General features: G+C 68.5%; 57 protein-coding genes (2 of these 57 cut by a window edge). 28 read left to right on the top strand and 29 right to left on the bottom strand.

From position 1 onward, the window contains the following. Nucleotides 1–169, bottom strand: the 5' portion of a protein-coding gene (locus AB0E63_RS08125) for a hypothetical protein (RefSeq protein ID WP_360363079.1). It extends 773 nt beyond the left edge of the window; the window shows 169 of its 942 coding nt (coding positions 1–169); its start codon is at nt 167–169; the stop codon falls past the left edge of the window. Nucleotides 170–240: 71 nt separating this feature from the next. Then, entirely contained in the window at nt 241–1,227 is a 987-nt protein-coding gene (locus tag AB0E63_RS08120) for a pirin family protein (protein ID WP_360363077.1), read from the bottom strand. Nucleotides 1,228–1,398: 171 nt separating this feature from the next. Between AB0E63_RS08120 and AB0E63_RS08115 the strand changes: the two genes are divergently transcribed. From AB0E63_RS08115 to AB0E63_RS08105, 3 genes are all read left to right on the top strand, one after another. Further along, the gene (locus AB0E63_RS08115) at nt 1,399–3,426 is read left to right on the top strand and encodes a glycosyltransferase family 39 protein (RefSeq protein WP_360363075.1); all 2,028 of its coding nucleotides are present in this window, start codon (nt 1,399–1,401) and stop codon (nt 3,424–3,426) included. 154 nt (nt 3,427–3,580) lie between these two features. Next, nucleotides 3,581–4,438: a bifunctional methylenetetrahydrofolate dehydrogenase/methenyltetrahydrofolate cyclohydrolase gene (locus tag AB0E63_RS08110; RefSeq protein WP_360363073.1), complete on the top strand. Its 858-nt coding sequence runs from the start codon at nt 3,581–3,583 to the stop codon at nt 4,436–4,438. Between the two features lie 37 nt (nt 4,439–4,475). Further along, entirely contained in the window at nt 4,476–4,745 is a 270-nt protein-coding gene (locus tag AB0E63_RS08105; protein ID WP_360363273.1) for a DUF3017 domain-containing protein, read from the top strand. A gap of 74 nt (nt 4,746–4,819) precedes the next feature. Here AB0E63_RS08105 and purH read toward each other — a convergent pair whose 3' ends face one another. From purH to AB0E63_RS08090, 3 genes are read right to left on the bottom strand one after another with little or no spacing between them, the layout of a single operon-like run. Further along, complete coding sequence (purH, locus tag AB0E63_RS08100) at nt 4,820–6,379, bottom strand: bifunctional phosphoribosylaminoimidazolecarboxamide formyltransferase/IMP cyclohydrolase (RefSeq protein ID WP_360363071.1); 1,560 nt, start codon at nt 6,377–6,379, stop codon at nt 4,820–4,822. Further along, entirely contained in the window at nt 6,376–7,008 is a 633-nt protein-coding gene (purN, locus tag AB0E63_RS08095; RefSeq protein ID WP_360363069.1) for a phosphoribosylglycinamide formyltransferase, read from the bottom strand. Before purN ends, purH begins: the two co-directional genes overlap by 4 nt. Nucleotides 7,009–7,018: 10 nt before the next feature. Then, the gene (locus AB0E63_RS08090) at nt 7,019–8,275 is read right to left on the bottom strand and encodes a DUF6350 family protein (protein ID WP_360363067.1); all 1,257 of its coding nucleotides are present in this window, start codon (nt 8,273–8,275) and stop codon (nt 7,019–7,021) included. Nucleotides 8,276–8,450: 175 nt separating this feature from the next. Between AB0E63_RS08090 and AB0E63_RS08085 the strand changes: the two genes are divergently transcribed. Next, nucleotides 8,451–9,785 (top strand): hypothetical protein, encoded by a 1,335-nt coding sequence (locus tag AB0E63_RS08085; RefSeq protein WP_360363065.1) that lies wholly within the window; start codon nt 8,451–8,453, stop codon nt 9,783–9,785. A 51-nt stretch (nt 9,786–9,836) separates the two neighbouring features. Here the strand turns inward: AB0E63_RS08085 and sucD are convergent, their stop codons facing one another. Further along, the gene (sucD, locus tag AB0E63_RS08080) at nt 9,837–10,742 is read right to left on the bottom strand and encodes a succinate--CoA ligase subunit alpha (RefSeq protein WP_360363063.1); all 906 of its coding nucleotides are present in this window, start codon (nt 10,740–10,742) and stop codon (nt 9,837–9,839) included. A gap of 14 nt (nt 10,743–10,756) precedes the next feature. Continuing rightward, nucleotides 10,757–11,929, bottom strand: a complete 1,173-nt coding sequence (gene sucC, locus AB0E63_RS08075) for an ADP-forming succinate--CoA ligase subunit beta (RefSeq protein WP_360363061.1) — start codon at nt 11,927–11,929, stop codon at nt 10,757–10,759. Nucleotides 11,930–12,057: 128 nt separating this feature from the next. On the opposite strand from sucC, the gene AB0E63_RS08070 reads away from it, so the two are divergent. Continuing rightward, nucleotides 12,058–13,701: a glycoside hydrolase family 13 protein gene (locus tag AB0E63_RS08070; RefSeq protein ID WP_360363059.1), complete on the top strand. Its 1,644-nt coding sequence runs from the start codon at nt 12,058–12,060 to the stop codon at nt 13,699–13,701. A gap of 45 nt (nt 13,702–13,746) precedes the next feature. On the opposite strand, the gene AB0E63_RS08065 is transcribed toward AB0E63_RS08070, so the two are convergent. From AB0E63_RS08065 to AB0E63_RS08045, 5 genes are all read right to left on the bottom strand, one after another. Further along, nucleotides 13,747–13,914, bottom strand: coding sequence for a hypothetical protein (locus AB0E63_RS08065; RefSeq protein WP_360363057.1), 168 nt, complete (start codon nt 13,912–13,914; stop codon nt 13,747–13,749). Further along, nucleotides 13,911–14,786 (bottom strand): carbohydrate ABC transporter permease, encoded by an 876-nt coding sequence (locus AB0E63_RS08060; RefSeq protein ID WP_360363055.1) that lies wholly within the window; start codon nt 14,784–14,786, stop codon nt 13,911–13,913. Before AB0E63_RS08060 ends, AB0E63_RS08065 begins: the two co-directional genes overlap by 4 nt. Continuing rightward, the gene (locus tag AB0E63_RS08055) at nt 14,786–15,856 is read right to left on the bottom strand and encodes a sugar ABC transporter permease (protein ID WP_360363053.1); all 1,071 of its coding nucleotides are present in this window, start codon (nt 15,854–15,856) and stop codon (nt 14,786–14,788) included. The genes AB0E63_RS08060 and AB0E63_RS08055 overlap by 1 nt, the downstream gene beginning before the upstream one ends. A 94-nt stretch (nt 15,857–15,950) precedes the next feature. Beyond that, nucleotides 15,951–17,228: an ABC transporter substrate-binding protein gene (locus AB0E63_RS08050; protein WP_360363052.1), complete on the bottom strand. Its 1,278-nt coding sequence runs from the start codon at nt 17,226–17,228 to the stop codon at nt 15,951–15,953. A gap of 366 nt (nt 17,229–17,594) precedes the next feature. Beyond that, nucleotides 17,595–18,014: a cobalamin B12-binding domain-containing protein gene (locus tag AB0E63_RS08045; protein ID WP_360363050.1), complete on the bottom strand. Its 420-nt coding sequence runs from the start codon at nt 18,012–18,014 to the stop codon at nt 17,595–17,597. A 132-nt stretch (nt 18,015–18,146) separates the two neighbouring features. Between AB0E63_RS08045 and AB0E63_RS08040 the strand changes: the two genes are divergently transcribed. The 4 genes from AB0E63_RS08040 to AB0E63_RS08025 all read left to right on the top strand — a co-directional run bounded on the left by AB0E63_RS08040 (nt 18,147) and on the right by AB0E63_RS08025 (nt 22,041). After that, on the top strand, nt 18,147–19,022 hold the full coding sequence (locus AB0E63_RS08040; RefSeq protein ID WP_360363048.1) for an alpha/beta fold hydrolase: 876 nt from the start codon (nt 18,147–18,149) through the stop codon (nt 19,020–19,022). Between the two features lie 419 nt (nt 19,023–19,441). Then, nucleotides 19,442–20,179 carry a M23 family metallopeptidase gene (locus AB0E63_RS08035; protein ID WP_360363046.1) on the top strand — a complete coding sequence of 246 codons (738 nt, stop codon included), beginning with the start codon at nt 19,442–19,444 and terminating at the stop codon, nt 20,177–20,179. Nucleotides 20,180–20,227: 48 nt separating this feature from the next. Then, the gene (locus AB0E63_RS08030) at nt 20,228–20,746 is read left to right on the top strand and encodes a DUF6886 family protein (protein ID WP_360363044.1); all 519 of its coding nucleotides are present in this window, start codon (nt 20,228–20,230) and stop codon (nt 20,744–20,746) included. Then, nucleotides 20,710–22,041 carry a lanthionine synthetase LanC family protein gene (locus tag AB0E63_RS08025; RefSeq protein ID WP_360363042.1) on the top strand — a complete coding sequence of 444 codons (1,332 nt, stop codon included), beginning with the start codon at nt 20,710–20,712 and terminating at the stop codon, nt 22,039–22,041. Before AB0E63_RS08030 ends, AB0E63_RS08025 begins: the two co-directional genes overlap by 37 nt. Here the strand turns inward: AB0E63_RS08025 and AB0E63_RS08020 are convergent. The 4 genes from AB0E63_RS08020 to pcrA form a co-directional block, all read right to left on the bottom strand. Further along, a complete protein-coding gene (locus tag AB0E63_RS08020; RefSeq protein WP_360363041.1) occupies nt 22,031–23,011 on the bottom strand; it encodes an NAD(P)-dependent alcohol dehydrogenase in 981 nt (326 codons plus the stop codon). The two genes, AB0E63_RS08025 and AB0E63_RS08020, sit on opposite strands and share 11 nt — an antisense overlap. A 67-nt stretch (nt 23,012–23,078) precedes the next feature. After that, nucleotides 23,079–23,750, bottom strand: coding sequence for a TetR/AcrR family transcriptional regulator C-terminal domain-containing protein (locus AB0E63_RS08015; protein WP_360363039.1), 672 nt, complete (start codon nt 23,748–23,750; stop codon nt 23,079–23,081). 46 nt (nt 23,751–23,796) lie between these two features. Beyond that, nucleotides 23,797–24,360, bottom strand: coding sequence for a hypothetical protein (locus tag AB0E63_RS08010; RefSeq protein ID WP_360363037.1), 564 nt, complete (start codon nt 24,358–24,360; stop codon nt 23,797–23,799). A gap of 97 nt (nt 24,361–24,457) precedes the next feature. Beyond that, complete coding sequence (pcrA, locus tag AB0E63_RS08005) at nt 24,458–26,776, bottom strand: DNA helicase PcrA (RefSeq protein WP_360363035.1); 2,319 nt, start codon at nt 26,774–26,776, stop codon at nt 24,458–24,460. Nucleotides 26,777–26,861: 85 nt separating this feature from the next. Here pcrA and AB0E63_RS08000 point away from each other — a divergent pair, with 85 nt between their 5' ends. Further along, nucleotides 26,862–27,488, top strand: a complete 627-nt coding sequence (locus AB0E63_RS08000) for a class I SAM-dependent methyltransferase (protein WP_360363033.1) — start codon at nt 26,862–26,864, stop codon at nt 27,486–27,488. A gap of 279 nt (nt 27,489–27,767) precedes the next feature. Here AB0E63_RS08000 and AB0E63_RS07995 read toward each other — a convergent pair whose 3' ends face one another. Next, nucleotides 27,768–27,908: a hypothetical protein gene (locus tag AB0E63_RS07995; protein ID WP_360363031.1), complete on the bottom strand. Its 141-nt coding sequence runs from the start codon at nt 27,906–27,908 to the stop codon at nt 27,768–27,770. Between AB0E63_RS07995 and AB0E63_RS07990 the strand changes: the two genes are divergently transcribed. Beyond that, nucleotides 27,907–28,503, top strand: a complete 597-nt coding sequence (locus AB0E63_RS07990; RefSeq protein WP_360363029.1) for an ATP-dependent Clp protease proteolytic subunit — start codon at nt 27,907–27,909, stop codon at nt 28,501–28,503. The two genes, AB0E63_RS07995 and AB0E63_RS07990, sit on opposite strands and share 2 nt — an antisense overlap. Continuing rightward, a complete protein-coding gene (locus AB0E63_RS07985; RefSeq protein ID WP_360363027.1) occupies nt 28,500–29,108 on the top strand; it encodes an ATP-dependent Clp protease proteolytic subunit in 609 nt (202 codons plus the stop codon). The genes AB0E63_RS07990 and AB0E63_RS07985 overlap by 4 nt, the downstream gene beginning before the upstream one ends. On the opposite strand, the gene AB0E63_RS07980 is transcribed toward AB0E63_RS07985, so the two are convergent. Further along, entirely contained in the window at nt 29,109–30,197 is a 1,089-nt protein-coding gene (locus tag AB0E63_RS07980) for a serine hydrolase domain-containing protein (protein WP_360363025.1), read from the bottom strand. It abuts the gene before it with no gap. Between the two features lie 59 nt (nt 30,198–30,256). Here AB0E63_RS07980 and AB0E63_RS07975 point away from each other — a divergent pair, with 59 nt between their 5' ends. Next, on the top strand, nt 30,257–30,985 hold the full coding sequence (locus tag AB0E63_RS07975) for a PIG-L deacetylase family protein (protein WP_360363023.1): 729 nt from the start codon (nt 30,257–30,259) through the stop codon (nt 30,983–30,985). A 41-nt stretch (nt 30,986–31,026) separates the two neighbouring features. Continuing rightward, the gene (locus AB0E63_RS07970; protein WP_360363021.1) at nt 31,027–31,761 is read left to right on the top strand and encodes an alpha/beta hydrolase; all 735 of its coding nucleotides are present in this window, start codon (nt 31,027–31,029) and stop codon (nt 31,759–31,761) included. Here AB0E63_RS07970 and AB0E63_RS07965 read toward each other — a convergent pair. Beyond that, nucleotides 31,758–33,080, bottom strand: coding sequence for a C1 family peptidase (locus AB0E63_RS07965; RefSeq protein WP_360363019.1), 1,323 nt, complete (start codon nt 33,078–33,080; stop codon nt 31,758–31,760). The two genes, AB0E63_RS07970 and AB0E63_RS07965, sit on opposite strands and share 4 nt — an antisense overlap. Before the next feature lie 139 nt (nt 33,081–33,219). Here AB0E63_RS07965 and rpsR point away from each other — a divergent pair, with 139 nt between their 5' ends. Together rpsR and AB0E63_RS07955 are read left to right on the top strand one after the other, a co-directional pair. After that, on the top strand, nt 33,220–33,462 hold the full coding sequence (gene rpsR, locus AB0E63_RS07960; protein WP_131352936.1) for a 30S ribosomal protein S18: 243 nt from the start codon (nt 33,220–33,222) through the stop codon (nt 33,460–33,462). 79 nt (nt 33,463–33,541) lie between these two features. Further along, nucleotides 33,542–34,330, top strand: coding sequence for an IclR family transcriptional regulator (locus tag AB0E63_RS07955; protein WP_360363016.1), 789 nt, complete (start codon nt 33,542–33,544; stop codon nt 34,328–34,330). A 130-nt stretch (nt 34,331–34,460) separates the two neighbouring features. Here AB0E63_RS07955 and AB0E63_RS07950 read toward each other — a convergent pair whose 3' ends face one another. Next, nucleotides 34,461–35,102, bottom strand: coding sequence for a response regulator transcription factor (locus AB0E63_RS07950; RefSeq protein WP_360363014.1), 642 nt, complete (start codon nt 35,100–35,102; stop codon nt 34,461–34,463). Then, nucleotides 35,099–36,718, bottom strand: a complete 1,620-nt coding sequence (locus AB0E63_RS07945) for a PspC domain-containing protein (protein WP_360363012.1) — start codon at nt 36,716–36,718, stop codon at nt 35,099–35,101. The genes AB0E63_RS07950 and AB0E63_RS07945 overlap by 4 nt, the downstream gene beginning before the upstream one ends. Nucleotides 36,719–36,923: 205 nt before the next feature. Between AB0E63_RS07945 and AB0E63_RS07940 the strand changes: the two genes are divergently transcribed. The 10 genes from AB0E63_RS07940 to AB0E63_RS07895 all read left to right on the top strand — a co-directional run bounded on the left by AB0E63_RS07940 (nt 36,924) and on the right by AB0E63_RS07895 (nt 47,376). Then, entirely contained in the window at nt 36,924–38,249 is a 1,326-nt protein-coding gene (locus AB0E63_RS07940) for a PspC domain-containing protein (RefSeq protein ID WP_360363011.1), read from the top strand. Next, on the top strand, nt 38,246–38,437 hold the full coding sequence (locus tag AB0E63_RS07935) for a hypothetical protein (RefSeq protein WP_360363009.1): 192 nt from the start codon (nt 38,246–38,248) through the stop codon (nt 38,435–38,437). Before AB0E63_RS07940 ends, AB0E63_RS07935 begins: the two co-directional genes overlap by 4 nt. A 130-nt stretch (nt 38,438–38,567) precedes the next feature. After that, nucleotides 38,568–38,768 (top strand): cold shock domain-containing protein, encoded by a 201-nt coding sequence (locus AB0E63_RS07930; protein WP_360363007.1) that lies wholly within the window; start codon nt 38,568–38,570, stop codon nt 38,766–38,768. A gap of 97 nt (nt 38,769–38,865) precedes the next feature. Next, a complete protein-coding gene (locus AB0E63_RS07925) occupies nt 38,866–40,020 on the top strand; it encodes an L-histidine N(alpha)-methyltransferase (RefSeq protein ID WP_360363005.1) in 1,155 nt (384 codons plus the stop codon). After that, complete coding sequence (locus tag AB0E63_RS07920; protein WP_360363003.1) at nt 40,017–40,730, top strand: hypothetical protein; 714 nt, start codon at nt 40,017–40,019, stop codon at nt 40,728–40,730. Before AB0E63_RS07925 ends, AB0E63_RS07920 begins: the two co-directional genes overlap by 4 nt. A 74-nt stretch (nt 40,731–40,804) precedes the next feature. Continuing rightward, nucleotides 40,805–42,820 (top strand): hypothetical protein, encoded by a 2,016-nt coding sequence (locus tag AB0E63_RS07915; RefSeq protein ID WP_360363001.1) that lies wholly within the window; start codon nt 40,805–40,807, stop codon nt 42,818–42,820. Between the two features lie 91 nt (nt 42,821–42,911). Then, complete coding sequence (locus tag AB0E63_RS07910; RefSeq protein WP_360363271.1) at nt 42,912–44,177, top strand: extracellular solute-binding protein; 1,266 nt, start codon at nt 42,912–42,914, stop codon at nt 44,175–44,177. A gap of 122 nt (nt 44,178–44,299) precedes the next feature. Beyond that, complete coding sequence (locus AB0E63_RS07905; RefSeq protein WP_360362999.1) at nt 44,300–45,115, top strand: sugar ABC transporter permease; 816 nt, start codon at nt 44,300–44,302, stop codon at nt 45,113–45,115. Beyond that, complete coding sequence (locus tag AB0E63_RS07900) at nt 45,115–45,987, top strand: carbohydrate ABC transporter permease (RefSeq protein WP_360362997.1); 873 nt, start codon at nt 45,115–45,117, stop codon at nt 45,985–45,987. Before AB0E63_RS07905 ends, AB0E63_RS07900 begins: the two co-directional genes overlap by 1 nt. Before the next feature lie 54 nt (nt 45,988–46,041). Then, on the top strand, nt 46,042–47,376 hold the full coding sequence (locus AB0E63_RS07895; RefSeq protein ID WP_360362995.1) for a hypothetical protein: 1,335 nt from the start codon (nt 46,042–46,044) through the stop codon (nt 47,374–47,376). On the opposite strand, the gene AB0E63_RS07890 is transcribed toward AB0E63_RS07895, so the two are convergent. Then, complete coding sequence (locus AB0E63_RS07890; RefSeq protein WP_360362993.1) at nt 47,339–48,808, bottom strand: DUF2252 domain-containing protein; 1,470 nt, start codon at nt 48,806–48,808, stop codon at nt 47,339–47,341. The genes AB0E63_RS07895 and AB0E63_RS07890 overlap by 38 nt on opposite strands. Nucleotides 48,809–48,959: 151 nt before the next feature. Between AB0E63_RS07890 and AB0E63_RS07885 the strand changes: the two genes are divergently transcribed. Continuing rightward, complete coding sequence (locus AB0E63_RS07885; protein WP_360362991.1) at nt 48,960–49,499, top strand: potassium channel family protein; 540 nt, start codon at nt 48,960–48,962, stop codon at nt 49,497–49,499. Here AB0E63_RS07885 and AB0E63_RS07880 read toward each other — a convergent pair. From AB0E63_RS07880 to AB0E63_RS07850, 7 genes are read right to left on the bottom strand one after another with little or no spacing between them, the layout of a single operon-like run. Beyond that, complete coding sequence (locus AB0E63_RS07880) at nt 49,490–49,975, bottom strand: hypothetical protein (protein WP_360362989.1); 486 nt, start codon at nt 49,973–49,975, stop codon at nt 49,490–49,492. The genes AB0E63_RS07885 and AB0E63_RS07880 overlap by 10 nt on opposite strands. A 9-nt stretch (nt 49,976–49,984) precedes the next feature. Then, nucleotides 49,985–50,467 (bottom strand): RDD family protein, encoded by a 483-nt coding sequence (locus AB0E63_RS07875; RefSeq protein WP_360362988.1) that lies wholly within the window; start codon nt 50,465–50,467, stop codon nt 49,985–49,987. Then, nucleotides 50,464–51,198: a hypothetical protein gene (locus AB0E63_RS07870; RefSeq protein ID WP_360362986.1), complete on the bottom strand. Its 735-nt coding sequence runs from the start codon at nt 51,196–51,198 to the stop codon at nt 50,464–50,466. The genes AB0E63_RS07875 and AB0E63_RS07870 overlap by 4 nt, the downstream gene beginning before the upstream one ends. A gap of 24 nt (nt 51,199–51,222) precedes the next feature. After that, nucleotides 51,223–52,077, bottom strand: coding sequence for a YhjD/YihY/BrkB family envelope integrity protein (locus AB0E63_RS07865; RefSeq protein WP_360362985.1), 855 nt, complete (start codon nt 52,075–52,077; stop codon nt 51,223–51,225). Next, the gene (locus AB0E63_RS07860) at nt 52,074–53,162 is read right to left on the bottom strand and encodes a hypothetical protein (RefSeq protein WP_360362983.1); all 1,089 of its coding nucleotides are present in this window, start codon (nt 53,160–53,162) and stop codon (nt 52,074–52,076) included. Before AB0E63_RS07860 ends, AB0E63_RS07865 begins: the two co-directional genes overlap by 4 nt. Nucleotides 53,163–53,198: 36 nt before the next feature. Next, the gene (locus tag AB0E63_RS07855) at nt 53,199–54,794 is read right to left on the bottom strand and encodes a phospholipase D-like domain-containing protein (protein WP_360362981.1); all 1,596 of its coding nucleotides are present in this window, start codon (nt 54,792–54,794) and stop codon (nt 53,199–53,201) included. Between the two features lie 21 nt (nt 54,795–54,815). Then, entirely contained in the window at nt 54,816–55,226 is a 411-nt protein-coding gene (locus AB0E63_RS07850) for a hypothetical protein (protein ID WP_360362979.1), read from the bottom strand. A gap of 154 nt (nt 55,227–55,380) precedes the next feature. Here AB0E63_RS07850 and AB0E63_RS07845 point away from each other — a divergent pair, with 154 nt between their 5' ends. Further along, on the top strand, nt 55,381–55,486 hold the 5' portion of the coding sequence (locus AB0E63_RS07845; RefSeq protein WP_360362977.1) for an AI-2E family transporter. 1,124 nt of this gene lie beyond the right edge of the window; only the first 106 of its 1,230 coding nucleotides appear in the window; the start codon lies at nt 55,381–55,383; the stop codon falls past the right edge of the window.

Below are 55,486 nucleotides of genomic sequence, written 5' to 3'. Positions count from 1 at the left end.
TGTCACCGCTGGTCAGCGATCCCACGTAGAACGTGTCCTTCGGGCCGGTGGCGATGCCGTCGGGCTGGAAGTCGACCGGCAAGGGAACCGAGGCCGGGAACGGTGTCGTCGGCCTGCTCGCCAGCGCCACTGCGGGCGCGCCCCGCGCCGGCTTACGGAAACGCGACATGTTGCCCCCCTGAAACCCCGATCCCCTTGTTTTTAAGGTAGAACCGGGGCTTCAGGTTGTCCAGGTCAGACCTACTCGGTACTGCGCAGCTCCGTCGGCGCACCGTGGACCGCCGGGATGGTTCCGAGCTTGCCGGCCTGGAAGTCCTCGAAGGCCTGGATGACCTCGGCGCGCGTGTTCATCACGAACGGTCCGGCCATCGCGACAGGCTCGCGAATCGGGCGGCCGCCGAGGACGAGGACGTCGAGGTTGGGTTCGGCCTGCGACTGCGTCGTACTGGCCGCCGTACGGATCGTGTCGCCGGGGCCGAACGCGGCGAGCTGACCCTTGCGGATCGGCCGGCGCTCGGCGCCGACGGTGCCCTGACCCGCGAGGACGTAGACGAGCGCGTTGTAGTCCGGCTGCCACGGGAGCACGAGCTCGGCACCCGGGCTGACGGTCGCGTGCACCAAGGTGATCGGGGTGTGAGTCGAGCCGGGGCCGTCGTGGCCGTCGACCGAGCCCGCGATCACGCGGATCAGCGCGCCGCCGTCCGCGGTGGACAGCAGGGCCGAGTCACCGCCACGGATGTCCTGGTAGCGCGGCGGCGCCCACTTCTGCGCCTTCGGCAGGTTCACCCAGAGCTGGATGCCGTGGAACAGGCCGCCGCTCAGCACCAGGTGCTCTGGCGGGGTCTCGATGTGCAGAAGCCCGCTTCCGGCAGTCATCCACTGCGTGTCGCCGTTGGAGATGACACCGCCGCCGCCGTTGGAGTCCTGGTGCTCCATGATCCCGTCGAGCATGTAGGTGACGGTCTCGAACCCACGGTGCGGGTGCCACGGCGTCCCTTTCGGCTCACCCGGCGCGTACTCGACCTCACCCATCTGGTCCATGTGAATGAACGGGTCCAGATCACGCAGATCCACGCCCGCGAACGCGCGCCGCACCGGGAACCCCTCACCTTCGTATCCACTCGGGGCGGAGGTCACCGACTTCACCGCCCGCTCCTGCGCGACGGCCGGATCCGGCTGATGAACGCGGGGCAGCACAGTGATGTCACTGACGGTCACGGCGGGCATGGGCTTCTCCTTGCTCGGGTAGTTCAAGAATAAACTATCTGCCTCAACCGGGGCAAGCGAGTGCGCATTCCCGGATGGGCTCACAGGAAGCTCCCAGCGCACGTCCAGGGTGGTGGGAGTCCGGCTTGTCATCGTTCGAGTGGAACCTCTCGAACGGACTGGAGAAGACCGATGACGACCGTGCTCGATCGACCCCGCACCACCGCCGAGCCGCTCAGTGCCGACCCGCCGGCGCGACCACCGGGCCGGCTCCCGCGGCTCATGCGTGGGCCGGCTGAACAGGCGGCGTATGTTCGACCGGCCGCGCTCTCACTGCTGATCGGCACGGCCTTCCTCTACCTGTGGAACTTGACCGCCTCCGGGTACGGCAACAGCTTCTACGCCGCGGCCGAGCTGGCGGGGACACAAAGCTGGAAGGCCTGGCTGTTCGGCTCGCTCGACGCGGGCAACGCGATCACGGTCGACAAACCACCGGCCGCGCTCTGGGTCGCGACCGCGTTCGCGCGGGTCTTCGGGTTCAACAGCTTCACTGTGCTGGCTCCGCAAGCGCTGATGGGGATCGCCGCCGTCGGGCTGCTCTATCTGACCGTGAAGCGCGTGTCCGGTCCGGTGGCCGGGCTGATCGCCGGGTCCGCGCTGGCGTTGACGCCGGTCGCCGTACTGATGTTCCGGTTCAACAACCCCGATGCGCTGCTCGTGCTGCTGATAGTGGTGGCGGCGTACTTCGTCGTACGTTCGCTGGAGAAGGCGTCGGCCCGGTGGCTGGCGCTGGCGGGGGTGGCAATCGGGTTCGCGTTCCTGACCAAGATGGGGCAGGCGTTCCTGGTGCTGCCGGCGTTCGCGCTGGTGTATCTGATCGCGGCGCCGACGTCGGTGCGGCGACGGTTGCTGCATCTGTTCGGTGCCTTGGGTGCGGTGACCGTGAGTGCCGGTTGGTACGTCGCGCTGGTGGAACTGTGGCCCGCGTCCAGTCGCCCGTACATCGGTGGATCTACCAACAACTCGCTGCTGGAGCTTGCGCTCGGCTACAACGGGCTCGGGCGGCTGTTGGGCGGTTCGGGCAACGGTGGTGGCGGAGGCGGCGGCGGGAACACCGGATTTGGTGGGAGCGCGGGGATCACGCGGATGTTCGGTGACGCGTTCGGTACCGAGATCTCTTGGTTGTTGCCTGCGGCGTTGATCGCGCTGGTCGGTGGGTTGTGGCTGACGCGTCGTGCACCGCGGACCTCACTTGTCCGGGCCGGGCTGGTGCTGTTCGGCGGTTGGCTGATCGTGACCGCGCTGGTCTTCAGCTTCATGAGTGGGACCGTTCATCCGTACTACGCGGTCGCGCTGGCGCCGGCGATCGCCGGGCTGGTGGCGATGGGGGTTCGGATCGCTTGGCAGCAGCGGGCTTCGCTGGCGGCGCGGGTGACGTTGGCTGCGATGGTGCTGGCGACGGGCGCGTGGGACTACGTGTTGCTCGCCCGGACCGCGGACTTCGTGCCGTGGGTGAAGTACGTCGTACTCGCGGTTGGTTTGATTGGTGCAGTGCTCGTGGTCGGTAGTCGTCGGGTGCGGCGGCTGGTGCCGGCTGTGGTGCTGGCGTTGGTGGTGTCGCTTGGGCTGGGGAGTACGGCGTACGCGGTGTCGACTGCATCGCATACCCACAACGGGTCGATCCCGACGTCAGGCCCCAGCAACAGCGCAATGGGCGGCGGCGGCACCGGCGGCTCGGGCGGAACCCCACCAAGCCGCTCCGGCTCCACCCAGGGCATCGCCGGCTCGGGAACCACGGGCTCAAGCACGACCGGCTCGGGCTCGGTCGGGACGACCGGCTCCTCATCCGAGACGGAGTCGGCTCAAGGCGGCGGGATGGGTGGGGATTCCTCGGCCAGCAGTGAGCTGACTGCTTTGCTGGAGAAGACGACCACGACCTGGGCCGCCGCCACCAGCGGTTCCCAGTCGGCGGCCTCGCTCGAGCTCGCCACCGGCAAGCCCGTCATCGCCATCGGCGGCTTCAGCGGCACCGACGACGCGCCTACCCCGGCCCAGTTCAAGGAATGGGTCGCCGAAGGCAAGATCGCCTACTACATCTCCGGCGGCCAAGGCGGAGGCGGCGGCAACTCATCCGCAGCCTCCGAGATCCAAGCCTGGGTCACCGCCAACTACACCGCCACCACCGTCGGCAACACCACCGTCTACAACCTGGTCAGCTGACGAACCGCCAGGCCATCACAATTCGACAGCTCGGCCGGGCGCCCCGCGTGGCAGCCCGGCCGAGCGCTGATTGTGATGGCCTGGCGGTCCGCATCCAACGCCACCAGGGGCTGGGATGCGGGGAGCGAGTGCGCGCATGGCAGACTCTGGTGGCGTGACGGCGCAGATTCTGGACGGTAAGGCGACGGCGGCGGCGATCAAGGACGAGTTGAAGGTCCGGGTCGCGAAGCTGGCCGAGCAGGGCGTAGTACCCGGGCTCGGCACGATCCTGGTCGGGGACGACCCGGGCAGCCGGGCGTACGTGGCGGGTAAGCACCGCGACTGCGCGGCGGTCGGGATCTCGTCGATCCAGGTCGAGCTGCCGGCGACCGCGACCCAGGACGAGATCGCCACGAAGGTCCGCGAGCTCAACGAGAACCCGGACTGCACCGGCTTCATCGTCCAACTGCCGCTCCCCAAGCACGTCGACACGAACGAGATCCTCGGCCTGATCGACCCGGTCAAGGACGCCGACGGCCTGCACCCGGTCAGCCTCGGCAAGCTCGTCCTCGGCCAGGACGGTCCGCTGCCGTGCACGCCGAAGGGCTGTGTGGAGATCCTGCGGCGGTACGACGTACCGATCGCCGGAGCCCACGTGGTCGTTGTCGGCCGCGGCGTCACCGCTGGCCGGCCGATGGGGCTGCTGTTCACCCGGCGGAGCGAGAACGCGACCGTGACCCAGTGCCACACCGGCACCACCGACCTCGCCGCGGTCGTCCGTACGGGCGACATCGTGATCGCCGCCGCCGGTTCGGCCGGCCTGATCACCGCCGACATGGTGAAGCCGGGCGCCGTACTCCTCGACGTCGGCACCAGCCGGAACGCTGAGGGCAAGATCGTCGGCGACATCGAGGAGGCCGCCCGTGAGCAGGCCGCGTGGATCGCCCCGATGCCCGGCGGCATCGGCCCGATGACCCGCGCGATGCTCCTCACCAACGTCGTCGAAGCGGCCGAAGCGAGCCTGGCCGGATGAGCGGCGGCCGGACGATCGAGACGAGCGTGACGTGCTGATGGCGGGGGAAGCCCAGCGCCGCAACGAATGGCCCCTGGTCCTGTCGCTGCTGGTGGCGGCGACCGGTCTCGTCGTCCTCACCTTCTACAACTGGCGCAACGGCGTCATCATCTTCGCCGGCAGCGTGGTCCTCGCCGGCCTCCTCCGAGCCACCCTCTCAGACACCGCCGCCGGCCTCCTCCACGTCCGAGGCCGCATGTTCGACACCGCCTTCCTCCTGGCCACCGGCGCCGCCATCATCACCCTGGGCCTCATAGTCCCGAACTAGCCGTGGGGTTTCCCTGGCGTCCTTTGGGCCGGTGCCCGGCACGGGGGACACCGGGTGTCGTGCCGGCTTGCGTTCTAGTGGAAGAAGTGGCGGGTGCCGGTGAAGTACATGGTGATGCCGGCCTTGGCGGCGGCTTCGATGGCTGCCTCGTCCCGGATGGAGCCGCCGGGCTGGACTACTGCTTTGACGCCACCCTCGATGAGGACCTCCAGGCCGTCGGGGAAGGGGAAGAAGGCGTCGGAGGCGGCGACGGAGCCGGTGGCGCGGTCGCCGGCTCGGGAGACGGCCAGGCGGCAGGAGTCCACGCGGTTGACCTGGCCCATGCCGACGCCGACCGAGGCGCCGTCGGAAGCCAGCAGGATCGCGTTGGACTTGACCGCGCGGCAGGCCTTCCAGGCGAACGCGAGGTCGGCGAGAACCTCCGGGGAGGCAGGGTCGCCGGCCGCGAGCGTCCACGCGGACGGGTCGTCGCCGGACGCCTGGAAGCGATCGCGGTGCTGCAGCAGCAGACCACCACTGATCGCCCGCATCTCGACGGCGTCGCCCTCGGCGGCCGAAGGCGCGACCAGGAGCCGGATGTTCTTCTTGCCCTGCAGGATCTCGACCGCGCCGTCGTCGTACGCCGGTGCGACGAGCACCTCGGTGAAGATCTCCGCGACCTGCTTGGCCATGTCCACCGACACGGGCCGGTTGGTCGCGATCACACCGCCGTACGCCGAGACCGGATCGCACTCGTGGGCCCGGCGGTGCGCCTCGGCGATGTCCTTGCCGACCGCGATCCCGCACGGGTTCGCGTGCTTGATGATCGCCACCGCCGGCTCACTGAAGTCATAGGCCGTACGACGGGCAGCGTCGGCGTCGACGTAGTTGTTGTACGACATCTCCTTGCCGTGCAGCTGCGCCGCCGCGGCGAGACCGTCCGAGCCGTTGCGGTACAGCGCCGCCGGCTGGTGCGGGTTCTCGCCATACCGCAGTACGGCGGACCGGTCCCAAGCCGACCCGATCCAGCGCGGGAACCCGGTCCCGTCACTGGTGTCGGTCAGCACGTTGCCCATCCAGGATGCAACGGCCAGGTCGTACTCCGCAGTGTGTACGAACGCATCCGCTGCCAGCCGCTGCCGCTGCTCCAGCGAGAAGCCACCCTCACCCAAAGCCGCGACGACCTCGCCGTACCGCGACGGAGACACCACAACAGCCACGTTGGCGTGGTTCTTGGCCGCGCCACGCACCATCGACGGCCCACCGATGTCGATCTGCTCGATGCACTCGTCCACCGACGCGCCGGACGCGACGGTCTCGGTGAACGGATACAGGTTGCTCACCAGCAGGTCGAACGGCTCGACCCGCATCTCGGACAACTGCTCGACGTGGTCGGGCTTGCGGACGTCGGCGAGCAGACCGGCGTGCACCATCGGGTGCAGCGTCTTGACCCGCCCGTCCAGGCACTCCGGGAACCCGGTCAGCTCCTCGACCTTGGTCACCGGTACGCCGGCCGCCGCGATCCGGCCCGCGGTGGAACCGGTCGACACGATCTGGACGCCGGCCTCGGACAGTGCCTTCGCGAGCTCCTCCAGACCGGTCTTGTCGTAGACGCTGATCAGCGCCCGGCGGATCGGCCTGCGGTCGGTGCTCACTTCAGTCGAACCTTTCGTCCGGTGATGGTCCAGCCCTCGCGGACGAGGCGGCCGACCCACTCCACCAACTGGCGGCGTTCGACCTCCTTGATCCGTTCGGTCAGGGTTTCTTCGGTGTCGTCGTCGGCAACGTCTACGACGACCTGGGCGATGATCGGCCCGGTGTCGACGCCGCCGTCCACGAAGAACAACGTCGCCCCGGCGACCTTCACGCCGTACTCGAGCGCGTCCCGGGGTCCGTGGATGCCGGGGAAGGCGGGCAGCAGCGCGTTGTGCGTGTTGATGTACCGGTCGCCGAAAGCCTCGAGGAAGTCGTCACCGACGAGCTTCAGGAACCCGGCCGACACCACCAGGTCGGGCTTGTACTCCGCGACCGACGCGGTCAGCGCACGATCCCAGTCGGCCCGCTCCGCGTAGTCCTTCACCTTGTGCACGAAGCTCGGCACTCCGGCGGTCGCGGCCCGGTCCAGCCCGGCGATCCCCTCCCGGTCGGCACCGACGGCGACGACCTGAGCGCCGTACGCCGGGTCGGCGGAGGCGTCCAGGAGGGCCTGCAGGTTCGAACCCGACCCTGACACGAGCACGACGAGGCGTGCTGGCTCGGGCGTGGGCGCAACCGGGTCTGTCACGCGCCAAACCTTATCCCGCGGCGTCGGCCTCGCTGTCAGCCGGTCGGCGGGAGGCGGCCACCGCGGCCGTGATCGAGGCCCCGATCGCGATCCCCGCGGCCAGTACGCCGGCCGCCGGCAGCGCGGCCGGGATCCCGACGGCCGACATCCGGCCTGGTCCGGCCGAACCACCCGACATCGCCATCAGCGCGTACAGCAGCACCCCGGCGAGCAGGGCCGCGATACCGCCACGCAGCGCGAACGCGTCCCAGCCGAGCGCGTCAGCGTCCTGATCCGCGAGCCCACGCCGCACCACGACCAGTCCGGCGACCACACCAGCGGCCAGCGGCACCACGGCGGTCAGTGCGAGCAAGTACGTCGGCGTCGCGCCATCCGCGGGTACGGCGGCCAGCAGCGGAAGCGCGGGCAGGTTCCCGACATCCACTCCGGTCGGGGCGATCGTCGTACCCACTCCCAGCTGGAATCCGGGTCCGGCGAGGAAGGAGACCACGTACAGGACCATGTTGGGCACCAGCATCAGGCAGATGGCGAACAGCACCACCGACCCCATCACACCGGCGTCCAGCAGCTCCAGCATCCCGGTGATCCGGGAGAAGTGGATCGCCAGCAGTACGCCGTACAGGACGGAGGCGATCGCGATCACGGTCAGTACGGCGGCCACCGCGGCCGGCACGGTGTCCCGCAACCCCTTGGGAGTCGCGTCGGCGATGTCCTGGGCCGCACCGGACTCGACCAGTACGCCGAGGGTGCCGGCGACCAGAGCGAGTGAGGCGGCCCCGAGGAACGCGGACAGCGGGGCAACCTTGAGCGCACCGTCGGCCGTGAGCAATGCCACGACGAGCGCACCGAGTCCGTAGACGCCGGCGAACACCCCGGAGAGCAGGATCAGGTCCTTGGTCCGGTCGGCCGCGCTGCTACGGGCGGCGGACTTGCCACCGCGATACAGGCACCAGGCGAAGAAGAAGGTCAGACCGAGAGGTGCGACCGTCAGGGAACCGCTCCCGAGCGTCACTCCGGCCTTGTGGGCGACCAGCCATGCCGACGCGCCCGCGCGGATCGCTCCGGAGGCGCCACCGAAGGTCGCGGCCAGCCAACCGATCACAGCGACCGCCGCACACGTCAGGAGTCCGGTGAGCAGGCAGGCGCCGGCGGAGATCACGGCCGAGACGACCACGGGCTTGGTCGGGGCAGTGACCTCGGGGGCGGGCCCGGGAGCCTGGTGTGGTCCGCCGTCACGGGCACCCGGGCGGCTCAGCATGTCGGTCATCTGACATCCATCGTCACCCCGTCGCTGGACACCACTCGTCCTGACACGCCGGATATGGAAGACTTCAGCCCGCTCGCTCACGCTCGGTTCCCGCTTCTTGACCTGTGGGTAGCTGTTTGTGAGCGGCAAGGGTCCACCGGGTACTGTCGGGTGGAATCAGTCAGGAGGTCGAGCTTTGGCCGGTTCCCACCGCGCACCACGCGGCGGCGGTCGCGCCGCTGCCCGGGAAGCGCGCCGGCAGAAGGCGCGCAAGCGGAACCAGACGATCGCAGCCGGTGCGGCGGTCGTGGTGCTGGTCGGCGGCGGCGGCGTCGCGGCGCTGAACGCGTTCGGCGGCGACAACTCGTCCGGTCCGAAGATCGGCAACGGTCCGTCCGACGACAAGCCGTCCAACCCGGACCTGCTGGCCGACAACAAGGTGCTGCTCGACGGCACCAGCGCGAAGCCGCTGTCCGCGACCGGCGCCTGGGCGGTCACCAAGACCGATGACGGCGGCACCGCCCCGGACAGGGCGTTCGTCTGCCAGTCCCAGCGCTTCGCCGACCCGGCCGGGCTGCGCACCTGGGTCCGCACGCTCCAGAACTCGGCCACCAGGGACACCGCGGTCCAGTACGTCGAGGTGTCGAGCGACAAGGCCGCCGCGGGTAAGGCGTACAGCTCGATCGTCGGCTGGCTGAGCCAGTGCGCGGTCGCGCAGACCCGACTCACCGCGAGCTACGTCACCACCGGGGTCGGCGAGCGCGGTGTGCTCGCGGTCTTCGGCCAGCCGTCCGGCACCAAGACGAAGTACAAGACGATCGCGGTCTCGCTGGCCGGCCAGGCCACCGTGGTGCTCGAGCACGACACCATCTCGGCCACGCCGCCCAAGCCGGACGCGGTCCTGGCCGCGGCGAATCTCGGAGTGAAGAAGATCTGCGCCCAGTCCGGCGGCTGCGGCACCGCGGCACCGGTGGCGACGGCCGGCCTGCTGCCCGCCACCGACTCTCCTGGGTTCATGGCGCCGGTCGACCTGCCGGTGCTGGCCGACATCGACAAGCCGTGGGTCAGCAGCCCGGGCGCGAAGAGCACTGCCGGCACCGGGTGCGAGAAGATCAACTTCAAGACCGCGAAGGCAACGAAGTACGGCACGCTCACCTACGTCACGCCGGAGGCGAAGGTGCCGACCGAGTTCGGCCTCGACGACACGGTCGCGAAGTTCGCCACCCCGACGGCGGCGGCCGGTTTCGTCACCCAGATCCGCAAGAACGTCGACGGCTGCGAGAAGGCGGTCTCGAACGCGAAGGTGGAGTCCACCGGCTCGATCGCGACCAGCACGATCAAGGGCGAGAGCTGGCTGGCGACGTACGACACCGGGAACGGGAAGAAGTTCACCTACCGGATCGGCATCGCGGGGTCCGGGGATCGCGCGGTCTACGTGCTGTTCCCGGTGCTGAAGGACCTGGACATCTCGGACACGGCGTTCAACGAGACCGTGATCCGGGCCGCTGAACGATCGGCGTCGTACAAGTAGAACCACAGAACGGGACCTGCGAGCGCAGGTCCCGTTCTCTTGGTGCCTGAGTTACTTGGTCAGGCCCTGCATGATCTCGCGCATCAGGTTGGCGGTCTCGGTCGGCGTCTTGCCGACCTTCACGCCGACGGCCTCGAGGGCTTCCTGCTTCGCGGCCGCCGTACCGGACGAGCCGGACACGATCGCGCCCGCGTGGCCCATCGTCTTGCCCTCCGGCGCGGTGAAGCCGGCCACGTAGCCGACGACGGGCTTGGTCACGTTCTCCTTGATGAACGCGGCCGCCCGCTCCTCGGCGTCGCCACCGATCTCACCGATCATCACGATCGCGTCGGTGTCCGGGTCGTTCTGGAACGCGGCCAGCGCGTCGATGTGCGTCGTACCGATGATCGGGTCGCCGCCGATGCCGATCGCGGTGGAGAACCCGAAGTCCCGCAGCTCGTACATCATCTGGTAGGTCAGCGTGCCGGACTTGGAGACCAGGCCGATCCGGCCCTGGCCGGCGATGTCGGCCGGGATGATGCCGGCGTTCGACTCGCCCGGGGTGATGATGCCGGGGCAGTTCGGGCCGATGATCCGAGTGGTCCCGGATGCCTGCGCGGCGGCGAAGAACGCGGCGGTGTCGTGCACCGGCACGCCCTCGGTGATCACCACGACCAGCGGTACGGCGGCCTCGATCGCCTCCAGCACCGCGTCCTTGGTGAACTTCGGCGGCACGAAGATGACCGAGACGTTCGCCCCGGTCTCCTTGACGGCGTCCGCGACGGTGCCGAAGACCGGCACGGCAGTGTTCTGGCCGTCGAAGGCTGGGAATTGAACGCTCTGGCCCGCCTTGCGGGGGTTCACGCCGCCGACGATGTTGGTGCCGGAGGCAAGCATCCGGGTGGTGTGCTTGGTGCCTTCGGAGCCGGTCATGCCCTGGACGATGACCTTGCTGTCCTTGGTCAGGAAGATAGACATTGTTCGGCGATCCCTTACTTCGCAGCCAGCTCGGCGGCGCGCTTGGCGGCGCCGTCCATCGTGTCGACCCGTTCCAGACCGGCGAGGCCCGCCTCGTCGAGGATCCGGCGGCCCTCCTCGGCGTTGTTGCCGTCCAGCCGGACGACCAGCGGCTTGGTGACGTGCTCACCGCGGCTCGCGAGCAGCTCGAACGCCTGCACGATGCCGTTCGCGACCGCGTCACAGGCGGTGATGCCGCCGAAGACGTTGACGAACACGCTCTCCACCTGCGGGTCGGAGATGATGATCTCCAGGCCGTTCGCCATCACCTCGGCGCTCGCACCGCCGCCGATGTCCAGGAAGTTGGCCGGCTTCTGCCCACCGAACTCCTCACCCGCGTACGCGACCACGTCCAGCGTGGACATGACCAGGCCGGCGCCGTTGCCGATGATGCCGACCGAGCCGTCCAGCTTCACGTAGTTCAGGCCCTTGGCCTTGGCCGCCGCCTCCAGCGGGTCGGCCGCCGAGATGTCCTCGAACTCCGCGTGCTCCGGGTGCCGGAAGTCCGCGTTCTCGTCCAGGGTGACCTTGCCGTCCAGCGCCTCGACGTTGCCGTCGGCGAGCTTGACCAGCGGGTTCACCTCGACCAGCGAGGCGTCCTCGGCGATGAAGACGCCGTACAGCTTGACGATCTCCGGTACGACGGCGTCGATCACGTCGGCGGGGTACTTCGCCGCGACGGCGATCTCACGCGCCTTCGCCTCGTCCACTCCGGTGGCCGGGTCGATCGAGATCTGCGCCACCGCGTCCGGGTTGGTGTGCGCGACCTCTTCGATCTCCATGCCGCCGGCGGCCGACGCGATGCAGAGGTAGTTGCGGTTCGCCCGGTCGACCAGGAAGGAGAAGTAGTACTCCTCCGCGATCGCCGCGGCCGGGACGATGTTCAGGATCTTGACGACGTGACCCTTGATGTCCAGGCCGAGGATCTCGCGGGCCTTCTCTTCGGCCTCGTCCGGGCTGCTCGCCAGCTTGACGCCGCCGGCCTTGCCGCGGCCACCGGTCTTCACCTGGGCCTTCACGACCACCCGGCCACCGATCTTCTCGGCCGCCGCGCGGGCTTCCTCCGGCGTGGTGACGACCGCACCCACGGTCGTCCGCACTCCGTGCTTGGCGAAGACCGTCTTCGCCTGGAATTCCATCAGATCCACGAGTGTGGTCCCTCTCTCGCCTGTACGGGATCCTGACACTAGCCACCCTCGCGCTCGGGGCAACAGTCGGGGTCGCCGCTGAGACGACCGTCACAGCCGGTCCGGCTCCTCGTGTCAGGCTAGGTCACATGAGTGACCCAGGAACCAGACCAGCTGACGACTGGTGGCGTAGCGCCGTCGTCTACCAGGTGTACCCGCGCTCCTTCGCCGACGCCGACGGCGACGGGACCGGTGACGTGAACGGCGTCCGGGCCCGGCTGCCGTACCTGGCCGACCTCGGCGTCGACGCGATCTGGATCAGTCCCTGGTACCCGTCCCCGCTGCTCGACGGCGGGTACGACGTGTCCGACTACCGGGACATCAACCCGGAGTTCGGCACCCTGGCGGACGCGGACGCCCTGATCGCGGAGGCGCACGCCCTCGGGCTGCGGATCCTGATCGACCTGGTCCCGAACCACTGCTCCTGGGAGCACCCGTGGTTCAAGGCCGCACTGGCGGCGGGCAAAGGCTCTCCGGAGCGCGACCTCTTCTGGTTCCGCGACGGCAAGAAGGGCGGGCTGCCGCCGACCAACTGGCCGGCCGCGTTCGGTGGCGGCGCGTGGCAGCAGATCGAGGACGGGCAGTGGTATCTGCACCTGTTCGACATCTCCCAGCCGGACTGGAACTGGGACAACCCGAAGGTGATCGAGGAGTTCGACGCGATCCTGCGGTTCTGGTTCGACCGCGGCGTCGACGGGTTCCGGATCGACGTGGCCGACTCGATGGCCAAGGATCCGGCCATGCCCGAAGTGGAGCTGCTGCACAACGGCGATCCGACCCACGAGAAGTACGTCGGCCACCCGTTCTACGACCAGCCGGGAGTGCACACGATCCACCAGCGCTGGCGGGCGATCGCCGACGAGTACGCCGATACGCCGCAGGGACCCCGGGTGTTCGTGGCCGAGGCGTGGTTGTCGCCGGCCGAGCGGCTGGCGCAGTACGTGCGGCCGAACGAACTGCATTCCGCCTTCAACTTCGACGTACTGCAATGTGCCTGGGACGCGACGGAGTTGCGTGAAGTCATCGACCACACCACGGACAACCTGTGGGCCGTCGGGGCACCGGCCACCTGGGTGCTGAGCAACCACGACACGATCCGGCATCGCACGCGGTACGGCCGGAACAAGCGGGACGCGCTGAAGGGTGCGGGCGTCGTCCCCACCGATCTCGAGCTCGGCCGCCGGCGCGCCCGGGCCGCCGTCCTCCTCGAGCTCGCCCTCCCCGGCGGTGCCTACGTCTACCAAGGCGACGAGCTGGGTCTCCCCGAGGTCGAGGACCTGCCGGAGGACGTCCTCGACGACCCCACCTGGGAGCGTTCCGGCCACACCGTCCGCGGTCGCGACGGCTGCCGCGTCCCGATCCCGTGGTCCGGCTCGGAACCGCCGTACGGTTTCGGTCCCGGTACCGATCAGCCCTGGCTGCCCCAGCCCGCCGACTGGGCTCCGCTGACCGCCGAGGCGCAGGCACCCGCACCGGACAGCCACCTCAACCTCTACAAGGCCGCCCTGCGAATCCGCCGCGAGAACCCGGCGCTTGGCGAAGGCCGCCTCACCTGGGACGAGGAGGCTGTCCCCGGCGTCCTCTCCTTCACCCGCGATCCCAGCTTCCGCTGCGTGGTCAACCTCGCCGATGCCCCCGTCGAACTCCCGCCCCACCAGCGAATCCTGCTCACCAGTGAGCCTCTGACCGGCACCCAGCTGCCAACGGATGCCACTGCCTGGCTGGAGATCTGAAAGAGAAACGGCCGGAGCAGCAGCTCCGGCCGTTTCTGCGAGTACCTAGCGGTATCGGGCGCGATCCTCGCGGTCGCGGCGATCCCGTTCGTCCCGTTCCCAGCGGTCCCGGTCCTCCCGGTCGCGCCGGTCCCGATCCTCGCGGTCCCGCCGGTCCCGGTCGTCGCGGTCCCGGCGGTCACGCTCTTCCGCACGACGGCGGAACCAGCTCACTTCACGCCACCTGCCGTGAGGCCGGCGACGATACGGCGCTGGAACAGCAGTACGGCGATCACCAGCGGGATCGTCACCACCACACCGGCGGCCATCTGGCTGCCGAACGGTTGGTCACGTCCCGACGCACCGGTGAACTGCGAGATCACCACGTTGGCGGTCTGGTACTCCTTCTTGTTCACCATGCTCAGCGCGATCAGGAACTCGTTCCAGGCCGCGATGAAGGTGATGATCGCGGTGGTGAACACACCCGGTGCGGCCAGCGGGAGGATCACCTTGCGGAACGCCTGGGCCGGCGTACAGCCGTCCACCATCGCGGCCTGCTCGAGCTCTCGTGGCATTTGCCGGAAGAACGCGGTCAGGAGCCACACCGCCAGTGGCAGCGCGAACGACAGGCTGGGCACGATCATCGCCTGGTAGGTGTTGATCCAGTCGATGTTGACGAACAGCTTCTTCAGCGGGATCACCAGCGAGATCCCCGGGAACATCGAGGTGACGATGATGATCGCCAGCACGAAGTTCTTGCCCCGGAACTCCAGCCGGGCCAGCGTGTAGGCCGCCACCATCCCGATGATCAGCGTCAGGATCGTCACCGTACCGGCCACGATCAGGCTGTTCAGCAGACCACGCTGGAACCCGGTGCCGGGCTTGAACACGTCGGTGAAGTTGGTAAACGAAATGGGCGACGGAATGACCGAGTTGTCGAACTGGTCGGTCGGCCGGCGCAGCGACGACACCACCATCCAGAAGAACGGCACCAGGCAGTAGAGCACGATCACCGCGACACCGATCAGCGGCAGCCAGCGCCGGTACCACGGCGCCTCGGCCGCCTTGATGTCGATCGCCCTCGGGGCCTTCTCAGCAACAGTCATCATTCACCTCCTAAGCCGCCACCGGCGGTCAGTCCGGCCACCGGGGCGCCTTGGTCGGTCTGCTTGGCCTGGGCGCGACCATTCCTGCCGTTCTTTTTCTTCTTCGACTTCCGCTGGATGGCGTCACCGAACACGTCGGCACCCAGCAGCTTCACGAACACGTAAGCGACCACGGCGACGTAGATGAACAGCAAGGTCGCGTACGCCGCCGCCGGCCCGTACCGGGTCTGGTTGGCTTCGAGGTACGCCAGGATCGACAGCGTCTCGACCGACTCCTTGTTCGGACCGACCAGCACGAACGGCAGGTCGAAGATCCGCAGCGTGTCGAGGATGCGGAACAGCACTGCCACCAGCAGCGCCGGCTTCACCAACGGCATCGTAATGTGGACGAACTGCGACCAGGCCCGCGCACCGTCGACCTTGGCGGCCTCGTAGACCTCGTCCGGGATCGTCTGCAGGCCCGCGAGCACCAGCAGTCCGATGAACGGCGCGGTCTTCCAGGTGTCGGCGACGATGACTGACACCACCGACTGCCAGCCCTCGGTGGACCACAGGATCTGGGTGCCGAGCACGTCGTTGGCGATACCGTCGGCTTGGAAGATCCACTTCCACAGCAGCGCCGACACGACGGTCGGGATCGCCCACGGGACCAGGATGCTGGCCCGCACGATGGCGCGGCCCCTGAACGCCTTGTGCATCACCAGGGCCATCATGACACCCAGCACGGTCTCCAGGACCACACACGTGACGGTGAAGAACGTGGTGTTGTAGAAAGCGTTCCAGAATCGGGTGCCGGTCTCGCCGGAGAAGATCGCCGTGTAGTTGTCGAGCCCCACGAACTTGGAGCCCTGGACGATGAAGCCCGACTCGTCGATCTGTTGACCGCTCGTGTACAACGACTCGCGCAACGCCGCGAGTATCGGCAACCCGACCACGAGGATCAGCACGATCATGGTCGGCGACAGCAACAGCGCGGCCAGCCGGCCGGTGCCCTCGTTGAACGAGCTCCGCTTGGGCTTCTTGGTGGCCTCCGGTGTCGGTCGCTCAGCGACCGGGACGGATGTACTCACCTCTGCCTCCTTCTCTCTGCCCGCCTCGAGCGGGCAGCGACAGGCCGGGGCCGGCACGTAGCCGTGAAGCTGCGCGCCGGCCCCGCCGCTTCGGTCATTGCGTGATGAGCGAGCTCAACTTGGTCTGCAGCTGGGTCAGTGCGTCCTTCGGCGTTGTCGTGCCGGTCAGGGCGCCGTACGCCGCCTCCTGGATCGCGGTGGTGACGTCGCCGTACTTGACCACCTTCGGCCGCGACTTCGCGGCCTCGATCGAGGCCTTCAGCGGCGCCAGGTACGGGAACTGCTTGTTCAGCTCCGGGTCGTCGTACAGCGAGGCCCAGGTCGGCGCCTGCGACGTCTTCTCGACGTTCGCCTTCTGCCGCTCCTCGCTGGACATGAACTTGATGAAGTCCGCCGCGGTCGCCTTGTTCTTGGCGAACTCCGAGATCGCGTAGTTGTGACCACCCAGGGTGGACACGCCCGCACCGGTGAGGCCCGGCAGCGGCGCGACCGCGAACTTGCCGGCGATCTTCGACGAGCCGTCGGTCTTGCCGGCCAGCGCGTACACGTACGGCCAGTTGCGGTGGAAGAGCAGGTTGCCTTCCTGGAACGCCCGGCGGCCTTCCTCTTCCTTGTACGTGATGGCGGCCTTCGGGATGAAGCCCGTCTTGAAGCCCTCGGTCAGCGCGGTCAGACCGGCCAGCGCCTCCGGGGTGTCCACGTTCGGCTTGCCGTCGTCACCGACGACGACTCCACCGGCACCGTTGACGGCCTCGGAGAAGTTGACGGTCAGACCTTCGTACTTCTCGAACTGGCCCGAGTAGCAGCCGATGTTCTTGCCCTCCGGCAGTGCCTTCACCTTGGCACAGGCGGTGACCATCTCTTCCCAGGTCTTCGGCGGCTGCAGACCGGCCTTGTCCAGCAGGTCCTTGCGGTAGTACAGCAGACCGCCGTCGGACGTGACCGGGACGCCGTACAGCTTGTCGCGGTACTTCGCGGTGTCGACCGTTGACGGGAGCAACTTCCCCAGGTCCGGGAAATCGGCCGGCTGCAGCTCGGTGACCCAGCGGTTGGCCGCGAACTCGGCGGTCCAGACCACATCCAGGTTCAGCACGCTGAACGCGTCGGACTTGTTCTGCGCGTTCGAGATCATCTGCGCGCGCTGCTGGTCGGCGGACTCCGGCAGCTCCGAGACAGTGACCTTCTCGTCCGGGTGCTGCGAGTTCCACGCGTTCACCTGGTTCGTCAGGTTCCCGGACGTGTCCTTGCCGGTGGCAAACGTAATCGGGCCGCGACCCTCAAGCGCTCCCCCGGACGAGGTACCTCCGCTGCTCTCATCGTTCCCGCCACCACACGCGGACGCCAACAGCACCAGGCTGCTTGCGACGGCCACGAAAGCCGCCTTGCGTGTGTGTGATCGTTCAAACCTCATCGTTTACCTGCCCTCTCCCGATGGGACTCGCTTGGTCCTGCGTCAGTGGGCCGCAGTCCCCCACCGCACTGCGATCCGCCCTGTCCGGACAGTAACCGAGATCAGGGCCGATGTGTTCTGAGCCACACACACGTTCCCACTCGACGGTCTCTGAAACGGACAGCCGCATGGCTGTATGCGACCGCGATTCGACAGCCCGCACAACCAGGTATTTCTTAACGATTCGGTATTACCGGCAAGTAACCTTACTGAACGCGCCGTAGCCGTTCAGAACGACTCCGGGCAGTCGTCATCACGCTCCGGAGCGGATCCGGGCCCTTCCGGTACTCAGGCCGGTGAGGCCGAGGCGTCGCCGACGTTGCTGCGGACCCACTCGACGATCTCGGTGGTGGTCGCGCCAGGGGTGAAGATCTTGTGCACACCGAGTTCGGCCAGCGGCTGCAGGTCGGCGTCCGGGATGATTCCGCCGCCGAACACCACGATGTCCTCGGCGTCGCGCTCGGTCAGCAGCTCGCGGACCCGCTTGAACAGGGTCATGTGCGCACCGGACAGCACCGACAGCCCGATCGCGTCGGCGTCCTCGGCGATGGCGGTCTCGACGATCTGCTCCGGGGTCTGGTGCAGGCCGGTGTAGATGACCTCCATCCCGGCGTCCCGCAGGGCCCGGGCGACGACCTTCGCACCACGGTCGTGGCCGTCCAGGCCAGGCTTGGCGACGACGACGCGCAGAGGACTCGTAGCAGGCATGCTCGCAGGCTAACCGGTCCGTACCTCACGGATAAGACACGAAGGTGTGTGTTCCCCGACACGCGCGAAGGGAACCGGTTACCTTGAAAGAGATCGGACCATTCGGGGGGTCTGGTTTGTGAGGAGTCGCCCATGACTACCTGGCAGGACGACATCCGCGGCGCGCTGGACGGACTGGCGTACGGCGCCCGCTCCGCCCTGACGCCTCGGGTACTGCACGGCGCGGCCGTGGAGATCGGCTGGCTCACCACGCATCTGGCCATGTATCCGCTCGGTCTGGTCGGCAGCTCCGGCTCCCGGACCGAACGACTCACCCTGGCCGGCCTGACCCCGGCCCAGCGCAGCCTGCTGGTCAGCGACGTCCGCGCGGCCGGTACGCCGATCCTGCTGGTGCACGGGATCATCGACAACCACACGATCTTCGCGCTGATGCGCCGGCAACTGCAGCGGCGCGGGTTCAGCAGCATCCACACGTTCTCGTACTCACCGCTGACGGTCGACGTACGCCGTACCGCGCAAAGGATGGGCGAGGAGATCGAGGCGATCTGCGAGGCCTCCGGGTCCGATCAGATCCACGTCGTCGGCCACAGCCTGGGCGGACTGATCGCGCGGTACTACACCCAGCGGCTCGGCGGTCACGAGCGGGTGCACACCTGCGTCACGCTCGGGACGCCACACCAGGGCACGATCGCCGCCAGGCTGCTGCCGTGGCCGCTGGTCAAGCAGGTGCGGCCCGACAGCGAGCTGATGACCGAGCTGGCCGAGCCGGCGCCGGACTGCCGGACCCGGTTCGTCGCGTTCTACAGCGACGTCGACCAGCTGATCGTGCCGCAGCGGCGAGCCCGGATCCGGCATCCCGATCTGATCGCGAGCAACGTGCGGATCCGCGGCGTCGGCCACCTGTCCCTGCCGTTCCATGGTGACGTCGTGCACCAGATCACCGGGATGCTGGCTCACCTGGACGAGCGGGACGACGGCCGGGACGCCGGGCAGAACACGGTCGCCTGACCTCTTCCTTGTTCTGACATGCTCAGTTTTGCCTGATGAAGCAGCTTTCTGGACGCCTTCCGCCAGATGCACGTGCAGCGGCTCATGCAAAAGTTTCGTGAAGGTGCCGCGGAAAAGTGGGTGGCGGGGTTTGTGGGCTCGTGACTGATCCGTTATCGTGCGTGAGTCCCCAGCGGGAATAAACCCCCGCAGGAGATGGAAGAGAGCTTCGGCCCCCTCCCCTAGCCCCTCCCCTGTGACCGAAAGGCCACGTTGTGTCCCAGCACCGTGCCGCGGGAGACCGCGACACGCCAGGCAACGCTGCGCGCAAACCCGGCGCATCACGTCACAGTGCCAAGCATCGTGTTGCCAGGCGTAATACTCCCAGCAGTACCCAGATCGTCGGTCTGACCGCGGCGCTTGCCGCGGCGGCAGGAGCTGTGGGATTCAGCCACAGCTCGCTCGCCTCGCCGACGCAGGCGAACTCGGCGGTGAACCTTGCCGCCCTGAGCCTGGACAACGGGAATCTGTCCGGCATCACCACGGCACGCATCCAGGCCCGCCAGCTCGCCACCCGTGACTCCTCCCGGGTCCAGCTGGCCGACACCGGCACGAACAAGAAGCAGGCCGCGGCCGCCCAGCTGGCCAAGGCCCGGGCCGCCAAGCTCACCGCCAGCCAGGCCCTGACCGCCAAGCGCGCGAGTGCCCTCGCCCTGGCGAAGGCCAAGGCCGACGAGGCCGAGAAGAAGGCCCGCGAGTCGGCCACCCGCTGCGAGATCATGCTGACCGGCTACCACATCACCGCGACCTTCGGGCAGGGCGGCAGCCGCTGGGCCCACAACCACACCGGTCTCGACTTCGCCGCCCCGATCGGCACCCCGATCCACACCGTGATGAAGGGCGTCGTGATCTTCGCCGACTGGGCCGGCCCGTACGGCCGCCAGGTCCAGGTCCGGCACGAGGACGGCACCGTCACCTGGTACAACCACATGTCGAAGTTCAGCGTGAGTGTCGGCGAGACGCTGTACGCAGGCGACCAGGTCGGCGCGGTCGGCATGACCGGCAACACCACCGGCCCACACCTGCACTTCGAGGTCCACCCGGACGGCGGCGAAGCGATCGACCCGGCACCCTGGCTGCGCAACCACTGCGGCCTCGACCCGTACACCGCCGGCTGATCCGGTAAATCCCGGCACCCCAGCTGACACCTGACTAAGCTGCCGCGCATGCGCCCGGCATCTGGTGAGGTCCTGCACTTCTCCGAAGACCCGACCATCGACGTCTTCCGGCCGCACGTCGCGAAGACGGCGCAGAAGGTCACTCCCTACGTGTGGGCCGTCGGCCACGACCGAGCCCCCGACTACTGGTTCCCGAGGCAGTGCCCCCGCGCGATGGCGTGGGTAGGCCCCTCGACCACTCCCGACGACCGCGACCGCATCATCGGCGCCGGTTCCGGCACCCGCGTGCACGCCGTCGAGTACGGCTGGCTGGACGCGATGCGCACCGTCGAGCTCTACGCCTACCGCCTGCCCGCCGACGTCTTCGTCGAGCACGATGCGGCCGTCGTCGCGACCGCCGAGGTCCGGCCGCTGGGTCCGCCCGAGCGGGTCGGCGACCTCTTCGAGCTGTACGACGAAGCCGGCATCCAGCTGCGCGTGCTGACACGGCTGCACGACTTCTGGTCCAAGGTCACTGTCAGCACGCTCGAGTGGAGCGGCATCCGGATGCGGAACGCCCGGCCATGACGCCGTACGGCGCTGTTGCCGAAGGGGCCTGGGGGTGGGTCCTCGAGCAGGTGCGGTGGGACGACGACGTCCCCTGGATCCCGGAGTCAGCGGGCGGCGAGAGGCAGACCGAGTACGCCGATGGCATGCACAGTGGCCTCGGCGGACTCGCCCACACCCTGGCGGAGATCAAACTGACTCGCCCGTGGACGGACGACGAGCAGCACCTGGCGAGCGCGATCGCCAACCGCATCCGCAGCACCATCCCGACCGAGGCAAGCGTCACCTACTTCGATGGTCTGCCCAGCGGCATCGGAGTCCTCACAGCCTTGGGGGAGCCCGGCTCCGCTGCGGCAGTCGAACGTGCCCTGGAGCTCGCCACCGGCGACGGCTGGCACGAGAGCTACCTGGAGAACGAGGAGAAGTACCGCCCGGGCGCTGTCGCCAACGACGCCACCCTCGGGACCGCCGGTGTCCTGATGTGCGCCCTGTGGGCTCTCCGCCACGGCGAGGCCGCCCGGCCACTGGCCGACCGGGCGGCCGATCACCTGCTGGCCGAGCAGGAGGAGACGCCGAGCGGCCTGAACTGGCTGTTCGTGCCGCGCCGATTCGTGCTCGACCCGCCCGTCGAGATGCCGAACTTCTCGCACGGCTTGGCCGGGATCGCGGCGGTACTCGCGACAGCCGGCGTCGAGTTGGGACGGCCGGAACTCGTGACCGCTGCCCAGCGAGGCGCCGAACATCTGGTCACGCTCGGGATCAACGACGACAAAGGATTCCGGGTACCGCGCGTGATCCCGTGGGCGGAGCGCCACGGCGACGAGTACACCTACAACTGGTGTCACGGCGGTCCGGGTACGTCGCTGCTCTTCACGGCACTCGACTACGCCGGAGTGAAGCAGGTCGCCGGTGAGTCGACGATGACCTGGCACCGGCGGTGCCTCGACAGCGTGCGGTCCTCGGGTGTCCCGGAGCGCATCCACCCGGGCTTCTGGGACAACGACGGCCGCTGCTGCGGTACGGCGGGAGTCGGCGACGTCTGCCTGGATTCGTGGCACCGCAACGGTGACGAGCAGGACCTGGAGTTCGCCGTACGGCTCGCGGATGCCCTGGTGGAACGGGCGATCCACGACGGGCCGTCGGCGTACTGGCGCTTCATCGAGTACCGCAACGACGAGCCGCTGCTGCCGCCGGGAGTGGGCTGGATGCAGGGGGCAGCGGGGATCGCGGCGTACCTGTTCCGGATCGAGCGCGTGCTCGGCGGCGATCAGCGCGCGATCGAGCGGATGGACAACTGGTGGGCGCTCAGACGGTGATGACCACCTTGCCGCGGGCGTGCCCGGTCTCGACGTAACCGATGGCGTCGGCCGCGGCCGCGAGCGGGTAGGTCCGGTCGATGGCCGCGGTGAGTTTGCCGGCTTCGGCAAGCTCGCGGAGGGCGACCAGGTTGGCTTTGCTCGCCGCGCCGTTGAAGAGGAGCACGCGTTGGCGGATGAAGGGAGCTGCGGCCATCCCTCGGATCATCAGGCCGAGCGGGCCGAAGAGGCTGCCGCCGGTGAACAGACCGCCACCTGACAGCAGGAGGATGCCGTTGCGGGTCCCCGCCCGTCGGAGGGCGGTCAGGGACCGATTGCCGACGAGATCGAGGACGACGTCGTACTGGCGGTCGGTACGGCTGAAGTCGGTGCTGGTGTAGTCGATGACCTCGTCGGCGCCGAGGGACCGGACGAGCTCGACGTTCCTGGTGCTGCAGACCCCGGTCACCTCGGCCCCCAGCGCCTTGCCGAGCTGGACGGCGAAGGTGCCGACGCCGCCGGCCGCTCCGTTGATCAGGACGTGTTGCCCGGCCTGGAGTCTGGCCACGTCCCGCAGTCCGATCAGGGCGGTATTCGCGGCCAGCGGTATCGCCGCCGCCTGCTCGAAGGTGAGGTTGGCCGGTTTCGCCTCGACCCTTTCCGTGGATGCGACGACGTACTCGGCGAAGGCTCCGGGCGCTTCGCCGTACACCTCGTCGCCGATCCGCAGTCCGGTCACCGCGGAGCCGACCGCCTCCACCGTGCCGGCGAAGTCCGTGCCACGGACCTTCACGTTGGGGCGGCGCCAGCCGAGGTCGGCGGACGGACGAGCGACGTACGGATCGCCCCGCATGACGTGCCAGTCACGGGCGTTGACCGAGGCCGCACGCACCTTGACCAGCACCTGGTGATCGCCCGGCGCCGGCCGGTCGAGGTCGGTGAACTCCAGTCCGTCGGGTGCTCCGTACCGGTACTGAACGATGGCCTTCATAACCGCCCCCTTACACCGTAAGTCTTACGTCGTAAGGTTGGCTTACGTTGTAAGAACAGTCAAGAGGTCAGCGGAGCCGATCGAGGCCGTCGAGGATCAGGTCGAGGGAGAACTCGAACTCGGCCTGGTCGTCACACCAGCCGAGTGTCGAGTCCGGGTCGTCGTGGGCGATCTCGGACAGCATGCCCACCAGGTTCGGGAGTTGGTCGGCGAGGTCGACGAGCATCCGCTCGGACTCGGCGCCGGCTCCGGCCGACGGATCGAACAGTTCCTGCGAGAAGCCCAGGGCCCTGCTACCCAAGGCGTGCAGCGCGTGGTGTGCCAGGTCGTAACTGAAGCCGCCGGAGCGCATCAGGCCGACCAGCCCGTCGTGGTACAGCACCACCGCCGGTCGCATCGTCGTCCGGCTCTCCAGGAGCCGCGGCACCCAGGGGTGCCGCAGCATGAGCTGCCGGGCGGTCAGGATCCGGCGCCGCATCGCCGCCTTCCAGCCGCCGGAGGTGTCGTCACCGTCGACGACCGCGTTGAGCTCGTCCATCAGGACGTCGACGATGCCGTCGAGCAGGGCGTTCTTGTTCGCCACGTGGTAGTACAGCGACATCGCCTCGGCGCCGAGGGCGTCGCCGATCCGGCGCATCGTGACGGCCTCGAGCCCGTCGGCGTCGGCGATCGCCACCGCGGCCCGCAGTACCCGGTCCCGGCTCAGCGGAGTCCGCGGCTCAGACGCTTGGGTCGCCACCTGCATCCCCTTCCTACGCTCGATTCGTACAGCGTAAGGCAGAGGGTCAGCGCTGCCAGACCTCGGCGGTGGTGAGGAAGGCGGACGAGCCGGGCTTGTCGGGTGAGCCGTCGACCTGCACGAAGCCCGGGACCGAGGCGCCGCCGATCGAGACCGTGGCGGACCGGACCGGCGCGATCACCAGACTCAGACTGTGGTTGCCGTCGGCCAGCTGGAAGTTGTCGGTCGCGAACAGCCGGCGGTCGAGGACGCCGCCCATCTCGATCTGGATGTCGGCCGCCTTGGCGGTGAGGCCCTCGGCGAGGTTCATCGAGACCTGGACCAGGTCACGCTCGATCGCGGGCTCGTGCCACGGCAGACCCTGCACCTCGAGGAACGAACGGACGAAGTACCGCTCCAGCCAGGCGGCCAGGTCGACGTCCTCGGAGACCACCCGGACGATCCCGTCGAACCAGAGGACCACCGCCGTACCGGGGCCGCGGATGGACCAGTCGACCATCCAGATCGACGCGTACGCCGTCACCCTGCCGTTCTCGTCGAACAGCCGCAGCCCAGGGTTGGCCCCCGCCAGGATGATCCGGCGGTGACTGCCTGCCGAGGACTTGGGCATCAGGGAGGACGCTTCCGGGAGGGGGCGGAGATCCTTGATTGTCTCAATCTCCGGCTCTTACACAAGGTAACGTCCAAAACCTTGACGGAGATATGCCTCAGATCTTCTCTACCGGTGCGTAACGCAGCAGCAACCGCTTCACACCTTCGGATCCGAAGTCGATGTCCGCCTGCGCCTGCTGACCCTCGCCGCGGACCACGACGACCGTGCCCATGCCAAAGCTGTCGTGCACCACGCGGTCACCCGGATTCAGGCTGATCACCGGTTTGTCGGAGGCCGTCTTCCGCGGTGGCTCGTAGCGACTGGAGATCCCGCTGCCGCGGGTCGTCCCGGTGCCCGACCAGCGGGTGATCGCGGACTCGTCCCGGCGCCAGTCGAGCAGCTCGGCCGGGATCTCCTCCAGGAACCTCGAGGGCGGGTTGTGCTGCGGAGCGCCGTACGCCGAACGGACGGCGGCCCGCGAGATCGCCAGCCGCTGCCGGGCCCGCGTGATCCCGACGTACGCGAGCCGACGCTCCTCCTCGAGCTCCTTCAGATCGGTCAGCGACCGCGAGTGTGGGAAGACACCGTCCTCCATCCCGGTCAGGAAGACCACCGGGAACTCCAGTCCCTTCGCGGTGTGCAGCGTCATCAGCGTGACCACGCCACCGTCGTCGACGGCATCCGGGATCTGGTCCGCGTCAGCGACCAGGGCGACCCGCTCCAGGAACGCCTGCAGATCGGCGGCTTCACCGGCCGCGGTCCGCTCCTCCACGAACTCGCGCGCCACCGAGATGAACTCGTCGAGGTTCTCCAGCCGGGTCTCGTCTTGGGGATCCGGTGACTTCTGCAGCTCCTCGTAGTACCCGGAGCGGTGCAGCGCGACGTCCAGGATGTCGTCCGGCGGGGCGGCCGAGTCGACCATCGCGGTCAGCTCGTCGAGGATGTCGATGAACGCTTGGACGGCGTTCACCGATCGCGACGCCATCGCCGGCGCGTCCTGGGCCCGGCGCAGCGCCTGGGCGAACGAGGTCCGGTCCCGCGCCGCCAGCGCCTCGATCGCGGCCTCGGCCCGGTCGCCGATGCCACGCTTGGGCACATTGAGGATCCGGCGCAGTGAGACGGTGTCCTCGGGGTTGACCAGCACGCGCAGGTACGCGAGCGCGTCGCGGACCTCCTTGCGCTCGTAGAACCGGACGCCGCCGACGACCTTGTACGGATGGCCGGTGCGGATGAAGACCTCTTCGAAAACACGCGACTGCGCGTTGGTCCGGTAGAAGACCGCCACGTCGGACGGCTTCACCCCGTCCGCGTCGGTGAGCCGGTCGATCTCGTCGGCGACGAACTGGGCCTCGTCGTGCTCGTTGTCGGCGACGTACACCGCGATCTGCTCGCCCTGGCCCTGGTCGGACCAGAGGTTCTTCGCCTTGCGGCCCTCGTTCCGGCTGATCACCGCGTTGGCCGCGGTCAGGATCGTCTGGGTGGAGCGGTAGTTCTGCTCCAGCAGGATCGTCTCGGCGCCGGTGAAATCCTCCTCGAAGGCGAGGATGTTGCGGATCGTCGCGCCGCGGAAGGCGTAGATCGACTGGTCGGAGTCGCCGACCACCATCAGCTCGGCCGGTGGTGCGGTCGGGCCGTTGTAGTTCGGGTCGTCCTCGCCGCAGAGCTCCCGGATCAGGGTGTACTGCGCGTGGTTGGTGTCCTGATACTCGTCCACCAGCACGTGGCGGAAGCGGCGGCGATAGTACTCACGGACTTCGGGGAAGGCCTGCAGCAGGTTGACCGTGGTCATCAGCAGGTCGTCGAAGTCCAGCGCGTTCGCCTGGGCCAGCCGCTCCTGGTAGACCCGGTAGCACTCGGCGTAGGTCTCCTCGAGATGGTTCTCGGTCTTCGCCGCCGCGGTCTCGTGGTCGATCAGCTCGTTCTTCTGGGTGCTGATCCAGTTCAGCACGGCGCGCGGGTTGTACCGCTTCACGTCGAGGTCGAGCTCGCGGCAGACCAGCGTCATCAGCCGGCGCGAGTCGGTGTCGTCGTAGATCGAGAACGTCGAGTTGATCCCGAACCGCTTGATGTCGCGGCGCAGGATCCGCACACACGACGAGTGGAACGTCGAGACCCACATCAGCTTCGCCCGCGGGCCGACCAGGTCCACGACCCGCTCGCGCATCTCGGCGGCGGCCTTGTTGGTGAACGTGATCGCCAGGATCGATCCGGGGTGCGCGTCGCGGGCCGCCAGCAGGTAGGCGATCCGCCGCGTCAGCACCCGGGTCTTGCCGGACCCCGCACCGGCCACCACCAGCAGCGGTTTGCCCGCGTGCACGACGGCGGCCCGCTGCTGCGGATTGAGCCCCTTCAGCAGCGCATCCGGATCGGTCCGATGCGTCTTCGGCTCTTCCAGCGGCACCGGGAGCTCATCAGGCGAGAACAGCGTAGTCATCACCAACACCTTAGGCGCTCCCTCCGACAGTTACCGAACGCCGGTTCGAACGGGGTGTCTCCTCGGCCGCTTAGGGTGGGTGGGCATGGGACATCCGATGTTCGCGCGGCTCTACGCGCGGGTGCGGCCACAGCTGGACGACCACGGCGTGGCCGGGCACCGCAAGCAACTGCTGGACGGGCTGGCGGGTCAGGTGCTCGAGGTCGGCGCCGGGGACGGCGGGAACTTCGCGCACTACCCGGCCGAGGTGACGAGCGTCGTCGCCGTCGAGCCCGAGCCGTATCTGCGGGCCAAGGCCGAGCACCTGGCCACCGTCGCGCCGGTGCGCGTGGAGGTCGTGAACGGTACGGCGGAACGCCTGCCGCTCGCGGACGATTCGGTCGATGCCGTGGTCACGTCGCTCGTGTTGTGCTCGGTCCCGGACCAGGCAGTCGCCCTGGCCGAGGCCTTCCGGATCCTCCGTCCCGGCGGGGAACTCCGGTTCTACGAACACGTCGCGGGGTCGGCCGGCAGCCGGCTGACCACGGTCCAGCGAGTCGCGGACGCCACCGTCTACCCCTGGTTCAGCGGCGGCTGCCACCTCCACCGCGACACAGCGGCCGCCATCACCGCTGCGGGCTTCACCATCACCACGCTGGACCGCTTCGACTTCCCACCCACCGGCTTCAACCCAGCCTCCCCCCACATCCTCGGCCGAGCGGTCCGCCCATGACACAGACCTCCCGATTCGACGCCCCGGTCGATCGCATCGAGTTCCTCTGGCCGACGCCGCGCTCGGCGCGCTGTTGATGGCGCCGCGCTGCGGGAGCTTCCGGAGGAGGCGACGGGACCGTTGTCACCGGCAACGATTTGGATCGGTGCCGGCGACGACCTGCTCGAGGTCGTGGACGGCGCCGAGGAGCGGCTGACTGCCTACGGTTGCACGATCGAGCGGATCCCGGACTCGGCCACACCTTCCCAGCGGACTTCGCCGATCGGGTACGGCGGGTCCTCAGGAGAGCTGACGGGTGAGCTGGAGCACCACCGGGTCGGGGTTGCCGAACCAGAGCAGGACCTTGTCCGCTGTGGGCAGACTTGCCGTCAGCAGAAAAGCTGGGGTCACCATGGTTCGCCCGGTCAGGGTGGAAGACATGGCAGAAGACAACAAAGCGCCGCTGTTCAACGAGTCGGCCCGGCAGCGGTTGCTCGGGCAGCGGATCGTCGTACTGGACGGAACACTCGACGACGACAACGGGACCTTGCTGGCGACCCAGATCCTGACGCTGGCCGCCGAGGACCCGGACGCCGACATCGCGTTGTGGATCCACTCGCTCGGCGGCTCGGTGCCGTCGATGCTCGCGATCCGGGACGTGATGCGGCTGGTGCCGTGCAACGTGTCGACACTGGCGATCGGACTGGCCTGCAGCGCCGGACAGTTCCTGCTGTCGGCCGGTACGCCGGGCAAGCGCTACGCACTGCGGCACGCAAGGGTGCTAATGCATCAGGGATCGGCCGGGATCGGCGGATCCGCGGTGGAGATCGAGATCCAGGCCAACGACCTGCGGCACATCCGCGATACGGTCCTGGCGCTGATCGCGGAGGACACCGGGCAGCCGTTCGACACGGTGCACGAGGACTCCCTGCACGACCACTGGTACACCGCCGAACAGGCCCGCCAGTACGGCTTCATCGACCACATCGTCGAGTCCTTCGACCAAGTGATGCCCGCACGAAAGGCGGCCGCATGAGCAGCTACACAATCCCCAATGTCATCGCGCAGCACCCGCGCGGCGAGCGGATCATGGACGTCTACTCGCATCTGCTCAGTGAGCGGATCATCTACCTCGGTACGGCGATCGACTCCGGCGTCGCGAACGCCGTGATCGCGCAACTGCTGCACCTGGAGGCGGACAAGCCCGAGCAGGAGATCGGGATCTTCATCAACTGCGAGGGCGGCGACATGACCGCGATGCTCGCGATCTACGACACGATGCGGTTCATCCAGTCGCCGATCGCGACGTACTGCGTCGGCCAGGCCATCTCGGCCGGGGCGGTGCTGCTGGCAGCGGGTGCACCGGGGCGTCGCGCCGTCCTGCCGCATGCCCGGATCGTCCTGCACCAGCCGGCCGCCCGTGGCCAGGGCACGATCCCGGACCTGATCTTGCAGGCCGACGAGGTGGTCCGGGTCCGTGGACAGGTCGAGGAGATCCTGGCGCGGCACACCGGGCAGTCGATCGAGCGGCTGCGGCACGACACCGACCGGGACCACGTGCTGACCGCGGAAGGGGCCAAGGAGTACGGCATCGTCGACGAGGTGATCACCGAACGGGTCCCACTCGCCGCCTTCGCCTGATCAGTCCGCCGCGGCGAGGATCTCGTCGGAGACGGCGGCGTGGTGGGCGAGGTCGGCCTTCGGGCGGCCGACGCGATTGGTGAGGTAGGCGTAGGCGATCCGCCGGCCCGGGTCGGCCCAGCCGAGACAGCAGTTGCTGCCGTTGTGACCGAAGGCGCGCGGGCTGCTCGCCGACCCGAGCGAGCTGACCGCTCCCGGGATGGAGCGCGGGCCGCCGAGCTGGAACCCCTGCGACCAGCGGATCGGCGCTCGCGCGACCGGGTCGAACTCGCCCTCGCTGCTCGGCTCGACCGCGTTCGCCAGCGTCTCCGGCCGCAGGATCCGGCCGGCCGGACCGAGACCGCCCTGCAGCAGGGCCTGGTAGAGCGCGGCCAAGTCCCGCGCGGTGGTGGAGATGCCGGCCGCCGGTACGACGGCCTCCCGCGTACTGCGGCGGTTCACCACCGACTGGATGAACGGGCCGGCCAGACCGGCAGCACGGATGGGGACAGCCCGCTCCCACTCGTCCTCCGGCAACCCGAGGTAGGTGTCGGCGACCCCGAGTGGTTCGAGGACTGAGCGCCGTACCAACTCCTCGATCGGCCGGCCGGCGCAGCGCCGGGCGACCTCGCCGAGGATGAACCCGTAGGCCAGCGGGCTGTACGCGACCGTGCCGATCGGCCAGCGTGGCCGGGCGTCCTCGATCCGCTGCAGCGACCGGTCCCAGTCGGCCATCGCACGGACGTCTCCCAAGTACGACCCGGCGTGGGACACACCGGACCGATGCCGCAACACGTGACGGACGGTGATCTCCCGCTTGCCGTTGTGCCCGAACCCGGACCAGTACGCCGCCACCGCGTCGTCCAGGTGGAGACGGCCGGACTCGACCAGCTGATGGATGACGATGGCGACGTACGGCTTGCTCGCGGAGAAGAGCCAGAACAGCGCGTCCGGCGGACAGCCGAGGCTCCGGTCGACCACGACTTGGCCGTCGCGGACGACACACAGTTGCGCGATCGCTCCACGAGCCTCGACCAGCTCGAGCGCCGCACCGAGCCGGCCGGCGTCGAGGCCGACGTCCTGTGGTTCACACACGCCGCCGAAGTCCATCGTCCCCTCCCTGGAAACCAGCTTGCCGTGCCAGGCAAGTACCCAGTTAGGGTCGACGGGTGAGCGTGCCTGAGGGGAATCCACGACCGGACAGTGAGATCGAGCGGGTGCTGGCGGTCGTCGCGCACCCGGACGACATCGACTTCGGCGGCGCCGGCACGGTCGCGATGTGGACCAAGGCCGGGATCGAGGTGCACTACTGCATCGTCACCGACGGTCAGGAGGGCGGCTTCGAGCCGGACCGGGACCGGGCCGAGATCCCCGCGGTCCGCCGGGCCGAGCAGACCGCGGCGGCCGGGCACGTCGGCGTCACCGACCTGCACTTCCTCGGGTACGCCGACGGCGCGGTCGAGCCGACGCCGGACCTGGTCCGGGACATCGTTCAGCTGATCCGGCGGATCCGCCCGCAGCGCCTGCTGACTCAGTCCCCCGACCGCGACTGGTCCCGTCTCCAGGTCTCGCACCCCGACCACCTCGCTGCCGCGGAGGCGACCGTCCGCGCCTTCTACCCCGCGGCCGGCAACCCGTACTCCTTCACCGAGCTCGTCGAGGAGGCGTGGGACGTCGGCGAGCTCTGGATGATGGAGCACGCCGACCTCAACCACTACGTCGACATCACCGACACCATGGACCAGAAGATCGCCGCCCTGATGTCGCACCCCAGCCAGCACCGCGATCCCGAGACGCTCGCCGACCACATGCGGTCCCTGAGCCGCCGCCGGGCGACCGCCGCGGGTTTCCCGGCCAACCGCTACGCCGAAGGATTCACCGTCATCCGCCTGCGCTAAACGGGTTTGCGGTTGTCCGCCGGACGAGTCAGGGTGCGGGCATGACGATTTCTCATGCGGTGGTTGGGACTGGACCGGCGGTGCTGCTCGTGCACGCGGGAGTTGCGGATGCACGGATGTGGGGACGGCAGGTCGAGGAGCTGAAGGCGGACCACCGGGTGATCACGGTTGACCTGCGCGGGTACGGCGAGACTCCGCTGGAGGCGGGCGCCAAGTACTCGGACGCGGGCGATCTGCTGGAACTGCTCGACGAGTTGGGCGTGGACAGCGTGGCCGCGGTCGGTGCGTCGTTCGGCGGGTACGTCGTACAGCAGGCGGCCAGCCGGCAGCCGGAGCGGTTCAACCGGCTGGTGCTGATCTGCGCGCCGACGGACAACGTCGTACCGACGGACGACCTGCGGGCGGTGTGGGCCGAGGAGAACCAGTTCCTCGAGGCCGGTGACGTCGACGCGGCCACCGACCTGATGGTGCGGAGCTGGATCGGGCCGGACGCGGACGATGAAGCACGTGAGCTGCTCCGGGCCATGCAGAAGCGGGCCTACGAGGTGCAGATCGCCGCCGGTGACGACGTGGACAACGAGGAGTACGCCGTCGAGCCGGAGAAGATCAGCGCGCCCGTGCGATTGATCACGGGCGCGCATGACTTCCAGTTCTTCGCCGACTCCGCGACCTACCTGGCCGAGCGGCTGCCGAACGTCGAGCGGATCGACCTCCCGTGGGCCGGCCACCTGCCGACCCTCGAGCGTCCGTCCGAGGCGTTGCGGTTGATCCTCTAGTCGGCGAGGGCGCCCATCGGGTCCCAGGCCGGCAGGACGATCGGCTCGTCGTCGAGCCGCGCCTGGAGCTCGGCGGGCAGGGCGGACCGGCGGACGGCGATCTCGAAGACGTGCTCGCCGAACCACGAGTCGTTCATGGTCCAGAAGCCGTTGTCCGCCTTCTCGTCGCCCCAGCTGTTCTCCACCCGCCAGCGCCGCGGCTGACCGTCGAGCACGTCCACACCGGTGAACAGCATCGCGTGCGTCATCAGCGTCTCGTGGTGCACCAGCCGGTCGGCCTTGTTCAGGCTGAACTCGGTGTCGTAGACGGAGCCGTAGTCGTACAGCTTGGCGTCCCAGTAGCCGAGGTCGGCGTTCATCTGCTTGCCGACGTCGCACCCGAACCAGACCGGCTCACCGCCGACGACCGCGTCCTGGGTGAGCTGCTTCATCAGGTCGATGTCGACGTTCAGGTAGACCACCGGCGGGGCGTCGATGACGTTGCCCAGGTAGTCGACGGTGAAGGTCCGGCCGACCGGGCTGGTCTCCCGCGGGTCGTGCACGAGGCAGACGTACTCGTCGACGGGCAGCTGCACGTACGTCGCCGCGAATTCGGCCGGCGTGGTCCAGCCGTCGCGGTGGAAGGCCTTGTCGCCGTCCTTCCACTGCCACAGGAACTTCTGCGGCGGCGTCCCGAGGTGGATGCTCAGCACCCGGTGCACCGTGGTCAGGATCTCCTGCTTGCGGTCGCGCCGTGCCTCCGTGCCGTCCAGCGCCCGCAGGTCGCGCGCACCTTGGCGGAGCAGCTTGCGCAGGATGTCGTTCATCTGCCCGGTCGAGGACGAGCTCTCGGTCTCCGGCATCGCCGACTTCGGCACCAGGCCGTGCTTGCGGACCACCGCGATGAACATGTTCCACTGGCCGCCGTCACCGATCGGGTCGGACAGCAGGTGCGCCACCGTCCGGTCGTCGGCGTCGCGGTCCGCGGTGTCGATGATCGCCTCGAGGAAGAAGTTGGCCCGCTCGAACTTGTCCCAGAAGAGCACGTAGTTCTGGGAGAACTCGAAGTCCTTGACCCCGAGCTTCCCGGCCGCGCCGGCGCGCAGCAGGTTCAACCCGGCGAACAGCCAGCAACGGCCGCTCTTCTTCTGGTTGGTCACCTTCCAGTCGTCCAGCAGGTTCGACACCGAGTGGTCGATCGAGGTGACCACCTGTCGGTCCAGGGCGATGGTATTGACCGGCGTCTGCGTGACGGCGTTCTGCATCACCCGGTACTGCGGGTTCGACGCGAACTCCTTCTCGAAGAGCGCGAGCTGTTCGGCTGTGAGATTCCGCTCCATAGCAGTCGACGGTATAACAGCGACCAAGCCGGTACCGCCTCTGCCGGGGTGGCGAATGTCTGCCCTGTCCAAAACCCGCCACCAGCAGGCCCTTGCGTTATGCTAAATGAAAACGACATTCAACAAAGGAGGGGTGGCCATGCCTCGACGTCCGGCCCCGACCGGCAAGCGCAAGCCGAAGCAGAATCCGCTCGACCGCGACGGCATCACCTACATCGACTACAAGGACACCGCGCTGCTGCGCAAGTTCATCTCCGACCGCGGCAAGATCCGCTCCCGCCGGGTCACCGGGCTGTCGGTGCAGCAGCAGAAGCAGGTCGCCCGGGCGATCAAGAACGCCCGCGAGATGGCCCTTCTGCCCTACACGTCGGCCAACCGCTGAGCGTCGTACGAGCGTTTGACCTTCCACTCACCGGAAGCACACGGTTTCCGCTCAGCGGAAGGAACGCCATACTGCGCGCATGACGGCGAGTGTGAGTTCGCGACTGCTGGCGGTGCTGCGCACCTTCAGCCATCGCACGCCGTCCCAGACTCTCTCGGAGATCAGCCGGCGCTCCGGACTGCCGCTCACCACGACTCACCGGCTGGTGCGCGAGCTGCTGCAGGGCGGCGCGCTCGAGCGTGACGCCGACGGCCGCTACCGGATCGGCCTCTGGCTGTGGGAGCTCGCCGCGCTCGCCCCACGCGGCCTCGGACTGCGCGAGCTCGCGATGCCGTTCCTGGAGGACGTCTTCGAGGCGACCCGGCAGCATGCGCAGCTCGCCGTACTCGATGGGGCCGATGCCGTGTTCCTCGAGCGGATCTCCGGCCGCGGTGCGGTACATGTGTTCACCCGGGTCGGTGGCCGGTTGCCCTTGCACGCGACCGGCGTGGGCCTGGTGCTGCTGGCCCACGCCGACCGCGAACTGCAGGAGACCGTGATCGCCGGACCGCTCAAGCGCTTCACCCGTCATACCGTTGCCGACGGCGAGCAGCTACGGCGCCGGCTCGCGGACATCCGGCGCGACGGGTATGTGATCAGCAGTCGCGCGATCGAGGAGATCAGCCTCTCGGTGGCGGCACCGGTGTACGGCGCCGACGACCGGGTCGTGGCCGCGGTGTCGACGGTCGTCCCGTACGGGCGCCACGATCCACTGACCCTGGTCCCGTTGATCAAGGCCGCCGCCCGCGGGATCTCACGCGTGCTCGGTGCTCCCAGTGCCACCGGCCTCCCCAAGTCGGTCCGCCGCACGTCCTGGCAACCGGACTGAGCCCCGCTATCGGCAGGTCAACCTAGGAGGGTTTTACCCCCAATGAGGGACATTTCCCTCCCATGTCGACGCCCAGGTTCTCCCCTCGAGCGCGTGACGATGCATGCGGGGTGGAGAGGGCTTGGGTGGGTCAGACGAGCCGGCGGTCGGTGGCCCAGCGGGTGAGTTCGTGGCGGTTCGACAGCTGGAGCTTGCGTAGCACCGAGGAGACGTGGGTCTCGACCGTCTTCACCGAGATGAACAGCTCGCGGGCGACTTCCTTGTAGGCATAGCCGCGCGCGATCAACCGCAGCACCTCACGCTCTCGCTGCGACAGGCGATCCAGGTCCTCGTCGACCGTCGCGATGTCGATCGCGCCGGAGAAGGCGTCCAGGACGAAGCCGGCCAGCCGCGGCGAGAAGACCGCGTCACCGTCCGCGACCCGGTTGATCGCGTCGATCAGCTCGGTGCCGCTGATGTTCTTGGTGACGTAGCCGCGGGCGCCGGCCCGGATCACGCCGATCACGTCCTCGGCCGCGTCCGATACCGACAGCGCCAGGAACTTGACGTCCGGGTGCCGCTGGTGGACCTGCTTCATCACCTCGATACCGCCGCCACCGGGCAGGTGGACGTCCAGCAGTACGACGTCGGGCTCGGTACCCACGATCGCCTTGACCGCGGTGTCGACGTCGGATCCCTCCCCGACGATGTCGACCGAGGCGCCGATCTCGCTGCGCACCCCGGCCCGGAACATGTCGTGATCGTCGATGACGACAACGCGCCTGCTGCTCATCTGTCCATCTCCAGTCGCACTTCGGTCCCTGTCTCCGGATCGGACCGCACCATCGCGCGGCCGCCGTGCCGTTCCATCCTGCCCATCACACTGTGCCGCAGGCCGAGCCGGTCGTCCGGCACGCCGTCGACGTCGAACCCCTTGCCGCGGTCGCGGACGAACATCTCCGCCCGGTCCCCGTCCACCTCGACGAACACGTCGATCTTCGCCGCACCGGAGTGCTTGGCCGCGTTCACCATCGACTCGCGCGCGGCCCGGACCATCGCCGAGAGCCCCTCGGTCAGGTCACAGTCCCCGACCGTGACCACCTCGACCGGCACGCCATGCGAGTCCTCGACCTCGGCCGCGGCCCGCTTGGCGGCACCGGCGAGGGTCTGGTCGGTGTTGTCGTCCTCGTCGTACAACCAGGACCGCAGTTCACGTTCCTGCGACCGCGCCAGCCGGGCCACGGCGCGCGGGTCGTCGGCCTGCTTCTGGATCAGCGCCAGCGTCTGCAGGACCGAGTCGTGCAGGTGGGCGGCCATGTCGGCGCGCTCCTGCGACCGGACCCGCTCGGCCCGCTCCGCGTTCAGGTCCCGAGTCAGCCGGTGCACCCACGGCCCGGCGATGACACCCAGCCCGACCACCGCGAGCAACAGCGCGATCAGTACGTCGCCGACCATCGAGAGCCGGCCGTTCTGCACCAGGAACACGGTGACCGCGGTCCCGATCAGGACCAGGCCGACCGCGATCCGGGTCAGCGACTTCCAGCCACCCTTGCCGAGCAGGACACCGAGGAACGGGACGCGCATCCCCTTGGTCCACTCGGCCTTCTGACTCTCGTCAGCCTGTCGCCAGATCAGCGCCAGACCGGTGCCGGCGAACACCAGCGGCCAGAACATCTTCCCGGCGATCCCGAGCCCGGCGACCTGCAGCAGGAGCAGCAGCCCGACGCCGATGGCCACCAGCGCCGTCACCTGACCGCGGCTCTTCTCCCGCTTCCGCTCCTTGGCCTCGGTCACCGGCGGTGGCGGCTCGTCCGAGCGCATCCCGCTCCGCGTGTGCGCCGCCAGCCCCGGCGCGGCCGGCATGGTCTGCGGCGCCAGCGGCATCAGGAACCACAACGCCGCGTAGATCAGTACGCCGAACCCGCCGAAGACCGTGGCCGCGATCAGCACCAGCCGGACGACCGTGTCCGACACACCGAGGTGATCCGCGATGCCCCCGGCGACGCCGGCGACGATCCGGCCCTCGGTACGGCGATACGCCCGGCGGACCGGTGGTGCGTCGATCGGCGGCCGCGGCTGACCCGGCTGACCCGGCTGACCGGCGTACGCCTGACCGCCGGACGCTTGCCCGGGGAAGCCTGGCCCGTAGCCCGGCCCGGCCGGTCCACCGAACGCCGGGCCCGCACCGGCGTACCCGTTCCCGGCCGCGGCTCCCGCGACCTGCGCGGCGGCGGCCTGCCGGGCGGCGTAGGCGGCATACGGACCTTGGTACTGCTTCGGCCCCTTCGGACCCCAGCCCTTGTACTGCCACTGGTCCGTGCCGGGAGACTGAGCCTGCGCAGGCGGAGACTCGGGAGGGGCTCCGTTCGCGGAGGACCCGCCCGAGGGCGTGGCTGCTGGCTGGCTCATCACAACGATCGTCACATGTGGACAGGGCCGACACCAGCGGGCTTGTCCCCGGCTGTCTCCTCAGCACCGGTTGACCCTGCTCAGGGTCCCCTCCGGGAGAACCCCGAAAAGCCTGCCTGGCGGCACCCGGCGTCCGGGCGACTCCGGGGTCCTCTGGGGGCATCCCCGATGTGATCAGGGCGCCGGGCGCGCCACTATCGATGTCATGGAGCAGAACCAGAGTGGACCCGGTGGGTTCGACCGCGGCGGCCTGCAGAACGTGCAGAGCTGGCAGCGGAGCCGGTCGGACCGGTGGGTGGCCGGCGTCTGCGGCGGAATCGGCCGCGCGCTGAACATCGACCCGGTCCTGATCCGCGTGGTGATGGCCGTCCTGATCATCAGCGGTCCGGGGGTCATCTTCTACATCGCCGCCTGGGTGCTGATGCCCGACGAGGGCAGTGAGCGCTCGGCGGCGCAGGGTCTGCTCGGCGACCGCATCCGGCCCGACCACCCGTGGCTGTGGCCGATCGTGATCGGCGTCTGCGTGTTCGTCGCCATCGCGATGATGTCGTCGTTCAACATCGGCCGGTTCGTCCCCGGCCCGCTGATCGTGCTCGCGGTGATCTGGCTGGCGGCCAAGCACCGCAAAGGCCGGCGGGTCAGTGGGAACGGCCCCGGCATGCAGTGGAACAACCAGCCGCAGGGCGATGAGCCACCGCGGCCCCAGGACACGACTTCGGCGTTCCAGCAGCCCACGACCTCGGCGTACATGCCTCCTCAGACCGGCCCGTCAGCTCCCCCGACGGGTACGGCGTCCTCGGCCACACAGCGACCCCAGGACCGCACCGTCGAACCGGTCCAGGCTGTGTGGACCGAGGACGACCCCCTTGGCCTGTACGTCGACGAGCCGCCGACCGGGCCTCCGCCCGCCCGGACGAAGCCGGCCGGACCGCCCGCCAAGGGTGTCCGCGGGATCAAGTCGATCGTCGTACTGCTGACCGGTCTCGCGATCGGGATCGCCGCGCTGGCGGGCGCGCCGACGGCGACCATGCTGATCATCGGCCTTGCCACGCTCGGCGCGGGCATGCTGCTCGGTGGATTCGTCGGCCGCACGCTGGCGCTGCTGCCGCTGGGCCTCTTGCTCGCGGCCGGCGCCGTGGTGAGCACTGTCTTCCCGAACGGGCCCCGCAACTTCGCCGACACCAACTACGTCGCGCCGGTTGGCCAGACCATCACCGCGACCGGGACGAACTACCAGTTCGACGCGGGCTCGGTGATCCTGGACCTGACCAAGGCGAAGTTCGCGCCGGGCGCCAAGGTCGAGGTGCACGGCGGGGTCGGCGAGGTGGTCGTCAAGCTCCCGCAGAACGTCGACGTCGACGGGCAACTGTCCACCGAGATGGGCGACGTGGCCTGGCTGAACGAGCACAAGGGCGGCCATAATGCGGAGCTGACCGTGAAGGACCTCGGCGCCGACGGAAAGGCCGGCCCGGAGCAGGTCACCCTGGACCTGGACCTCAGGCTGGGCAGCATCAAGGTGGAGCGCGGATGAAGCACCCCGACAAGCGGACCAAGGCGGATGTGCCGGGCGTCGTCGCCGGTACCATCCTGACCGGCGCCGCGACGATCTGGATGCTGAACGACAACGGCATCCTGCAGACCGACGACCTCGGCGTCACCGGCGCCCTCCTGCTCGTCACCGCCGGCGTCATCGGCCTGGCCGCCTCGCACCGCGGCTGACTCTGAGGTGGGATCGTCGCTCGGGTGAGGAGCGGGCTCGGCTAGGCTTGTGGACCGCTCGACGGCTCTTGGCCGGGGGCGAGTACCCGAGGGGTCCGGGTCAAGCGGATCCCGTGGTCAAGGAGTTCCGATGGTGCGCGGCACCGTGAAGTGGTTCAACGCCGACAAGGGCTACGGCTTCCTGGCCGTCGACGGCCAGGACGACGTGTTCGTCCATTGGAGCAAGATCGTCTCCGACGGCTACAAGACCCTGGAGGACGGCCAGCCGGTCGAGTTCCAGATCGTCGACGGCCCCAAGGGCCGCGAGGCCGACACCGTCACCCCGGTCTGAACGCGGCGCAACCAGTTGCCGCCGCACCCGGGTTTCCGGACTGCACCGATCCTCGACAACCGGTAACCTGTCGTCTCACCGTGTGAGGGGTGGAGACGTGGCAGAGCCGGTACCCGTGATCCGCAAGCTCGAGCAGGCGCTGTCCGACGACGACTTCGCCTGGTCGCTGCTGCTGGTCGGCGAGGACCAGACCGACAAGCTCGCCACGCTGACCGGCGACCTGCGCGGACCGTTCTCCAAGACCGGTGACGGCAAGCAGATCACCTCGGGCTTCTCCTACTGGGGCATCGGGCCGACGATCGCCTGGGCGAACGCCACCAACGACCCGTTCTACTTGGTCATGAAGGCCGGCGCGGAGTCCTTCCTGCGGCACTGGCGCAAGGTCCGCCCGCACGTCGACAACGGCGGCTTCCACCTGGTCAGCCTCGGTGTCGGCACGGGCGTGAAGGACCGCACGATCCTCGGCGACATGCGCCGGCACAACCGGGACATGTTCTACATCCCGGTCGACATGAGCTCGGAGATGCTCCGGATGGGCACCCTGGAGCCGGTCCGCGGCGCCCGCTTCCCGATGTCGCAGGTGCTGCCGGTGCAGCTCGACTTCTCGATGGCCGACAACATGGACGAGCTCGCCCAGATGCTGTCCCGGCTGGTCGCCGACGACCCGATCCTGTTCACGCTGACCGGCAACACGCTGGCCAACTTCGAGAGCGACGAGGAGTTGCTCAGCACGCTGACCCGGGTGCTGCGGCCGCAGGACCGGCTGCTGCTCGAGGTCGCCACCACCAGCAGCCTGGACCCGGAGGCGGCGAAGGCGGCCGCCGACGAGTACCACCAGACCCGCGCCTTCGCCGAGTTCGTCACCAGCGCACTGCGCTACAACACCGATCTGACCATCGACAACGACCGGATCGACTTCCGCGGCGAGGTCGAGACCGACGACGCGCTGCGGGTGAAGATCGTCTGGCAGAACAACACCGGTTCGCCGATCGTGATGGGTCTGCCGGACCACACCGAGGTGGTGCTCGAGCCGGAGGACACGATCCTGCTCTACACCACCCGGAAGTTCTCCACCGAGCGGCTGAAGAAGCTCACCACCGCCTGCGACCTGACGCCGATCGAGCACGCGCACTCCGGTTTCCGGTACACGCGCCGCCCGAGTCCCTTCGGCCTCGACCTGCTCCTCCTCGCGCCGGGCTCGGCCGGGGACCTCACGACCTCGAGCCTGGCTGACGACATCTGGTCCACATGAGTGATGGGGTGCCCGATCCGGACGTGCGCCGCGCGCGGTCAGGGGTGCTGGCACGGTTACGGCAGCTCCGGCTGGCACTTCCATTGGTCGACGCGCGCTGGGCGGTGTACCGGCGGACCGTGGTCACGGCGGTCAGCTACGGGCTGCTCGCGCTGGCGTTCGTACTCGGCGTCATCTGGTTCTTCTGGCCGGAGAACTCGCGCTGGGAGCCGGCCGTCAACTCGCTCACCCTGGTCGCCGGGCTGACCGGCATCTTCGTCGAGCGGCTGACTGCCGAGGCAGAACGCCGTACGGAGGTGCTTCGGGCGGTCGCGGACGAACTGCGGGAGAACACCCGGCTGCTCAGCGACGACCGGTTCTCGCCGAACACCCCGACGACCCGGCAGGTCTACCCGCGGCTGGTGGTGTCCGCGGTCGACCTCGCGCTGGTGTCGGGCGCCCTCGGGCTGCGCCGCGATGCCGAGCTGGTCGGCCTGCTGCACCGGTGGCGCGACACCGTGCACCTGTTCAACCGGCGGCTCGACCTGACCGAGATCAGCACGTTCTCGAACACGATCTCGCCGACCGAGCTGGCCGCGTTCCACCGGGCACTGCACCGCGAGAACAGCTACTTCGCCGCCACCCGCGAGATGCTCGACAACCTCCTGACACACTTAACGGCCGGGGCCGTAAACCGGGCGAACTCTGCCAGTACCGGCAAATCCGGCTGAGTGGTTGACTTCGCCACACCGTGAGAGCTTCACTTTCGGACAGGACCGTAAATACGGCACCCCGGAGGCATCGCATGCGATCAGTCCGCTCGCTCATCGCGGTGGCGCTCGCCGCCGTACTCGTCACCACTCCGACCACACCTGCGCAGGCCAAACCCGGTCCACCGACCGGCACGCTCGTCTCGCTCGGTACGCCGCTGTCCGACGTACTCCTGATCGGGGGCACCGTCGCTCCCGGCCCGAACGGCAAGACGGCGATCTGGAACGTCTCCACAGGTAGCCCGGCGTACCTGAACGCCATCGACCCGGCCACCGGCGCCAGCCTGCTCTCCGCGGCGCTGCCCGGCGCCGACGGCAGCTACGCGGTGGCCGCCACGCCGGACGGCACGATCTATGTCGGTACGTACAGCAACGGCCACCTCTACCGCCTACGCCCGGGCAGCACGGTCGAGGACCTCGGCCGGCCGATCGCGACCGAGAGCTTCATCTGGCGCATCACAACCGATGACCAAGGCAACGTGTACGGCGGAACGTTCCCGAACGGCAAGGTCTTCCGGTACGACGACCAGACCGGCGCCGTCCGCGACTACGGCACGGTGAAACCCGGCCAGACGTACGTCAAGAGCATCGACTACGCCGACGGCAAGATCTACACCGGCTCGCTGCCCGACGCGCACATCATGGAGGTCGACGTCACGACCGGCGCGATCACCGAGCTCCCCTCGCCACCCGGACTCGGCGACCCGGCCGACAAGGTCGTCTACGACCTGAACGCCCGCGGCGGCCGCGTCTACGCCCGGATCAGCACCGCCTTCCCCGGCCCGCTCTACGTCTGGGACGTCGCGAGCCGGACCTGGGTGGACGAGATCCCGAACGCCCATGGCCTGGACATCTCCCCGGTCGGCGCGAACGGTGAGATCTACCTGATCCAGGCGAGCGAGCTGAAGAAGTACGACCCGGCGACCAAGACGCTGACCGGGAGCGGCCTGACCTTCACCGGCCGGATCCAGAACGCCCGCTCGATCGGGTACGCCGACCTCGGCCTGCCCGACTACCCGGGCACCAGCGTGGTCGGCACGCTCTGGCGCGGCGAGGAGTTCCGGTACAACCCGCAGACCGGCAAGTCCGAGATCTTCCAGACCCAGGTACGACGTGAGCCGATCGAGATCCTGTCCGTGGCCGGTGGCAAGGACAAGATCTACACCGGTGGCTTCCTGAACGGCGGCGTGTCCGTGGTCGACCCGTCCACCGGCGCGGCCACCTTCAACCGGTTCTCGCAGGTCGAGGCTCTGTTGGAGGGGTCCGACGGCAAGCTGTGGATCGGCGCCTACCCCGAGGCACGGCTCTACGCCTACGACCAGAGCCAGCCCTGGAGCAGTCCGGAGTACTCCCCCGGACCGCCCGGTACGCCTGACAACCCCAAGCAACTGCTGAACCTCAAGGCTGACCTGTTGCAGACCCGCGCGCGTGCCCTGGTCGAGGTGAACGGCAAGATTGCCGTCGGCACCGTCCCCGACGGCGACCGGCTCGGCGGCGCGCTGGTCATCTACGACCCGAGGACCAACACGGCGCAGAAGTACCGCAACGTGGTCCAGGACGAGAGCGTCTTCGGCCTGACCGCCCAGCACGGCATCATCTACGGCGGTACGTCGATCGCCGGCGGACTCGCGACCACACCACCGACCCGGGACGCGGGCACCGTGTTCGCCTGGGACGTGGCCAAGGCCCGCAAGCTGTGGGAAACCGTCCCCGTGCCCGGCGCGGCCACGGTATCGTCCGTGACGATCGGACCGGACGGGCTGCTCTGGGGCGTGGCCGGCAACACCGTGTTCGCCGTCGACCCGCAGTGCGGCAAGGTGCTCAAGTCCTTCACGCTCGGGACCACCACGTCCAGCGGCGACATCGTGGCGACCCCGGAGGCGGTCTACGTGAGCATCGACCTGAACAAGATCTACCGGATCGCGCCCGGAGAGAAGGCGATCCCGACGCTGTTCGTCGAGCACGCGCACCGGCGGCTCGGCGTCCGGGGAGATCACCAGCTGCTGCTCACCAGCGGCTCCACCCTGTTCCGAGTTGATATCAGCCGTTGACAGCCGAAATTCGACCCGGCTACTTTCGGTCCTGACCGTTATTCGGTCTCCTACTTTCCGGCCCTGACTTTCCGGACACCCTGGGGGTGTGATGATTTCGACCGTTCGCCGCATCGCGGCACCACTCATGGCGCTCGTGCTCGCCGCCGCGCTCAGTTCCTGCGGCAACGACGACTCGGGCTCCTCGTCGGAGAAGAAGAGCGTCACGCTCTGGATGTACCCGGTCATCGCCGACCAGGCGACCAGCGACGCCTACTGGAAGAAGGTCGAGACCGACTTCGAGGCGGCCAACTCCGGCATCGACCTGAAGGTCGAGATGCAGCCGTGGGCGAACCGCGAGGAGAAGCTCGCCGCCGCGTTCTCGGGCAAGAAGGGCCCGGACGTGCTGCTGATGATCCCCGACCAGATCCCGCAGTACGTCAAGAGCGGCTCGCTGGAGCCGATCGACGACGTGGTCGAGCCGGACAAGGACAGCTTCCTGCCGGCCGCGATCCCGGGCCTGACCGTCGACGGCAAGGTGTACGGCGCACCGATTTACCACACCGTCACGACGACGATGTACAACAAGACGATCCTGACCAAGGCCGGGATCAGCACGCCGCCGGAGACCTGGGACGAGATCAAGGCGGCCGCTCCGAAGATCAAGGCCGCCGGGTTCTCCACGCTGGACTACTCGGCCTCGCCGGAGGCGACGCTGAACCTCAGCTTCTACCCGCTGCTGTGGCAGGCCGGCGGCAAGGTGTTCGCCGACGACGGCAAGACCGTGGCGTTCAACCAGGCTCCGGGTCTGGAGGCGCTGACCTTCATCAAGAACCTGTGGGACGAGGGCGCGATCTCGAAGACCGCACTCACCAGCGTGCAGACGATCACCGACTCGGCGCTCGGCAAGGGGCAGGTGGCGATGGCGTTCACCAGCGTCCCGGCCGACGCTGCCACGGTCGGGAAGACCTGGGGTGCGGCGAACGTCGAGGTCGGCGCGCCGCTGACCGACAAGAAGCAGGTCGGGTACGGGATCCCGGGTGGTCTCGTGATGAACGCCGCGACGGGCAACCCCGACGGGGCGAAGAAGTTCTTGTCGTTCATGGTCCAGCCGGCCCAGTTGGACGCGCTCAGCAAGGCGTCCGGCTACTACTCGCCGCGCAAGGACGCGAAGTACGAGTCGACCGACCCCAACGCCGCGAAGTTCAAGGACGCCCTGCAGTACGCCGTACCCGGTGAGGCGAACCCGTCCGCGCGGCAGGTGATGTCGATGCTGAGCACCGAGATCCAGGCCGTGCTGACCGGCAAGAAGCAGCCGCAACAAGCGCTGGACGACGCCGCCAAGCAGGCCAACGACCTGCTCGCGAGGCAACGTTGACGGATACCGTGCCGACGGCCGACGGGGTCGCGGGTCGGGCAGGACCCGCGGCCGGCCGGTCGTCGCGCTCACGGGGTGGGCCTCGGCGCAGGCCCTGGATCGGGTTGCTGTTCCTCGCCCCGATGCTGCTGCTGTTCCTGCTGTTCCGCTTCCTGCCGGCGATCGGCGCCCTGTTCCTGTCGCTGACCGACTACCGGATCAGCGGCACGTGGGATTTCATTGCCTTTGACAACTACACGCGGTTGTTCTCGGACAAGGTGTTCCACGAGGCGCTGGTGGTGACGATCACCTACACGGTGATCTTCGTCCCGCTGACCATGCTGCTCTCGCTCGGCACCGCCGTACTGCTGCATCAGGTGGTCTGGAAGCGCGGCTTCTTCCGCGGCGTCTTCTTCCTGCCGTACGTGACCAGCATCGTGCTGGCCGCGGTGCTCTGGAAATGGATCTACGACGCGCAGGACGGTCTGCTGAACGGCGTCCTCGGGCTGGTGAGCGTCGGCCCGGTCGACTTCCTCGGCCAGTCCGGGTCGGTGCTGCCGTCGATCGCGGTCACCTCGGCCTGGAAGGGCTTCGGCTACTCGATGCTGATCCTGCTCGCGGGCCTGCAGGCGGTGCCGAAGTCGTACCTGGAGGCCGCGATGATCGACGGCGCCGGTACCTGGCAGCGGTTCCGCTACGTCACCCTGCCGCAACTGCGCCCGGTGCTGTTCTTCGTGCTGGTGATCGAGACCATCGGCGCCTTCCAGGTCTTCGACGCGATGTACGTGATGACCGGCGGCGGCCCGGTCCGCTCCAGCTACTCGCTCGTGTACTTCCTCTACGACAGCGGCTTCAAGTACTTCGACTTCGGCTATGCCAGCGCGATCGGTCTGGTGCTGTTCCTGATCGTGCTGATCGTCTCGCTCGTGCAGCGACGGCTGGTCGGGAGGGACGACTGATGGTGAACGTGCTCGAACGACCACCCGTGCGGGAGCAGAAGGAGACCTCGGCGGCCGGACAGCGGCCGGCTGCCCGGCTGACGCTGCCGACCCTGCTGACGCTGACCGCGATCGTCACGGTCGTGCCGTTCGCGGCGATGGTCCTGGTCGCGTTCGCACCGCCGAGCGGCCGGACCTTCCCGGACGCGCTGAACCCGGCCCACTTCACCTTCGAGAACTTCTCGAGGGTGCTGTCGAGCTCGGACATCCCGCGCTGGACGGTCAACTCGCTGCTGTACTCGCTGGTGTCGGTCGTGTGCGTGCTGCTGTTCGCCTCGATGGCCGGCTACGCGTTCGCGAAGAAGAAGTTCCCCGGCCGGGAGATCATCTTCTGGGCGTTCCTGGCCACGCTGATGGTCCCGTTCCAGGCGACCCTGATCCCGTCGTACATCCTGGTCTCGCGGCTGGACTGGGTGGACAGTTACTGGGGCCTGATCGTGCCCACGCTGGCGAACTCGCAGGCCGTGTTCCTGATACGGCAGTTCATCAGCCAGCTCCCGGACGAACTGTTCGAGGCGGCCGAGATCGACGGCGCCCCGGAGTGGCGGATCTTCACGATGATCGTGCTGCCGCTGATCCGGCCGGTGCTCGCGACGCTGGGGATCTTCGTGTTCCTGTGGCACTGGAACGACTTTCTGTGGCCGCTCGTGATCGGCCAGTCCGGAAAGATGCAGACCCTGACCGTCGGCCTGGCCACGCTGCAGACCCAGGCGGTGCCGATCAACGAGGTCATGGCCGGCGCGACCATCACCGTCGTACCGAGCCTGCTCGTGTTCGGCCTGTTACAGCGCTACCTGACCGACAGCATCGCGATGTCGGGGCTGAAAGCCTGAAGATCATCCGTTGCAGGTGAGGACGTCCGGGCCCCCGGCCACCACTGTGGGGTCATGAGTGACAGCGAGGAGCTGGCACAGCTGCGCCGGCGCGTGGCGGAGCTCGAGGTGGAGCTCGACGCCGCGAAACACGAGGCGCCGGGGGCCCCGGAACGATCTACGCGCGCCCACCGCTGGCGGGCGATCTCGGCAGCGGTGCTGATCACGCTCGCCTGCGTACTCGCGCCACTGTCGGCCACCGCCGTCTGGGCCAGCCGGCAGATCTCCGACACCGACCGGTACATCGAAACCGTCGCACCGCTGGCGAGCGACCCCGCCGTGCAGGCCACGGTCGCCAACGCGGTGACCAACGAGATCTTCAACGCCATCGACATCCAGGGCATCACCACAGAGGCTCTCAACGCGATCGCCCAGCAGGGTCTGCCCCCGCGGGTGGCGAGCAACCTGCAGGCACTCAGCGGGCCGCTCGCCAACGGTGTGCAGGGGTTCATCCGCGACCAGGTCAACAACTTCGTCGCGAGCCCCGAGTTCGCCAATGTCTGGCAGACCGCGAACCGGACCGCGCACACGGCCCTGGTCAACATGCTCGAAGGCAACCAGGGTGGCGCAATCAGCGCCCAGAACGACACAGTCACGCTCAACCTGGCGCCGATCATCGCGCAGGTGAAGGAGCGGCTGGTCGCACGCGGCTTCGGCCTGGCCGACCGCATTCCGACCATCGACAAATCGATCGTACTGGCGCAGTCCGACAGCGTGACCAAGGCCCAGGGCCTCTACCGGCTGCTCAACACCCTCGGTGTCTGGCTGCCGATCATCGCCCTGATCCTGTTCGTCGCCGGGGTGTACGTCGCCCGGGACCACCGCCGAGCGCTCCTCCTCGGCGCGCTGGGCGTCGTGGCCGGCATGCTGGCGCTGGGAGTCGGCCTGGCCGTCGGGCGCGCGCTCTACCTGAACGCCCTGCCGCCCGAAGTGCTGTCCCGCGACGCCGGTGGAGTCATCTTCGACACGATCGTGCGATACCTGCGGTACGGCATCCGCGCGGTCGGGGCACTCGCACTCATCGTCGCGATCGCGGCGTTCTTCAGCGGCCCGTCGGTCTCCGCCGTTCGGGCTCGGACCGGGTTCAAGAAGGGGATCGGCTCGCTGCGTGGATCGGCCGAGTCGGCCGGTCTGAACACGGGACGCGTCGGAAGCTGGACGTACGCCCACAAGCGTTTGCTGCTGATCGCCAGCGTCGTCGGTGGCGCCCTCGTACTCACCTTGTGGTCGCGGCCGACCGTCACCGTCGTCGTGGTCATCGCCTTGGTGGTGCTGTTCGCGGTGGCCGTGATCGAGTTCCTCGGCCGGCCTCCTACAGACCGGTCTCCGCTGGAAGGCGCCCGCTCTTGACGGCGTCGACGAACGCTGTGTAGTCACGCTCGTTCACGTCGGCGTACGCCTCGCCGAACTCGGCCATCGCGTCCGGGAAGGCGTCGTCGCTGTTCAGGTAGGTCGCGAGGGCGATCCGGTCGCCGGAGCGGGCGTGCGCCCGGGCCAGGGTCCAGCCACAGAGCGCGCCGTACATCGTCATCCCGTTCGGATCCATCCGCTCGACCTCGGCGGACCCCTTCATGTCGCGCAACTGGCGCACGTAGAAGTCGCGCTCCCGGCCGTCGATGCCCTCGACCCGCTGCCAGCCGAGGAAGATGTCGCTGGCCGCCTGCATCAGCCGCTGGCCGTGCACGACCCGCTCGCCCTCGTTCCGCGGCCCGCGCTGCCGGAAGGCGGACGGAACGTGCGCCCGGAGGACCGACGGACCCGCCTCCTTCACCTGCAGGAACAGCGGATCACCGTCGTCGCGGCCGCGCAGCAGCACGATCCAGCAGCGAGTACCGACGCTGCCCACGCCCACGACCTTGCGGGCCAGGTCGACGAACTCGAACTCGTCGAACAGGGCCCGGCGTTCACTCGGCAGCGTGCGGCGGTAGCGCAGCAGCAGGTTCCTGATCTGGTCTTCGAGCTCCGCCCGGCTGGCGTCGGGCAGCAGGTCGGACATCGAAACGATCAACGGCGGATCCGACTTGATCCGCACCCCGTCGTCGGTGAGCTCGGTCAGCTTGGCGAAGGCTTTCAGGCTGTCGCTGCTGCGTGCCTTGGACAACGCCTGGTCGACGTTCTTGCGCCGCTTCGAGCTCAGCTTGTCGCGCAGCGCCTGCTCGAGCTCGTCGATGTCCGCTCGCGCGTACCAGACGTCGAGAGCCCGCATGGTGGCGAAGTCGGCGGTGGCGTCGCGGTACCGCCGGACAGCCTCCCGAACGACCTTGCGCCGTTCCTTGCCGGAGAAGCCGTTGCCGCGGCCGGCGACCGCGAGACTCGTGGCCAGCCGTTTGACGTCCCACTCGAACGGACCGGGGGCGGACTCGTCGAAGTCGTTGACGTCGAACAGCAGCCGGCGCTCGGGGGAGCCGAACAGACCGAAGTTCGACAGGTGAGCGTCACCGCACAGCTGGGCGCCCAGACCCGACACAGGCCCCGCGCCGAGGTCGGCCGCCATCCCCGCGGCGTTGCCCCGGAAGAAGGCGAACGGGGACTCCATCATCCGGCCATGGCGCACCGGGACCAGCTCGGGAACGCGGTCCCGAGCCTGGTCCTCCATCGCGTCGACCGGATCCGGCCGCTTCGGCGACAGCACCAGCTCCGCCTGGGCGCGCGGCGGCAGCACCGTGCGTGCCGCGAGTCCGCGGCGAGCCCGCTGCCCCGGGGTCAGCCGGCCGGCCGGCACCGTCAGGTGGCCGATCGTGCTTGTGGGCGTCTGCACCGCCGTCGTGCCACGTGCATCCATACCGTCGCGCCCCCTCCGGTCGTGCTCGTGCATATCCGTCCAGCCAACAACCGAGCCCACGGGCGAGCATCCCCCGCGGCGGATGAAGCCGCCGCGATCTCCTCCAGCGGAGAGGATGCCGGACCGTCGCCGGTGCGCTCTACTGAGCGGGGTGAAAGATGCCGAGGCCTCCTACCGACGCCTTTCCAAGGGCGAGCGACACCGGCTCGCGCGGACGTCGCTGCTGCGCTCCCTGCTGGTTTCGGTGGTCATCGTCGTCGGCTACTACGTCCTCCCGATGAACCTCGCCGACGATGCCGTGACCGTGTATCTGGCGGTCGGGCTCGTCGTGGTGACCCTCGTGCTCTTCTGGCAGCTCCGTGACATCGCCAGGTCGCCGTACCCGCGGATCCGGGCGATCGGCGCACTGGCCACGTCCGTACCCCTATTCCTGGTCGTCTTCGCCGCGACCTACTACGTCATCGGTCAGACCTACCGGGGGAGCTTCTCCGAGCCGTTGACCCGAACCGACTCGATGTATTTCACCGTGACGGTCTTCTCGACGGTCGGGTTCGGCGACATCGTCCCGATCTCCGAGGCGGCCCGCGTGGTCACCATGGTGCAGATGTTCGGCGATCTGCTGATCGTCGGGATCGGCGCCAAGGCGCTGCTGACCGCCGTGCAGGCCGGCCTCAACCGCCGTCACGATTGACCGGACTCCTCCCGCATCACGCGCATCTCGTCGCCGTGCACGGTCAGCGCCCAGATCACCAAGATGTCGACCGCGATCATGATCGTCGACCAGATCGGGTACGCCGCGAGGAAGGCGACGTTCACCACGATGCTGACCACGGCGAGGATCACGCCGGCGATCCGTCCCCACAGCCGGCCGTTGAGGAGTCCGATCCCGGCCGCGATGACGATCACGCCCAGCGCCAGATGGATCCAGCCCCACCCCGTGTAGTCGAGGTGAATGGTGAGCCCGCGCCGGCCGACCAGGTAGAAGTCGTCCTCGAACAAGGCCACGAACCCCTGGAAGGCGTGGAACATCCCCTCGACGATCATCATCACGCCCGCGAACAGGATCCAGCCGACCCATTTGCTCGGCCACTCGGGCACCTGGACCTCGCCGGGTCCGGCGGATTGCACGTGCCTGCCCCTAGACGTGGTGGTCTCTGGCTCCGCCATGGTGAACTCCTAGTCGAGGTGTCTGGGTTGCCAGTCGTAGATGACCAAGGTGCGCAGGATGAGGTCCTGCAGCGAACGGTGGTTGCGGCCGCCGGCGCACAGCACCAGCCCGATGGGGAACAGCGTGTACAACAGTGCCCGGAGGAACGCGATGTGCGGTGGCAGCCGCCGGCGGTGACGATTGACCACCCGCAACCCCATCAGATGGCAGCCGACGGTGCGGCCAGTGATCCACCACGCGGCGAACAAGTAGAGGAACGCCGCCAGCAGCGCTGTGGTCACGAGCGGCAGCGGTGACGCCTCGGTGAACTGGAATCCCCGGGGATCGATCAGGAACAGGACCCCGTTGACGCCCAGGTAGCCGATCAGGATCAGGGCGACCACCACGATCGCATCGACGAAACCGGCGATCGTCCGGGTGACCAGGCCGGCCGGCCGGCCCTGGAACCCGCGGGCCTCCCTCGGGACGATGGAGATCCCGTCCACGGTCATGATTCCGTCGCCGGCACCTTCCGGCCGAACCGCAGCCGGATCCGGCCGACCGCCCGGCCGACCGCCTCATCGCCCGCCACGCTCTGCATCCGTACGCCGCGCACCGTGTCGGAGGCCACCGAGCCGGTGGACTGACGGATGATCTCGGCCAGGTCGACCTCGGCGATCACCCCCTCGGCCATCCCGGCGATGTCGATCCGGGCGAGAATCTCGTCCATGTCGACGGATGCGACCACCTCGTTCAGGTCCACGTTGTCCTTGACGAGCTGGGTGAGATCGATCGGTTCCAGCAGGATGGTGACGACCCTGGGCACCACCGGCTGGAGAACCGCACTCACTTGGCCTTTCAGCTCCTGGCGATTCGCGGCGCCGTACTGGGCCAGATTCGCCAGCACGGTGTCCGCGTGGTAGCGCGTCGGCACCACCGGGGGCCTGCGGAGCACGCCCACCGCCGGACCGAGCACTCTCCGCACCCGGCGCCCGACAATGCCCGTGACCGCGACGGCGAGGGCCGTGGCGCCGATCATGACATCGACGACGTCGATCGGCTCGCGGCTTGGCGCTGCCGGTGCCGTCGGCGCTGAGGGAGCTGACGGTTCCGGCGGCACGTCGATCGGAGTCCCGGAGTCTGCGGGGAGCCCGTCGGCCAGGGTCCCGGAGTCTGCCGGGAGCCCGTCGGCCAGGGTCCCGGGGTCGGTCGGAAGCCCGGAGTCATCTACTGGAGTACCCACCAGGCCATCATCGGCACCGCCGTCTCACCCGGCATCACCCTTGGTGGGGGAAAGCCGGGCCTGGACCCAGCGCGGGAACACACCCTGGCTGCGATCGAACTCGGCCGCGACCACGGTCGCGGCGACCAGGATGAGCGACACGACCAACAGCCAGCCCACCAGTGCCAGCGTGACCCCGAAGAGTCCGTACCGCTCACTGTAGGTCTCCATCTGCTCCGGCATGTAGACCGTGGCAACCAGGCTGTAGACACTGGCGCAGATGGTCGCGATCACGCCGGTCGGAACCAGCCGTCGCCACTGCACCCGGCCGTCGAGGAGCAGCCACGGAATGGAGATCCACAGCAGGAAACCGCTCACCAGCGAGATGGGCAGGCTGAACAGCCAGTCGAAAGGCAGAGCGCGCACGAGGCTCCGCGCGAGCGCCAGCAGCCCGATGTCGATCACGAGGGCCGCCAGCCCCAGGAACGTGTTGAACGAGCCGCGCACGCCGGAGAGCGGGTCGAGGTGCCAGGCATCCAGGTACAGCCGCTGCATCCGCCTGGCCAGCGACAACCCCGAGAACACCAGGATCAGCACACTCAGTGCGCCGACGCTCGCACCGCCGGCCGGCCGCGCGAACACCTCCGTCACCGCCTCGGCGGCACTGCCCGTGAGGTGGAACTTGCGGATGAAGCTTTGCGAGACGACATCGCGGCGATCCGCGGGCGCGAACGTGGAGACCAGGATGAGCAACGGAATCAGGGCGGTGAGCGCCTCCGAGGCGATGACCATGGCGCGGTCGATCCCCCGCAGGTCGATGAAGGCACTGACGCAACGCCCGGCGAACGTCGCCTCCAACCGCCGGGTGATCTCCTTCAGGTTCTGCGACAGCGGGATCACGGACTGACGTCGTCCTTGACGGCGTGGGCGACGCGGTACTCGTTGATCGGGTGGTACCGGTCGTACAGCATCGTCAGGATGCTCACCAGGAAGACGAAGAACAACGTGTCCGTCAGCTGCAGATCGTCGTTGCGCCGGTTCAGCAGCAGATCGGCGAGGAACACCAGGACGACGTTGGTCGCGAAGACGACTGCGAACGAGATCGTCGCGGAGTCCCAGCCGTAGCCGCGCCGGGCCGACCAGAGCCCGATCGCGGAGTTGATCACCACGAAGACCGCGATACCGATGAACAGCGCGAGGTCACTCGCCTCGACGCCCGGCAGCACCCGGCCGTAGATCACGCTGATCAGGCCGATCAGGAAGATCTTCTCCACCGCGGCCCAGTCGAAGACCTTCTGGTGCGCGGCCCGGTACGCGGCCCGCTCGCTCGCTTCGTCGATCTCGACCGGCAGCGGGTCCGCGGCGAGCCGGAGCGGCCAGTCGGCCGGCCGGAGCCGGGGACGGATGACGAACCACACCACCGCGAGCAGCGCCAGTACGGCGACGATGAGGGCCGGCAGGAACCACGGGACGTCCCGGATCGTGTCGGTCAGGTCGAGCTTGGCGATGTGGATCCAGTACTCCTGCGGCAGCTTGATGAAGATCCAGATCCCGCCGGCGACCAGCACCCAGAACTTCATCGTGTAGCGCAACGGGTTCCGCCGGCTGCGAACGCCTTCGTACGCGATGAAGTAGTACTCGAAGGTGTTCGGGAACACCAGCAGCAGCCAGCGGGCACCGATGAGCTCGAACAGCACCACCCCGACCTGCCGGTAGAAGAACAGGAAGCGGCTGATCTTGACGGCCGGCTGGTTCGTCCAGTTGCGCAGGCTGGCCAGGTAGGCGACCGCCAGGTAGAAGACGTCCATCGCCTTGTCGTAGCTCTGGTAGTTCGGCGGGTCGTAGCCGAAGGTCTGGAAGATGGTCTGGTCGACACCGTCGAGCAGCAGGCAGCCGATGATGGCCGGCAGCGGGTAGCGCGGAATCAGCAGCGGCAGGCTGAAGCGCGCCAGGACAACGCACCAGAAGACAACCTCGACGCCCATCCGTCCTCCCTTTGCCTGAACATCATCCCGGCACGGTCAGAACTCGCCCCGTCGACGCAGCTGGCGAGGCCTTCCGTCCGGGTCGTAGACGATCCGGTAGAGCGGCTCCGCCCACAAAGCTTGCCATCTGCTCAGCGGTTGCAGCTCGTGTTGGCGAATCTGACCCGCGGGTCGCTCGCCGCGCCGCCCGCCGGCGTACCAGGCGTCCAGGGCCGCCGCCGTACGCCGCCAGAGCTCGAAGCCGGCCCGTGGATCGAGCAGCACCGGATCGTCCCGCGACAGCCCCAGGTGCTCCGACCACACGTCCAGCCGCAGATCGCGGGCCAACTGCCGGGCGTCCTGATCGCCTGGCAGCCGATGGTCGGGAGTCGTGTCCAGGACCGCGCAGGTGAGCTCGCTGTCGGACGTCCACGAGCGCCGGTTGAAGTTGTCCGAGCCGCAGGTGAACCACACGTCGTCGACCACGCAGATCTTGGCGTGGACGTAGACGGGTGTGCCGGTGACGTTCTCCAGGTTGTAGATCGCCACTCGCTCGGGCGCGGTGCGGCGCAGCATCCGCACCGCGCGAAGCTGACCGAACCTGGCGGGCGGCCCGCTGAACACGCCGTCGGACGCCGGATAGCGCGGTACGACGATGATCACGCGCAGCTCAGGAGATCGTTCGAGCGCATCGTGGATCCCCTGGGCGATCAGCTCGGACCACAGGTACTGGTCCTCCAGGTAGATCAGCCGCCGCGCCCGCCCGAACGCCTTGCCGTACGCGCGGGCGACACTGCGCTCCCCGTCTGGCGCGAAGGGGTAGCCAGGATGCTTGTAGGCGTAGGTCCGCAACACCTGGACGCTGTGTGGACCGGCCGGCGGCGGATCCGGGAACGCCTCCGGCAGTGACTTCGGATGGCGCGGCATCCGGGCCAGCCGCTGCACGATCATCCGGTACGGCGTCCGCCGGTCGAGCGGATGGTGGTCGTCCCAGCGTTCGACGAACGTCCGCAGCAGGTCCCCGACGATCGGCCCGCGTAGCTCGAGCGCGGCATCGTGCCAGGGCGTGCGATCGCCGTAGCGTCGATCCATCGGCGCCTGCTGCGGATCCCCGCGGTGGTCGGAGTCGTCGCGCCGCTGGTGTGACAGGTCGATACCACCGACGAACGCGACGTCCCGCGTCGGTTCGCCGTGGTGATGGATCACGAACAGCTTCTGGTGGTGCGACGAGAGCCGCCGGACCCGTTGGTCGAGCAACACCTCGGCACCGGCTTCGTTGAGCTCGGTGCCGAGCCGCCGGTTCTCGCGCGCGTTGAACTGCAGGTGATCCGAGTGCGACCGCCACAACAGCGCGCGGACCTCGACGCCCGACCGGGCCAGGTCGGCCAGTACCGCCCCGACCGTCGGTCCGTCGGGGAGCAGCTTCTCGTCGGCGTCGCCCCGCCAGTCGGTGAAGTAGACCCGATCACCGGGCCGCAGGGCACACAGCTCTTCGTACAGGTGGTGGAAGTAGGTCACGCCCTCGATGAGCGGCCGGACCAGGTTGCCCTCGACCCACGACCCGTCCACGTCGCCCATCCGGTCGATGCAGGTCCACGGATTGCCTCGCTCGTCCGGCAGCAGGAACCAGTCCGCGACGCTCTGGCCGGTCATCGTCTGGCCGTCTGCCGACCGTCAGGTGCGAATCATTCTCGGCCGCGTCAAGGCCCAGATGACCCACACGTTGAGGCCGATCACCAGCAGCGACCACACCGGCTGGTAGGGGATGAAGAAGAAGTTGTTGACCGCGCTGAGCACGGCCAGGAACAGCGTCGCCACCCCGGCCCAGACCGTCCGGTAGAACAGGCCGATACCCGCCGCCAGCATCGCCAGTCCGAGGATCAGGTGGATCCAGCCCCAGGTCGACGTGTCCAGGTTGAACGCGTACCCCCGGGCGACGACGAAGTACTGGTCGTCGATGATCGCGGCGAGCCCCTCGATCGCCTGGAACACTCCGAGCAGGACCATCATGGTCGCGGCGAACGTGACAGCGCTCGTGGCCCACGGCGATTGCCGCTGCTGCTGGTTGGTGTCTTCCTGGGTCATCAGTGCCACCCCTCCCCTGAGGTGCACGCCGACTGCGTGTCGACTGCGCATCGACAGTAGGCGCGCGCCGGGCGGCCCCGCTTCACCCTTGGCGGACGACGTCCGGGCGCCGTCTCATCCGGGGTGAGTGATGCCGCTGGAGCGGATGTGAGCGATGTTCGAACCCTCGATCCCGGCCGGGAGGGAGGTCACGACAGTGACCGGGCACCGCTCCGTACCCCGAGATGATCCGCTGCCGGCCGCCGACTCCGAAGTACCGG

It is taken from the genome of Kribbella sp. NPDC026596, assembly GCF_040638415.1.
In the GTDB taxonomy this organism is placed as follows: Bacteria; Actinomycetota; Actinomycetes; order Propionibacteriales; family Kribbellaceae; genus Kribbella.
Note: the sequence above shows the minus strand (reverse complement) of the source record. Positions and strands in the feature narration are given on the sequence as shown.

Coding starts and splice junctions, on each gene's coding strand:
- AB0E63_RS08070 (WP_360363059.1), top strand. CDS start 12,058: ATGAGTGACCCAGGAACCAGACCAGCTGACGACTGGTGGCGTAGCGCC.
- AB0E63_RS07995 (WP_360363031.1), bottom strand. CDS start 27,908: ATGTCTTCCACCCTGACCGGGCGAACCATGGTGACCCCAGCTTTTCTG.
- AB0E63_RS08000 (WP_360363033.1), top strand. CDS start 26,862: ATGGGACATCCGATGTTCGCGCGGCTCTACGCGCGGGTGCGGCCACAG.
- pcrA (WP_360363035.1), bottom strand. CDS start 26,776: ATGACTACGCTGTTCTCGCCTGATGAGCTCCCGGTGCCGCTGGAAGAG.
- AB0E63_RS07855 (WP_360362981.1), bottom strand. CDS start 54,794: ATGACCGGCCAGAGCGTCGCGGACTGGTTCCTGCTGCCGGACGAGCGA.
- AB0E63_RS07980 (WP_360363025.1), bottom strand. CDS start 30,197: ATGGACTTCGGCGGCGTGTGTGAACCACAGGACGTCGGCCTCGACGCC.
- AB0E63_RS07895 (WP_360362995.1), top strand. CDS start 46,042: ATGAGTGACAGCGAGGAGCTGGCACAGCTGCGCCGGCGCGTGGCGGAG.
- AB0E63_RS08115 (WP_360363075.1), top strand. CDS start 1,399: ATGACGACCGTGCTCGATCGACCCCGCACCACCGCCGAGCCGCTCAGT.
- rpsR (WP_131352936.1), top strand. CDS start 33,220: ATGCCTCGACGTCCGGCCCCGACCGGCAAGCGCAAGCCGAAGCAGAAT.
- AB0E63_RS07955 (WP_360363016.1), top strand. CDS start 33,542: ATGACGGCGAGTGTGAGTTCGCGACTGCTGGCGGTGCTGCGCACCTTC.
- AB0E63_RS07965 (WP_360363019.1), bottom strand. CDS start 33,080: ATGGAGCGGAATCTCACAGCCGAACAGCTCGCGCTCTTCGAGAAGGAG.
- AB0E63_RS07905 (WP_360362999.1), top strand. CDS start 44,300: ATGCTGCTGCTGTTCCTGCTGTTCCGCTTCCTGCCGGCGATCGGCGCC.
- AB0E63_RS07920 (WP_360363003.1), top strand. CDS start 40,017: ATGAGTGATGGGGTGCCCGATCCGGACGTGCGCCGCGCGCGGTCAGGG.
- AB0E63_RS07915 (WP_360363001.1), top strand. CDS start 40,805: ATGCGATCAGTCCGCTCGCTCATCGCGGTGGCGCTCGCCGCCGTACTC.
- AB0E63_RS07935 (WP_360363009.1), top strand. CDS start 38,246: ATGAAGCACCCCGACAAGCGGACCAAGGCGGATGTGCCGGGCGTCGTC.
- AB0E63_RS07950 (WP_360363014.1), bottom strand. CDS start 35,102: ATGAGCAGCAGGCGCGTTGTCGTCATCGACGATCACGACATGTTCCGG.
- AB0E63_RS07985 (WP_360363027.1), top strand. CDS start 28,500: ATGAGCAGCTACACAATCCCCAATGTCATCGCGCAGCACCCGCGCGGC.
- AB0E63_RS07900 (WP_360362997.1), top strand. CDS start 45,115: ATGGTGAACGTGCTCGAACGACCACCCGTGCGGGAGCAGAAGGAGACC.
- AB0E63_RS07875 (WP_360362988.1), bottom strand. CDS start 50,467: ATGACCGTGGACGGGATCTCCATCGTCCCGAGGGAGGCCCGCGGGTTC.
- AB0E63_RS08045 (WP_360363050.1), bottom strand. CDS start 18,014: ATGCCTGCTACGAGTCCTCTGCGCGTCGTCGTCGCCAAGCCTGGCCTG.
- AB0E63_RS07910 (WP_360363271.1), top strand. CDS start 42,912: ATGATTTCGACCGTTCGCCGCATCGCGGCACCACTCATGGCGCTCGTG.
- AB0E63_RS08010 (WP_360363037.1), bottom strand. CDS start 24,360: ATGCCCAAGTCCTCGGCAGGCAGTCACCGCCGGATCATCCTGGCGGGG.
- AB0E63_RS08030 (WP_360363044.1), top strand. CDS start 20,228: ATGCGCCCGGCATCTGGTGAGGTCCTGCACTTCTCCGAAGACCCGACC.
- AB0E63_RS08105 (WP_360363273.1), top strand. CDS start 4,476: ATGGCGGGGGAAGCCCAGCGCCGCAACGAATGGCCCCTGGTCCTGTCG.
- AB0E63_RS07990 (WP_360363029.1), top strand. CDS start 27,907: ATGGCAGAAGACAACAAAGCGCCGCTGTTCAACGAGTCGGCCCGGCAG.
- AB0E63_RS07860 (WP_360362983.1), bottom strand. CDS start 53,162: ATGGGCGTCGAGGTTGTCTTCTGGTGCGTTGTCCTGGCGCGCTTCAGC.
- AB0E63_RS07880 (WP_360362989.1), bottom strand. CDS start 49,975: ATGGCGGAGCCAGAGACCACCACGTCTAGGGGCAGGCACGTGCAATCC.
- AB0E63_RS07940 (WP_360363011.1), top strand. CDS start 36,924: ATGGAGCAGAACCAGAGTGGACCCGGTGGGTTCGACCGCGGCGGCCTG.
- AB0E63_RS08040 (WP_360363048.1), top strand. CDS start 18,147: ATGACTACCTGGCAGGACGACATCCGCGGCGCGCTGGACGGACTGGCG.
- AB0E63_RS08090 (WP_360363067.1), bottom strand. CDS start 8,275: ATGACCGACATGCTGAGCCGCCCGGGTGCCCGTGACGGCGGACCACAC.
- AB0E63_RS07970 (WP_360363021.1), top strand. CDS start 31,027: ATGACGATTTCTCATGCGGTGGTTGGGACTGGACCGGCGGTGCTGCTC.
- AB0E63_RS07930 (WP_360363007.1), top strand. CDS start 38,568: ATGGTGCGCGGCACCGTGAAGTGGTTCAACGCCGACAAGGGCTACGGC.
- AB0E63_RS07945 (WP_360363012.1), bottom strand. CDS start 36,718: ATGAGCCAGCCAGCAGCCACGCCCTCGGGCGGGTCCTCCGCGAACGGA.
- AB0E63_RS08120 (WP_360363077.1), bottom strand. CDS start 1,227: ATGCCCGCCGTGACCGTCAGTGACATCACTGTGCTGCCCCGCGTTCAT.
- AB0E63_RS07890 (WP_360362993.1), bottom strand. CDS start 48,808: ATGGATGCACGTGGCACGACGGCGGTGCAGACGCCCACAAGCACGATC.
- AB0E63_RS07850 (WP_360362979.1), bottom strand. CDS start 55,226: ATGACCCAGGAAGACACCAACCAGCAGCAGCGGCAATCGCCGTGGGCC.
- sucD (WP_360363063.1), bottom strand. CDS start 10,742: ATGTCTATCTTCCTGACCAAGGACAGCAAGGTCATCGTCCAGGGCATG.
- AB0E63_RS08020 (WP_360363041.1), bottom strand. CDS start 23,011: ATGAAGGCCATCGTTCAGTACCGGTACGGAGCACCCGACGGACTGGAG.
- AB0E63_RS08060 (WP_360363055.1), bottom strand. CDS start 14,786: ATGACTGTTGCTGAGAAGGCCCCGAGGGCGATCGACATCAAGGCGGCC.